This window comes from Ensifer sp. 4252 (genome assembly GCF_050434565.1).
Classification (GTDB): Bacteria; Pseudomonadota; Alphaproteobacteria; order Rhizobiales; family Rhizobiaceae; genus Ensifer.
On record NZ_JBNDIU010000028.1, the window covers coordinates 1 to 57,242 of the forward strand.

A 57,242-nucleotide genomic window follows, 5' to 3' on the forward strand; every position below is an offset into this window, starting at 1 on the left:
TCCACTACGGCAGCCGGTATGGAGACTAACTAACACCCCTTGGCGGACCAGATTTGCGTGTCGCCCAAGGACCAGTTCACGATGACGCTTGATAGGGATCACACGCTTCGCCTTCTGGTAAGCCATAACTTACCATCAGGCGGGAATGCTTGAGACCCGATATCGCAGCGTGACCTCCGCATTGCCCGCCTGCCGTCGAGCAGACCGAACCGGTTGACCGGTTCGCCGTCTGCAGGACATTCCCGCTGCCGGAGGGACTTCGAAGACCTTGCCTATCCAGACACGCTCGGCGCGAAAGCGACGAGTTGAGGTTAGGGCGAGATTAGCAGCATTCCCCGTTTGCTAACGCCATCGAGAGTATCCATGGCGGCGAACAAACGCTCGCGTTCGATGAGCCAGGGCTTGAACCGCTCATTCACGTCCAGGACGAACACCAGATCTTCGGCCTCCAAATATCCCGCCACGGGTGAGTGGTGTCCTGCTCCCGCTCCAAAAATCGTCCTACGATCGAAGTTGATGATGTAGCGACGATCGGGATCGTTAGCGTGCGTCATGTGCTCACGGAACTGCTCGGCGGTCAGGTTCCGCAGAACGGTGACCTGACGACTCGTCTTCTTTCGCGCAAGCTCAGCCAGCTCGTCCAAAGTGAGCCCGATTATGCAGTACCCCGTCCAGCACGTACCTGTTCCGGACAAGACGTCGGCCTCGGTCGTTTCATCTTCACCGATCGAGCGAAAGCTGTTTGCAAGGCTTGCAGGCCCACACCGCGAACCGTTCGACTGCCACGTGACGCGTTTGTCAAAGGCAGAAGCGACCGGGAGACTCCAGGCTTTTTCGAGAAGATCTGAACTGCGAATGACAGATGTTTCGATCGCTTTTGGAGCAACGGAGGTCTGAGAAGAGACGACGAATGTCGCCGCAACGAGCAAACCCAAGGCGGCCGCAAAGCCAAGCACCACCCGATGTTTCATTGTCTGATCCCCACAAGGCAAGGACGATCAGAAACAATGAACCAGGGACAAGATGACATCAATGGAGGTCGATCTGCCTTGCACCTTGGCGAAACAGCGTCTGCTCTTCGGGGCCTAGATGAAACGCAGTCAGAAAATCGCTCAGGCTGTAGCCTGAAAACCGATAGTGGAGCGACGCCACGAAGCCACGCCCTTCGTCGAGCCGACCGACCAGCGCCAGCGATAGCGCCGCGATCGCCAGAATGTGGGCATGGGCATTCGGCCGGGCCGCAGCCTTGACGGCCCAGCCGGCCGCCTCCTCGAAGCGACCGAGGCGCACGAGTGCCAGCGCCCGGCTTGCCAGCATGCCGAAGAGCAGCGGGTCGAATGGGCTGAGCTTTCGCGAAAGATCTGCCGCCACGATCGCTGCCTGCGCGTCGCCGGACTGGGCCTGGACGAAGGCGAGCGAGTAGTGACCAAGCGCAAAACTGGGGCTGAGTTCGACCGCCTGTTCCAGCTCGCCGACGGACTGGTCGTGCAGGCCCCGCAGCCAGAGCGCTCGACCGATTGCCCAATGCGCGGCCGGGTCGCGGTCATCGGCCATCATGCTTTGGCTGGCTGCCCGATACGCAAGCTCGACTTCCACGTCCTGATCCGCCCAGTGCTGGAAGGCGCTTTGAAAATGGGTGAAGGAAAGGCCCGCGTGAGCGCGGGCGAATGTCGGATCGAGGCTTATCGCGATCTCGAAGAAGTGCTGGGCCTGTTCATTGTTGCTCCTGGTGAAGCGATACATGTGCCAGAGCCCACGGTGATGCGCCTCCCACGCATCGAGAGAACTAGGTGGCTTGAGGATTGCCCGATTGCTCTCAAGCGCTTCGACTTCACGCTCGATGGTGACGACGATCCGGCCGCCGATCTCGTCAAGCAGAAGAAAGGTCTCCGCAGCATCGTACTCGAAGACTTCGGCCCGCACGATACGGGCGGTGTGCGCCTCGGTGAGTTCGATGCAAACGGTGATACGCCTGCCGAGGCGCTGGAACGAGCCGTTGACGAGATAGTCGACGCCGAGCATCCGGGCAGCCTCGTGCGGTGTGTACCGGCGGTCGCGCAGGGCGAACATGGTGCCTTGGGCGATCACGCTGAGGCTGCGCTGTCGGGCGAGCCGTGTGATGATGTCGTGAACGAGCGCATCGGACGATCCACCCGGAATGGCCATCGGCGATGTGTCATCGAAGGGCATGATGGCGATTGATGCACGCCGATGCGTCTGAGGCGCTGCCGTTTCGCTCGACGCCGTTTGGGCGACGGGCGCCGGATGCACTATGAACGTCTCGTCAGCCTGCGCCCTGGCCGTGCGCCAGATCTCTCGAAGAGGCTTGCTGTCGACGCTTTCACTATCGAAAAGCTTGGCAGTCGCTGCCAGGTGCTCCTCTCCTTCCCGAACGCGCCCGTCGGCAGCAAGGCTTTGCAACAGCAACTCGTGCGGACGGAGGTCAAAGGGGGCAAGAGTAATCCAGCAATCGAGATAGCTGCGTACTTCCTCATGGCCCACGCGTTGCACGATGTGCTCGAGAAGAGCTGCATGGATATCGCGCAATCGGCGGCGTTGGAACGCCAGCCAGCTGTCAAATACCGGGCTGCGCTCGATCGCAAGTCCGTCAAGAAAGTCGCTAACAAAAAGATCGGCCAGGGATCGCAACTGTTCCGGTGCAAACGTCCTGAAGCCGTGTCGATGGGCTGCGGTCACCTCGATCGCATCGACCGAGCAATCCGACAGATCCAAGGCGATCGTATCGCCCTTGGTAGAGACGCGCTGCTCCCCAATCAGCGACCGGATCTTGCTCAGACACCAACGCAGTTCGCCGCGCGGATCATCGGGGATATCCCACAGAAGGTCGCAGAGCTGAGCCCTGCCAGGGGGATGGGGCGAAAGCGCCAGATAGGCAAGAAGAGCACGTACCTTGCGCGATCCGGGCAACGGCACGTCCACGCCTTCACGGCGAATTGCCAATGGTCCGAGCAGTCGGAGCGTTAACGACGGCATGTCGACCTGCCTTCGCCCGTAAGGTCCATGGTCATTACCACGCCGGCTGCCACGCTGGTTCCCACGCTGTCTGCCTAGACCAGAAGCCGCGGAAGATCAGATGCTCGAAACAGGCCTGTGACAGACGCACCATGACCCAATCAAACTGCCTTAAGGAGGAAAAAATGTCCACATCCGTAGCTCTAGCCGGCCAGAACCACCAGCCTGCCGTCGACCTCGGCGCGCTCAAAGCCCGGCAGCAAAATGCGTGGTCTTCAGGCGATTACGCCGTCATCGGCACGACCCTGCAAATTGTTGGCGAGAGCCTCTGTGAAGCGCTCGATCTGCGCGCCGGTTCCAAGGTGCTCGACGTCGCCGCTGGCAACGGCAACGGTGCGCTTGCCGCCGCCCGGCGCTGGTGCGACGTTACCGCTACGGATTACGTCCCTTCGCTCCTGGAGCGCGCTCGTGAGCGCGCCAAAGCTGACCGACTCTCCATCACCTTCCAGGAGGCAGATGCAGAAAACCTGCCCTTTGCCGATCAGTCGTTCGACACTGTGCTCTCGATTTTCGGCGTGATGTTCACGCCCGATCAGGAGCGGGCTGCCGGAGAGCTCCTTCGTGTCTGCAAGCGCGGCGGCTCCATTGGGCTTGCGAACTGGACGCCCGATGGCTTCATCGGGCAGGTGTTCAAGACGATAGGTCGCCATGTCCCGCCGCCGGCAGGTGCCCGCTCGCCGGCGCTCTGGGGATCGCGCCCGCGTCTCGAGGAACTGTTCCCTGCCACGTCCGCCTCGGTTGCGGCAATGCCGCGGCAGTTTGTGTTCCGCTACAAATCTGCCGAGCATTGGCTTGAGGTCTTCCGGACGTTCTATGGCCCTGTTTTGAAGACCTTCGCCGCTCTGGAACCCGCAGGACAGGACGCGCTCGCTACTGACCTGCTGGCACTCGTTGCACGCTTCAATCGCGCCGACGGCGGCACCATGGTGGTGCCGAGCGAGTATCAGGAAGTCGTTGTTACAAGGCTCTGAGTCAAGGCTATGTTGAACCATGTCACCGCCGCGCACGCGTTTCGATCCGTGCTCGGCGGTGTACATCGAAGCGGTCCAACTTTACCACGATATGTCATCAATGAACCTCCCGAGCGAGCGATCAACGTAACGCCGACCACACACACTCTTACTGGATAGTCCAGCGCCACGAACTGGCTGCTGATGAGATGCGCCGGCATGGCGCAGCCGCGCGGACGTGCACGCGACCGGCGATCAAGTGCCATTTTCTCGACAACGCGCTTGTTTTTCCTTCGGTGGTGGGCCCGCTTGACTCCGCCTCAGAACGCATCTAGTAAGTTGTAGGCCTAACCCTACATTTGGACATTATGACCCGATCAACCTCGAATGCAACTCCCACGCTGTCGCTGACAGATCTGCCAGGCCCGGACGTGCCCGTTCGCCGTTTGAGCCATCCTTGGCGCTGGATAAGCGGTGGTGCCGTCCTCCTCTTGCTGGCATTGGTCGGTCGCGCCTTTGCGGTTGGACAAATCCAGTGGACGGTCGTCGGGGAGTTTCTGACGGCCGGCGTCATCATCACCGGTTTCGGCTGGACCCTGCTGATCTCGGCCTGCGCGCTTGCACTTGGCGTAGTCCTCGGCTTCGCCTTCGGGATCATGCGCCTTTCGGAAAATCCGATCCTGCGCTTTGCCGCCTGGCTTTACGTCTGGATATTCCGCGGCACGCCCGTGCTGCTGCAGCTTCTCATCTGGTTCAACATCGCGCTCGTCTTTCCCCGCCTCTACATTCCGGGTCTAGTCGACGAGCGCATGGTTGATGTGGTGACGCCCTTTGTCGCTGCCGTTCTTGGTCTTGGTGTCAACGAAGGCTCTTATCTGACGGAAGTCGTGCGCGGCGGAATCTCATCTGTCGATCGCGGCCAGAAGGAAGCGGCCCACACACTCGGCATGACGCCGGGCCAGACGATGCGGCGCATCATGCTGCCGCAGACCCTGCGGTTGATCCTGCCAGTTCTTGGCAACAGCGCCATCGGCATGCTGAAATTCTCTTCGCTTGCCGCCACGATCGCCATGGGCGAAATGCTGAACGCGGCCCAGCGGATCTACTTCATCAACGGCGCGGTCATCGAGCTGCTGTTCGTTTGCGCCGCCTGGTATCTCGCCGGGACGACGGTGCTTTCCATCGGTCAATATTATCTCGAACGCCATTTCGGCCGCGACGCCGCTGCCGCTGCCAGCACCCGAAGCTGGTTCAAAGGACGGGCGCGGCGTGTCGCCACAGTGGGGGAAGCATGAGTCTCGCAGTCAAGGCGGTCGGTATCCGCAAGAGTTTCGGCAGCCACGAGGTATTGAAGAACCTCGACCTCGAAGTTGCCTATGGTGAAGTGCTGTGCATCCTCGGTCCATCGGGCAGCGGCAAGAGCACCTTCCTTCGATGCATCAATCACCTCGAAACGCCAAACAGCGGTTATGTCTGGGTCGATGGCGCGATCATGGGCTATGCGCTCCACCGCGGCGCTCTCCAGGAGCTGCCCGTCAAGCGGCTGCGCGCCCAGCAGAGCCAGCTCGGCATGGTGTTCCAGCATTTCAATCTGTTCGCGCATCTGACGGTGCTCGGCAATGTCATCGAAGGGCCGATGGTCGTGCGCGGATTGCGCCGGGCCGAAGCCGAAGCCCGCGCCATGGATCTGCTGGAGCAGGTCGGCATGGCGGCCAAGGCCGAAAGCTATCCGTCGCAGCTTTCCGGCGGCCAGAAGCAACGCGTGGCAATCGCCCGAGCCCTCGCCATGGAGCCGCGGGTGATGCTGTTCGACGAACCGACCAGCGCGCTCGATCCAGAGCTTGTCGGCGAGGTGCTGGAGGTCATGCGCAATCTGGCGCGCGGTGGCACCACCATGATTGTCGTCACCCATGAGATCGGCTTTGCCCGCGAGGTGGCCGACCGCGTCGTGGTGATGATCGACGGAGAAATTCGCGAGACGGGCGCACCGGAACAGGTCCTCAGCAACCCCGGCGATCCGCGCGTGCGCACATTCCTCAGCCGCGTTCTGGCCTGACAATTTTCAGCTTAAAAATGGGAGAACAGAAAATGAAACGACTGCTGCCAATAGTTCTGGGACTTGCCTCCACCACATTCATCAGCCTGTGCGTGGCCGGAGCGGCCCATGCCGCGTCCGACGAGAAGCTGGCCGCCGCCCTGCCCGAAGCCGTGCGCGCCGCTGGCAAACTGAACGTCACGATCAGCCTTGCCTATCCGCCGATGGAATACAGCGATGCCGGCTCGACCGACCTGAAGGGCTTCGACATCGATCTCGCCAAGGCGATTGCCGAGCGCCTCGGCCTGACGGCCGAATTCCAGAACGTCGAATTCCCGCAATTGATACCCCAGGTCGTCACCGGCCGGTCCGACATGATCATGACCGCCTTCTCCGACAAGGTCGAACGCCAGACCCAGCTCGATTTCATCGACTACTTCAAGACTGGCAACGTCTTTTATTCCACGGCCGATCAGCAGGGAGAGATCAAGGTTGAAACCGACCTCTGCGGCAAGACCGTTGCCGTGGCGACCGGCACAAGCTGGGTCACGTGGGCGGAAAATGTCGGCAAGGCCAATTGTGCCGCGGACAAGCCGATCACGGTCATCCAGATCCCGACCCAGGCCGAGCACATCATGCAGATCCGCCAAGGCCGCGCGCAGGCCTCGGTCATCGGCCTGGAGGGCCTGCTTGATCTGATGAAGCAGGAGCCGGGCAAGTTCTACCAGATCGGCAAGGTCGACGAGATCAATTACTACGGCATCGCCTTTGCCAAGGCGAATGGCCCCTTGCGCGATGCAGTGCTTGCAACGCTCGAGGCGCTGAAGGCGGATGGTACTTATGCACAGATCCTCGACCGCCATGGCTTGAAAGAAGCTGCCGTGGAAGAGTTCAAGGTGAACGGAACCACGAAGTAACGGAGCCAAACCGGAGCCCGCCTTGACCCATCCTTCCATGCCTGACGCCTCCACCGCCGCGGACGACAGATTGTCGAGATTGCGCCTCGATCTCTATTCGAGCGAGCAGCTTTACCGGCAGCTCTACCGGGTTCTTCGAGCCGCAATCCTGAGCGGCGACTTTTCCGAGGGGGAAGCCATTCCCTCGGAAAACCAGTTGCGTGACCAGTTCGGTATCGCCCGGACCACGGTTCGCAATGCGATGGCGCTTCTGGTGTCGGAAGGACTGGTCCAGCAGGTTCGCGGCCGGGGCACGATCGTTTCGCACCGGCCGATCAGCCACAACATCTGGAACTTCGGCAGCTTTACCGAACTGGCCCGCCGACAGGGCCAACGCCCCACGACGCGGGTGCTGGAGCATCGGGTTGAGAACGGTGAACTGTTCCTGGTACGTGCTCGCGGGCTTGCCAACGGCGAGACCGTCAACTGGCTGAACGTCGATACGTCGCAGCTCGATCTCACCCTCTATCCAGGCATCGACCGCTACGATTTCGCGGCGCAATCACTCTACGAGGTATTGCGCCGTGACTACGACCGCCACCCCCTTCGCTCGGAATTGCTTTTGACGGTTGTGCCGCCATCCGACCGTTTGCGGGAGGTGTTTGCTCCGGCACTCGACGTGCCGGGCTATCTTTGTGCCAGCGGGGATGTGCTCGACGCCGACGATCGGTTGGTCGAACGCACATCGATCGTCTACTCGCCGGCGGTCCAGATGAAATTCGCCACCCGTTGGGGGCGTGATACCGCGCCGGCCTGACGGCAGCGCGACGCAGGAGAACGAACATGAGCCGCTTCGGCGAGACCTTTACGACCCCAAAACCCATTCTCGGCATGTTGCACCTGGCAGGCGACAGCCCCGAGGGCAAGCTCGCCCAAGCCGAGGAGGAAGCCCGCATCATGGCAGGCGAAGGTGTCGATGGATTGGTGGTCGAGAATTATTTCGGCCACGCCGAGGATGTGGAGCGGGTGCTGGCTCGGCTGTTCGGTCTTGATCTCGGCACGCGCATCGGCGTCAATGTGCTGCGGGACGACGCACGCGCTTTTGAACTTGCCCGCCAATATCCCGTGGCCTTCATCCAGGTCGATTCCGTTGCCGGCCATCTGCCGCCCGAGACGGATGCGCCATTCGCTGCCGACCTTGCCGCCCGCCGTGAAGGCGTCTCGGCGTTGCTGCTCGGGGGCGTGCGGTTCAAATATCAACCGGTCCTGTCCGGCAGGCCGGAAGCAGAGGACGTGCGCATCGGCGCCTCGCGTTGCGACGGCCTCGTGGTGACCTCCGATGCGACGGGCCGGCCGACCGACATGGACAAGGTGGCGCGTTTCCGCGCCGCAACCGAGGGCAGCGTACCGTTACTGATCGGAGCCGGCCTTACCGAGGCCAATGCCACCGAACAGTTGGCCCACGCAGACGGCGCCGTCGTCGGAAGCTGGTTCAAGCACGACCATAAGGATACCGGCCGGGTTGAAGCGGCCCACGTCGCCGGCCTGATGCGCGTCGTGCGTGCCGCAAGGAGTGCCGCATGAGCGCTCCGGATGCCGTCCTCGCCCGGCCGGTGACCGCCGAAAACTTTTCGCGGTTCGGCACGACCTACAACCTGACCGACGATGCAGATCCCAAGGCGATATGGACAGCGGGCGACGGCTGGCGCGACGGTTTTACCGCCGCACCGCTGATCAAGGGCTCTGGCCACCTCGGCATTACGCGCGGCGGCGGCGCACCATGGCACTGCTCGGCCATGGAACGCCACCCGGGAACCGAAGAAGCGCTGTTTTGCGCGTCCCAACCGATCGTGCTTGCCGTCGCGCCCGCATCCGACGCAGAGGCACCGCATCGCGATGACCTTGAAGCATTCATGATTGCGCCGGGGCAAGCGGTGGTGATGCGTCGTGGCGTCTGGCACGACGCCTGCCGCGGCGTTTCGGGGCCAACGCCCTACTATTGGATGGCGATATGTGGCCTCGGTGAAAGCCCCTGGGTGCCCGTGGCTGGCGGACCACGCCTGATCACCGGGAAGGACTGAGCGCATGACAACCTTTTTCATCGGTGACGTGGCGCTCGACGAATATTACACCGCCGATCGCTGGCCGGGTCGTGCGGACAAGGGCATGGTCGCCGAACTGCCGGCGGAAACCGGAGGCTCTATCGCCAACGCCGCCGTGGTGCATGCGGCACTGGGCGGCCAAACGCAGTTCATCTCGTTGCTGAACGACAGTCCGTTGTCGAAACGGCTGATTGCCGACCTCGTGGAGAACGGTGTCGGCGTCAGCCACATGCTGACTGATCCTGCCATTCCCGAATCGCGCAATCTGATCTTCCTGGTCGATGGCGAGCATATCGTTCTGACTGTCGAGATGGGCGAACAACCGATGTGGCTGTCACCAGACAGTTTGACGGCGCTGCGTCAGCCCGGATTGATGTATACGACCCTCTATCGTGTCCGCCGCCTGCATGTACGGGCGGAAAACGGCATTCTGAAACAGGCCGGGCTTCTGGCCGACCTGCGCCAGCACGGGCGCCGCGCCATCTTCGATCTCGACGTCGGCGGCTGCACGCCTGAGGACATGCCCTATCTCAAAGGTGCGGCGGTGGTGATCTTCAACCAGGTGGGCTTCCGTACCGCCTTCGGCCATGAAGAGCTGTCGCGCATCGGGGACTGGATGCACGATCATGACATCGACTGGGTGGTGCGCACGCTGGCGGCCGAAGGCGCAGAGGCGCGTAACGGTGACACGATACTGCGCGCCAGCGGGTTTCCGGTCGATGTCGTCGATGTGACTGGCGCTGGCGATACCTTCGGCGGCGTGCTGACCTGGTGTCTTGAACAGAACCGACCCTTTGCCGATGCTTTGAACTTCGCCGTGGCTGCCGCGGCCCGCTCAGTCACAGTCCATGGTCCCCGCGGCGGCAAGGCGAATGCCGACGAAATCCTTCGCTGGTGTGATGACAGACCCCGGCAAGCTATCACCTGAAGCGAGTTACGCGCTCGGCGTCTGCCTGATTGGGCAAAAGGCTCGCCGCAGGGAGTTCAGCTTGAGCCGCAGTCGATAATCCGAGAACCGGGAACAGCCTGCCTCGGCGAGCCGACCCACGCAATTGGGCAACAAGGTCCCCGCTTCCCCGGCCGCGCCATTGAGCACGGGATGATATCTTGTCCCGGGCGACAGTTCAGATTGCTTGTCAGCAGTCTAAACCGTCCAGATAGCGGATGAATCCGTTTAACGTCGTACCTCAACCGCCCTCAATAGTAAGGCGAGACGCACGCTTGTCGCGGACCGTAATACGGCTGGAATGTATCGTCGTATGCCCTATAGGACCGGTAGCGCGCGTAGCACCAGCGCGTATGTGCACTGCCGCCGCCGTAGGCTTCGCGGTAGTAGCGTGGCGCATAATAGCGTGGCGCGTAATAGCGCTGGCGGTAGTAGCTACGGCCATAGTAGTTCCCGCCATAGTAGTTATTGCCGTAGTAGTTCCCGCCGTAGTAACCGGGGCCATAATATCTGGGTTGAGCCAGCAGCCCGCCGATAACAGCGCCTGCGGCAAGCCCACCCAGTGCCCAAGCCCAATCGTCACCACCACCGTTGTGATGATGTCCGTGGTTGTACCTGCCGTAGCCGCCGCGATATCGCCTGTACTGAACCAGCTGGGCTTGCGGCGCCTCGATCCTTGGCGCGGTAATTGTGGGGAACGCCAGGGCTGGCTGAGCGCTTGTCAGCGCAGTCACAAGCGACAGAACAACGATTGCAAACCTTTTCATTGGCTTCACCTTCCCTCTGCAGCGCCACGCGTCGAATTCGGCGCGCAAAGGACACTGCAGCCCTTTAAATCGCGGCCTAATTCTACCCTAAAATCGAACTTGAGTTGAGGAATTATGCATCGGCAGGAAAGCACTCCGTTCCGTTTCACCGACGCTTGAATCAAAATGCTTCGAATGCGGGTATGTCTGCCTTCCCTTGATGGTGCCCCCGCCTCGAAAGAGACTCGTGGCGCTGCGGCCGGTTCGCACGCAGTTTGTGTTTTCGACCAGGCGATCGCACTCAAACTGCGCGAATTGTCCCCCTGCCCTTTACAAAGCCGTTTCGGCATGGACACATTCGCGTTCGGAGGAATGGAGGAGCGTGGCAGCAATGCCATCGAAGTTCCATGGTTTCACATTCTGAACATGTCCGCGAGATCGAGCGGGTGGGACAGGGCCTAGCAACGGGACGCGACGACATTGTCGTCAAGTCGTGGCTGCGGTGCCTTGATCAGCACAAGCTGGATCCAGCGCAGACATGCGAAGCCTACATCCTGCCTGAACAGCGCCTTCGCGAGCATCGGCAGGAAGCCGAAGACCTTATCAGGATCGCGCGCTCAGGCCTTGAAAACCTCTACAACCAGGTCGCCGGACAGAACTACGTTCTGCTGCTTTCCGACAGAAAAGGCGTGACAGTCGAGTTTCTGGGCGACCCTTCCTTCGACAACAACCTGCGCCGAGCCGGCCTCTACCTCGGATCGGATTGGGCAGAAGCGCGGGCAGGCACTTGCGCCGTCGGCGCCTGTCTGGAGACCGGCGAGGCCTTGACGATCCACCAAAGCGACCATTTCGACACGACGCATACGCCGCTCTCTTGCACCGCAGCGCCGATCTACGACACAGAAGGCGGGCTTTCGGCCGTTCTCGACATTTCACTGCTCAGCTCGCCAATCCTGAAGGCAAGCCAGAACCTTGCGCGCCACCTCGTCGCCGCCACCGTGCGGCGGATCGAGCTTGCCAACCTGATGGCTCGGACGCGTCATGAATGGGTGCTACGCTTTGCCCGCTCGCCGGAGTTCCTCGACGTCGATCCCGAGGCTGCGATCTCGATCGATGGTCGCGGCCACATCATCGGCATGACCCACGGCGGCGCGCGGATCCTGGCGCGCTCGGCCGGGGTCGACTGGCGCGATCCGCAGAACCTCATCGGCCAGCCGGTGTCCCGTTTCTTTGATATCGGCGTCGACGGCCTGGTGGAATTGACGCGTCGCAGGCCGACCGAGGAACGGCTTCTGACCGCGCGTGACGGAAACGCTCTCTTTGCCCATGCGATCGAACCGCAGTTTCCTGTCGGTCGGTCGGCCGGCAAGATCGCAACACCTTCGGCCGCTCGCCGGCTCGGCGGCCAGGTGCCGGTGATCGCCGCCCTTCAGGATCGGATCGCCAGGCTAGCGCCAACTGCATTGCCCGTTCTCATCCAGGGCGAGACCGGTTCGGGCAAGGAACACCTCGCCCGAGCGGTCCATGACTGCAGCGGCCTCAAGGGCAAGTTCGTTGCGATCAATTGTGCGGCGCTGCCGGAGCATCTGATCGAGAGCGAACTCTTCGGCTATCTGCCGGGTGCTTTTACCGGGGCATCGCCCAAGGGGCGCAAAGGACTGATAGAACAGGCGGACGGCGGAACCCTGTTCCTCGATGAGATCGGCGACATGCCCCTCACCCTGCAGACCCGACTGCTTCGGGTTCTGGCGGAACGGGAGATCCTGCCGCTTGGCGGGCAGGAACCGAAACCGGTGAACCTTCGCATCGTGTCGGCGACGCACCGGCCACTACAGCAACTGGTGCAGGAGGGCCGCTTCCGCGAAGACCTGTTCTATCGTCTGAACGCGGCCGTGTTCCAGATGCCGCCACTTCGCGATCGGCCGGATTTCGAATGGCTGCTCGCGACACTGCTCGAAAAGCACCGCACGGAGGAGCAGCCTTTGCACATCTCGTCGGACGCGCTGGCCGCGCTGAAGGCGCATGGCTGGCCCGGAAACATTCGCGAGCTGGATAACGTTCTCGCGGTCGCCGCTGCCGTGTGCGACGAAAACAGGATCGAGCTCGGCGACCTGCCGGAGCACCTCACGGCTGCCCGGACGGTCAAGGCAGGTATTTCCCCAATCGGAAAGACCGAAGACGGCACTGCGCTCGAGCTCATGCTCTCATCCTGCGGCTGGAACATCTCCGAAGCGGCCCGGCGCCTGGGCGTCGATCGCTCCACCATCCACCGCCAGATCAAGCGACACGGGTTGCGCGCCAAGCACTAGTGCGCAACAGCTGTGGTGCCACACCTGTTGCATTCGCCTCACGTGGACGACGTTTGCTAGAACAACCTAAGCCATTGCCAAACAAAGATATTCTGACGTGATCTCGTCTTGGCACGCCCCTTGCTCCGTACTGTCGCAACAAAAGACAGAACGGAGGAAACATGCGCGCACTCAGATTTCACGCAGCCAAGGACTTGCGGCTTGAACAGATCTCGCCACCCGATCGCAATCCGGGGTCGGGCCAGGTCCTCATTCGCAATCGGTTTGTCGGTATCTGCGGCACGGACCTGCACGAATACGCCTATGGTCCGATCTTCATTCCAAGGGAACCGCATCCATTCACCGGTGCCCATGGCCCACAAGTTCTCGGGCACGAGTTCGGTGGCGTGGTCGAGGCGGTCGGAGAGGGTGTAAACACCATTGCCGTCGGAGACAGGATCTCCGTTCAGCCGCTGATCATGCCACGGTCCGGCGACTACTTTGCCGATCGCGGTCTTTACCACCTCAGCACCGACCTCGCCCTGGCGGGCCTCAGCTGGCAGTGGGGCGGGATGGCGGAATACGCCACGCTCAACGAATACAACGTCCAGAAGATCCCCGATGCCATGAGTGACGAGGAGGCCGCCCTGGTCGAACCGACCGCGGTTGCTGTCTATGCCTGCGACCGTGGTGGCGTGACGGCGGGAAGCAGCGTGCTTGTCACGGGTGCGGGACCGATCGGCATCCTGACACTGCTGGCGGCAAGGGCAGCCGGCGCCGCACAACTGTTCGTCTCCGACATCAACGATGCGCGGCTCGATTTCGCAAGATCGATCCTGCCCGATCTGATCACGATCAATCCCAAGCGGGACAATCCCGGTGACACCGTTCGGGCGAAGTCGGAAGGCAAGGTCGGCTGCGATGTCGCGATTGAATGCGTCGGCAACGAACATGCGCTGAAGGCCTGCGTCGATGCCGTGCGCAAGCAGGGCGTCGTCGTGCAAACGGGCCTGCATCCGCACGAGAACCCGCTCGACTGGTTCCAGGTCACCTTCAAGGACATCAACCTGCGCGGATCCTGGGCCTACCCGACACATTACTGGCCACGCGTCATCCGGCTGATCGCAACGGGTCTGCTTCCGGCCGCCAAGGTCGTGACGAGCACCATCACGCTCGATCAGGCCGTTGCCCAAGGCTTCGATGCCTTGCTCGATCCGGCCGGCAAGCAACTGAAGATCCTGATCGATCTTACAAAATGATCATCCAGGCATGCCGGGGAAGGAGGAGTTTCCCCGCGTTTGCCACATGACACTCGAGCAAGACGGAGGAGATACCATGCTTGAAGACAGCCCCAACACCAAGATAGACGCAGCCCTTGCCAAGCTCGGCAAGGCGCTGGAGCGCGGAGATGTCGAAGCCGCGGTCAACCTATTTCAGGTCGACTGCTATTGGCGAGACCTGGTCACGTTCACCTGGAACCTGCGCACCCTGGAGGGCCACGACCAGATCCGCGACATGCTGACAAGGCAACTGAAAACAATCAAACCATCGCGATTCCGCCAGGATGAGAGGGAACTGGCAAGTGACGGCGACGGAATCACGCAGGGCTGGTTCGAATTCGAAACGGATGTTGCGCGTGGCTATGGCCATATCCGTGTGAAGAACGGCCTGATCTGGACGCTGTTGACCACGATGAGCGAGCTCAAGGGACATGAGGAACCCAAGGGTCTGAAGCGACCGATGGGGGCCGAACACGGCCACGACCCCAATCGCAAGACCTGGCGCGAGAAACGCGAAGAAGAAACAGCCCGGCTCGGCTACGAGACGCAGCCCTATGTCGTCATCATCGGCGGCGGCCAGGGCGGCATTGCGCTCGGCGCGCGCCTGCGCCAGCTCGGAGTGTCCACGATCATCATCGAGAAAAACGAACGACCCGGCGACAGCTGGCGCAAACGATACAAGTCTCTCTGCCTGCACGACCCCGTCTGGTACGACCACCTGCCCTACATTCCCTTCCCGGAGAACTGGCCGGTCTTTGCGCCGAAGGACAAGATCGGCGACTGGTTGGAGATGTACACCAAGGTCATGGAGCTCAACTACTGGAGCTCGACCACCTGCAAATCCGCTTCCCATGACGAGGACAAGCAGGAATGGACCGTCGTTGTCGAGCGCGACGGCAAGGAAGTGGTGCTGAAGCCGAAACAGCTTGTGCTGGCCACAGGCATGTCCGGCAAGGCCAACGTGCCCAAGTTCAAGGGACAGGAGATCTTCCGGGGCGAGCAGCAGCATTCCTCCCAACATCCGGGCCCTGACGCTTACAAGGGCAAGAAGGTGGTGGTGATCGGGGCGAACAACTCGGCTCACGACATTTGCGCCGCGCTGTGGGAGGCGGGCGCCGACGTCACCATGGTCCAGCGTTCCTCGACCCACATCGTGCGGTCGGATTCGCTGATGGAGATCGGGCTCGGTGACCTCTACTCCGAACGGGCGGTCGCGGCCGGCATGACAACGCGCAAGGCCGACCTCATCTTCGCATCCCTGCCCTACCGGATCATGCACGAGTTCCAGATCCCGCTCTACGACAAGATGCGCGAGCGCGACGCCAAGTTCTATGCGGATCTCGAAAAAGTGGGCTTCATGCTCGACTGGGGCGCCGACGGCTCCGGCCTGTTCATGAAATATCTGCGTCGCGGTTCGGGATATTACATCGATGTCGGCGCCTGCGACCTCATCATCGACGGCTCGATCAAGCTGAAATCCGGCTCAGACGTCGACCACCTGACCGAAACCTCGGTGGTGCTCAAGGACGGAACGGAGCTGCCGGCGGACCTGGTCGTCTATGCAACCGGCTACGGCTCGATGAACGGCTGGGCGGCCGATCTCATCAGCCGTGAAGTCGCCGATAAAGTCGGCAAATGCTGGGGTCTGGGCTCGGACACGCCAAAAGACCCCGGCCCGTGGGAAGGTGAACAACGCAACATGTGGAAGCCGACACAGCAGGAAGCACTCTGGTTTCACGGGGGCAACCTGCATCAGTCACGGCACTATTCGCAGTACCTCTCCCTGCAGTTGAAAGCCCGCCAGGTAGGCATCGAAACACCGGTCTTCGGCTTGCAGGAGCGGCATCACCGTGGCTGATCATTTGGGGATTGGCCGGAGCTACGTCTCCGGCCAATCCCGTCGCATCGCTTGCAGCGTATGTCGCATCGCTTGCAGCGTAAAAAGATCAGGTAGGCCCAGGCATTCGCGATTTGAGCCCGATCCGGAGAGTGCCGTTCAACTCAATGGAAAGCCCATTGCCGAGACCAGTCTGAGCCACGGCTTGCGCCATCCGCCTTTTCGGTCGGCCGTATCGAGCGCATACATCGTCACTTGTGCCCCAAGCCAGCGAAAGGGCTCCGGCGGCACGACGTTGGGCAACTGCGTTGCAAAATCCAATCTGCTCTCCGAAGTCTTCGACCCGTCGAGAATGTCGAGCGCTATACGGGCGCCGAACCTCGACGCTGAGACGCCAAAACCCGAGTAGCCGCCGGCATAAACGACCTTGCCTGAATGGTATCTCTGGAAATGCACCGCCATGCGTGTGCTGAGATCGATTGGGCCGCTCCAGGCATGCGTGAAACGGAGGCCCTGCAACTGCGGAAATGTGTCGAAGAACGCGGCGGCAAGCGGCTCGTATGTCTGGACGTCGCTGTCGACGCCTGGTGAGGTCGTGCCTGCGAAGGCATAGCCCAGCCTTCCCCCGAAGATGATCCGGTTGTCCTTCGTCAGACGCATATAGTTCATCTGGGTCCGGGTATCGTAGACACCCTGCCGGTTCTTCCAACCGATCGACGCCATCTGTCGTTCAGACAACGGCTCGGTCGCGAGCACGCGATCCCGGATGGCGACGACGCGACGCCTGATGCCCCGATGACCCGAGGCAAACGCGTTGGTGGCGAGCAACACCTTGGGTGCGGTCACCGAGCCGAACGGCGTTTTCACCTCGATCCTGGCTCCTGCCTCGTCGAGCGACAGCAGTTCGGTATTCTCAAAGATCTCGACGCCGAGGGAAAGCGCGGTTCGCTTCAGCCCCCAGGCGAGCAACGCCGGGTGCACCGTCCCGCTGATATCCTTTGACCAGATCCCGGCCTTGTATCGCGGCGATCCGATCTGCTCCCGAACCGCGTCTTGGTCCAGAAAATTGGCCTGATGCCCGTACTGAAGGTGCAGCTCGTGCTCCCTGTGAAGGGCTTCGATATGATCCGCGTCGACGGCAACGGTCAGTTCGCCGCCCCACTCCGCATGGCAGTCGATGCCGTGGTCGGAAATGGTCTGCATGAAACCATGCATGTTCTCCTTGCCCAGTCGCTCCAACTCGGCAATGTCGTTGGGGAACACGCGCACCGCATTGGACAGGCCGTGCATCACCGACGTGGAGACGACGCCGCCCGGGCGACCGGAGGCGCCATTGGCGACGGTGCTCTTTTCGATCAGCACCACATCGAGATCGGGCTGCGCCTGCTTGGCCTGGATTGCGCCCCAGAGGCCGGTGAAACCGCCGCCGACGATCAGCAGATCAGCCTTTCGATGGGCCGTCAGCGGCGGTAGCGCTTCGGGAGCATCCGGCCGATCCAGCCAGAACGGCGACATCTTCACGTCGGCAAGCGACGTTACCGACGGTCGTTGCATTGGGTGCGCCATAGGTCACCCGTCAGTCTTTGCGGTGTGCAAGACGTAGACTTTGCGCATCGTCTCCAGCACCTCGAACCGGACCTCCACGCCCTTCGGCAAGACGTAGCTCTCGCCGGCTTGAAACGTCTCCACCGATCCGTCCGGGCTGGTGATCGCGACCTTGCCTGAAAGGATGACGCTGTACTCCACGCCATCGGGATAAGAGAGCATTTCGGCATAGGGCGTCGATTGCCATGTGCCGACGACGATGGAACCATCGGCGCTCTCGAAGTGGACATCACCCATCTCGTCGGCAAAACCTGACAGGATCGCTTCGACGGGCACGACGCTGCATTTTTCCAGCGCGCGCAGGCCGACGCCATTACGATCGATTTTCATTACCTTGGACATGTAGGCTCCTGAATGCATGGTCAGTTGTCGGCGGGACAGGGCGCCCCGTCCCGCCGGATGCGGTTGGATGTGGTTACTTCGCCCGATAGACTTCCGTTCCGGCGACATAGGTCGCCTCGACATGCCGCTGACGGATGGACCGGTCGACGGGATCGGGAAGCTTGGCGTCGAGCACGACGAAATCGGCCCATTTGCCGGCGGAGATCGAGCCGATCTCATCGGCCCACGGCGTCATGTTGGCGCCGGCCTGGGTGTAGGCGAACAGGGCCTCGTCAAAGGTGACGGCCTGTTCCGGATGCCATGGCCCGTCGCCGAGCCCGAACGGGCTTTCGCGGAAGACGGCATCGTTGATCTGGGTCAGGGGGCTGAGCGGCGATGTCGCCCAGTCGGATCCGAACACGACCGGAACCTTTTGCTCCAGCATCGACTTCCAGACATAGGCATGGGACTCGCGCTCATGACCTACCCGCTCGGTGATGTATCTTCCGATCGTGCCGGTTGCATGGTTCGGCTGCATCGATGCCACGATGCCGAGCGTCTTGAATCTTTCGATATCTGAGGGATTGATGATCTCGATATGCTCGACGCGATTGGGGTACTTGCCGGACGACTGCCCCTTTTCGAATGCGTTCAGCGTCATCTGCACACCGGCATCGCCGATCGCGTGGACGGCTGTCGGGAAGCCGTTCTCGTTGGCCGCCTTGATCAGCGCGATCAGATCAGCCTCCGACTGGAAGGGCTCCCCCTTCCATCCGGTTCGATCCGAGTAGTTTTCAAGCATGTAGGCCGTATGGGTCGAAAGCACCCCGTCAACGACCGATTTGGCATAGCCGACAGTCAGAAGCGGACCCTTGACCTTGGTTTCACCGCTCGCAGCCACACGGCTGTCGACGGCTTCGCGATCCTTTGCCGCTGCCGGGATATTTGCGGCCTTGTCTTCGAAGAAGCCGTACCAGACCCGCAACGACAGGTTCTTGTCCTCGACGAGTTTCAGATAGTCGTAAGCGGCGGCGATGGACGACATGTCATGAACGCCGGTCAAGCCGACGCTATTGGCAAACTTCACCGTCTGCAGCAGCGCTTCGGCTCGCTCCTTGTCGGAATAGGCCGGCTTCTTGTTGGTGATGAGATCGCCGGCGCCTTCGAGCAGGATCCCGGTCGGTTCTCCGGTGTTGGCATCGACGACAATCTCGCCCCCGGCAGGCACCTCGGATTTCGCCGTGACGCCGCCGATTTCCAATGCCTTGCTGTTCACCCAGATCGAGTGGAAATCGATATCGCGTAGAACGACAGGGCGATCCTTGACCACCGCGTCGATGTCTTCCTTCGTCGGAAGCTTGCCTTCCTTCAGCGTATAGTCCCAGCCGCCGCCGGTGATCCACACGCCCGGCGCCAGGCGCTCATCGGCCTCCTTGATCTTCTTCAGCCATGTTTCCTTGTCTGGGATATAGGAGAGATCGACGCCAGTGACGTAGTCCGTGCCGCTGGTCAGATGCGTATGGCCGTCGATGAAGCCGGGCGTGACCGTCTTGCCGCCGAGATCGAGCACCGTGGTCTTGTCATCGGCGAGCGACCGGATCTCGGCGCTGGTGCCGACTGCAACGAACTTTCCGTCCTCGACGGCAAAGGCTTCGGCACGGGGCGTATTCGGATCGACGGTCCGCACGTCGCCATTGACGGCGATAAGGTCGGCGGCCGCATTTGCAGCCGTCGATGATCCGGCCGCAAGCGCGGCGAGCATGGTGCCAGCCAGAAGCTGGTGCAGTAGAACACTTGTTTTCTTGGTGCGCACGTCTTTCCCTCCCGAGGTCCGAACAGATGAAGCGGATGCATGGAGTAAGCGGCAATGCGGCGGGAAGCGGAATACTCCAAAGGGCTAGGTTCGCCGAACGCCGGGAGCCGTTCTGACCCTGACCGCAACAGGGTCATGGCCATGCCTTGCGGCCGTTTTGAAACTGACCTACGCTCGCGCGAGGGAGGACAATTGCATGAATGGGAGTATCGCGACGAGCGAGCCAGGCACGGTGACGCAGTCGCCTGCAATCAATGAACTGGCAATGTCACTGATCGGCAATATCGGTCGAATGGATTTTCAGGAGCGCTTGGCTGAGGCACTGAAGCAGCACGTTTCCGTAGATGCAGGGCTGATCCTGCTCTATCGCGGTGACAGTGCGCCGAAGATACTCTTCAACGATTGGCAGACGCATCGCGGCCTGTCCGACATCCGGCACTACCTGCAGGGGCCTTATCGGCTCGATCCGTTCTATCAACTCGCGGTCGAGAACGAGGATGACGGGCTTTATCGTCTGAGCCAGATCGCGCCTTCGTTCGATCGAACCCAGTACTACCGCGAATACTATCAGCATTCCGGACTTCATGACGAGTTCAACTTCATCGTCAGCCTCGACGATGCCTCGAAGATCGCAATCTCCCTCGGCCGCAAGCGGTCGAGCATCGCGTTTAGCGCACAGGAAGTGCAGCTGCTCGAGAGCCTGGCTCCGATCCTGCGCACGGCGGTCATCCGCCATTTCCGCGACCTCAGACCCGAGACGCTCGATGGCGAGGGCTCCGCCTTGCAGAAGGCGCTTGCCCAGGCGATAGGCAATTTCGGCCGGAGCATCCTGACGGAACGCGAATGCCAGGTCGCTCAGCTCGTTCTGCGCGGCTATTCCGTCAAAGGGGCTGCGACGCGGCTCGGCATCTCGCCGGCAACAGTGAAGCTACACCGCCGCAATCTCTACTCGAAGCTGGATATCACGTCACAAACGGCGCTGTTTGCGTTGTTCATCGATGCAGTCTCTTCGGCCAGGAACGTCTACGAAGACCCGCTATCGGGCTACCTCGCCAAGCGTGGGCAACTGACGGGCGAACTTGCCTGCAACTGAGGTCTTGTGATCGACAGGAGCGCGGCCGCCTGGCCGAGCTCCTATACGGCAAGGCTGCTCTTTGCCGATGGCCTGGAGACAATGCGTGATGCCACCAGACCGAAGGCGACGACACCAAGGATGATCGTCGAGATGGCGTTGACCTCAGGGGTCACGCCGAATTTGATCTGCGAATAGATCTTCATCGGCAGGGTCGAGGCTCCGGGCCCCGTCGTGAAACTCGATAGCACGAGATCGTCGAGCGACAGCGTGAACGACAGCAGCCAGGCTGAAACGAAGGCTGGAGCCATGTTCGGCACGGCCACCTTCATGAACGCCAGGAATGGCGGGCAGCCGAGGTCTCTTGCTGCCTCCTCCAGCGACGGGTCGAGTTCGGCCAGTCGGGATTGCATCACCACTGCGGCAAAGCACATGGTGAAGGTGGCATGGGCGAGCGTGATCGTCACCGGGCCGCGATCGATGCCCAACGTCACGAACATCAGCAGCATCGACACGCCCATCACCACCTCCGGCATCACCATCGGCGCCACCAGCATGCCGTTGAAGATGTGATGGCCGCGAAAGCGCCGAATTCTCACCGCGACGATCGCCGCAAGCGATCCGAGAACGGTCGCGAATGTCGCCGAGATCGCCGCTACGAGAAAGCTGACCTTGGCACCCTCGACGATCGACTGATTGGTGATCGCGGCCGTGTACCACTGAGTGGAGAACCCTCCCCAGACGGTAACCAGTCGCGATGCGTTGAAGCTGTAGGCAACCAGAACCACGATCGGCAGGTAGAGGAAGGTGAGCCCGGCGAAGATGGAAAGCCGGTTGAACCAGGATGGTTGAGGCATAGTCGCTCCTCACTTAGAGGTTCGAGACAAACGTGTCTGAAACAGGACGATGGGTATCACCAGGATGATGAGAAGCAGGACGGTGACCGCGGAGGCCACCGGCCAGTCCCGGTTGTTGAAGAACTCGATCCAGATCGTCCGGCCGATCATCTGGGTGTCCGCACCCCCCAAGAGATCCGGCACAACGAATTCGCCGATGACGGGGATGAAGACCAGTGCACATCCTGCGGCAACACCCCTGAGGCTGAGCGGAAACGTGACGCGCCAGAACGCCGCGATGCGCGAGCATCCGAGATCGCGTGCCGCTTCGATCAGGGTGCGGTCACTGGCACTGAGATTGGCGTAGATCGGCAATACCATGAATGGAAGATAGGTGTAGACGATGCCTATATAGATCGCGGTCTCGGTGTTCATCATCCGCAGCGGTTCGGAAATGACGCCGACGTTAAGGAGCAGCGAATTCAACAGACCGTCGTTGCGCAGAATGCTCATCCAGGCATAGACGCGGATCAGCATCGAGCTCCAGAACGGCACGATAACCAGGAAGATGAGGAAGGAGCGCGTTTGCGGCGCGCAGCTCGCAATGCCGTAGGCCAGCGGATAGGCGATCGCCAGCATCAGCGCCGTCGAAATCGCTGCCACCTTCAGGCTCGTGAGATAGGCAAGCAGATAGGTATTTTCACCCAGAACGAAGATGAAGTTCTCAAGATTGAGCCGAATGCTGAGCAGCGATCCCTGCCATGCATACAGCGGCTCATAGGGTGGCATGCCGAGACGAACGGACGAGAGGCTGATCGCCAGCACCAGCAGAAACGGCATGAGAAAGAAGACGGCCAACCAGCCATAGGGCACGAGCACCAGTGCGCGGCGGCCAAGATCGGGTTTTGATTGCATCGCGTCGTTCCCCTAATCGGCCAGCAGACGGGCGGCCTGCGGCGTCCATGAGGCGAACACCGTGTCGCCGACCGACAGGTCGTCCTCAGCGCCCAGGTTGACGCGCAGCGCATCCAGCGTTGCTCCGCTCTTCAGGCGCACCCGATAATGTCGCCCGGATCCGGCGTAGCTGAACTGTTCGACAACGCCCTCGAGACCGTTACTCTGTTTGTTGAGCTCGACCCTCTCGGGCCGCACCGATACCCAGAAGCGACCATTGACAGAGATATGGTCGCTGGCGGCAGCGAAGATTGAACCGCCGGCCTCCGCACTTTCGATTTTCAGCTCATTGCCGGAGCGTCTGGCGCTGCCGCCTTCGAACACATTCGCCTCGCCGAGGAATTTCGCGACGAAGCGGGAAACCGGTGTTTCGTAGACCTCGGCCGGCGATCCGATCTGCAGCACCTTGCCCTGCCGCATGATCGCGATACGCGATGATACGGTCATTGCCTCATGCTGATCGTGGGTGACGATGATGAAGGTCAACCCCAGCTCCCGCTGAAGCCTGACCAGCTCGTGCTGTGTTTCCGTGCGCAGGTTCTTGTCAAGCGCGCCAAGAGGCTCATCCAGCAACAGCACCTTCGGCCGCTTGACCAGGGCACGTGCCAACGCGACGCGTTGCCTCTGCCCCCCGGACAGTTGTTGCGGCCTGCGATCGAGCAACGCCGTCAGCTGCAGCTTTTCGGCCACCTCGCTCACACGCTGCCGGATCTCGCTCCGGGCCAGCCGGTCCTGCTGCAGGCCGAAGGCGATATTCTTGCCCACCGACAGATGCGGAAACAGTGCGTAGGACTGGAACATCATGTTCGTTGGCCGGCGATGGGCCGGAACGTGCGTGACCTCTTCCCCGTCAAGCCGGACGACACCCGATGTCGGCGGTTCGAAACCGGCGATCATGCGCAGCAAGGTCGACTTGCCGCATCCGGATGGACCAAGAAGCGAGAAGAATTCCCCCTTCCCGATGCCGATCGAAACGTCGTCAACGGCGCTGAACAGACCGAAGGACTTGGAGAGATTCTCGATTGATACGTAGGATTGCAACACGGATGTCCTTCTGCTTCCGCTTTCCAGGCAACGCACTCAGTTGCCGGCCCTGAACGCGGTCCACACCCGGGTCCGCTCGCGCGCCTGGCGTGGCGGCAGCGACTTGTCGACGAAGAGCTTGGCGCGGACTTCGGCGGGCGGATAGACGTTCGGGTCCGTGCGGATCGCCTCGTCGACCAGCGGCGTGGCTGCAGCATTGGCGTTGGCGTAGAACACGTGATTGCTGATGTCGGCCACGGTCTTCGGCTCGAGAACATAGTCGATGAAGGCCAGCGCTTGCTCCGGATCGGGAGCATCGCCAGGCACGGCCATCGTATCGAAGGATATGATCGTGCCTTCCTTCGGGATCGAATAATTCACCGCGATGCCGTAGTTGGCTTCCTCGGCGCGCGCTGCGGCAATGCCCGCGTCACCGCTCCACATCATCGCCAGGCACAGCTGGCCGGAGGCCATGTCCGCCACCAGTTGACCGCTCTGCATATGCCTTATGTAGGGGCGCAGCGTCAGGAGCAGGTCCTTGGCCTTGTCGAGATCTTCCGGTTTTGTCGAATAGGGATCGAGCCCGAGATAGTTGAGGGCGATCGGCACCACCTCGTTCGGCGCATCGACGATGCCGATGCCGCAGTCTTGAAACTTCTGCGCCAGCTCCGGCTTGAAGAACATGTCGAGGCTGTTCGTCGGGGCGCCGGCAACCCGCGCCTCCACGAGCTTCGGATTGTAGGCAATCCCGGTCGTCAGCCACATGTACGGGACAAGGTACTGATTGCCCGGATCATGTTCGGCGACGAGCTTCAGCAGGTCCTTGTCCAGGTTTTTATAGTTTTTGAGACTGGAAGCATCGATCGGCTTCAGTGCACCCGATTGGATGAGGCGCTCGCCGACTGTCGCACTTGGAAAGGCAACGTCAAAACCGCTTCCTCCTGCCAGCAGGCGCGTTTCCAGAACTTCGAGCGAGTCAAAGAAATCGACACGGGCGTCGACGCCCGTGCGTTTGGCGAAGGTCGAAACTGTGTCTTCGGCGAAATAGTCGGAGAAGTTATAGATAAACAGCTTCTCATCGGCCCTCGCTCCGACCTGTCCATAGAGCAAGGCGATCGAGGCAATGGCAACCGAGTGCATCAGCGAACGGCACGAACCAGACATGTTCCCTCCCAAGGCAGAATGGCATTTGTTTCGCAAAACGTTGCGGGGCCAGGCACAATGGGTCAACACTCCCTTTGGCTAGGCTGGGCGGCGGTTCGGTGGCGCTGCCCATGATCCTCGGCTTTAAAAAGCCCATATCTCCAAGGGTTCCGCCCAACGATGCCGCGTCGGATTCTGGTGTCGTGTAGCGTCTGCAGGAAGTGGTTTCAGTCGAAGCACGGAGGCTGTGGCTCAGATTTGAGCGCGTTGCCGACGCAACATTGCGCCGCCGGCGTCATCAGCCGAACTCACATCCTCTCCGGCAGAAAAGGTGTGACGACAAAGGCACTTCTTCGAGCGAACAGAGAAGTACTTCTGCCAGCCTGTTCGGTGTGAGCCCTGCAGGGATTGAGGCTTGGAGAGTTACGGCCGTTCCAATTCTTGGTCGGAGCCCGCTATGCCAGGTCTGTTGCCGTTGCCGATGGAAATCAGCTTCATGACTTCCGCCAGCGCGGGCATCGACGTGCCCGCACCTTGCCGGGTCACCGCAACGGCCCCGAATGCATTGGCAAGTTGGCAGCATTCGGATCCGGGCAAACCCGACACGCGGCCGATGATATGCCCGGCCGCGAAGGCGTCGCCGGCCCCCGTTGTATCAACGGTAGTGACGGAGAACCACGGCGCGCTTTCAACCCCGGAGTTTTGGTAGAGAGATGACCCCGTGGCATCGTGCTTGAGCGCGATCCGTCTCACGCCTTGTCGCAACAGGGACCTGATCGCCTCTTCAACAGGAATTTCGGAGCCTTCTCCCGCAAGCGGCGCAAGATCGGCCCGGCCGAGCATGATGGTATCGAGTTTCGGCAGCAGATTGCGCACATGCGGTGCGACCGACAAGGCGACACCGGCCGGAATATCGAGGGTGACAGGGATCCCGCGCAGTTGCGCAAGCTCGATCGCTCTATTTGCTGCGTCGGATTGCGGACTTTGCAACAAGGCGTAGCCGGAGAGATGGAACAGCGCTGCATCCTCGAACGCGCCGTCAACGATCGATGCTGGTGACAGGTGCGCGTTCGCCCCGCGATAGGCAAACATCGTTCGCTCACCGCCCTTGCCGACGGTCACAATGTTCGTTTGCGTTGGCTCAAAAGGGTCCTGTCCGATCCACGCCGTCGAGACCCCGATGTCCTTAAGCGACGATAACGCCTGCTGCCCCCATGCGTCTTGTCCCACGCGGCCGATCAGCCGGCAGTCATGGCCGGCGCGTGACAACGCGATAGCCGTATTGGTGGCGGAGCCGCCCAGCATATGCCGCTGGGCGGTTGCGATCGCCTCTCCTCCCTCGAGCGGGTACTCAGGGATATCAAGCACCAGGTCGATATTGATATCCCCCAGGAGGACGATCACTGCCATTGCGTAAACCCTAGAGGTCGATGTGCATCTGTTCGATTGCCTGATCTACGTCGGCGATGATGTCGTCAACATGTTCGATGCCGACGGAGAAGCGCACCAGGCCATCGACGACGCCCATCGCCTCGCGCTCCTGGCTGGGGATATCGAGAAAGGCCATAGTCGCCGGCATCTGTGTCGTGGTGCGCAGTCCGCCGAGGCTTGCCGCGAACGAGCCGAGTTTCAGCCGCTTCAAAAGCCGTACGCCCGAAGCCTCGTCCTCGACGCAGAAGGAGAGCATGGCGCCGCCGCCGCGCAACTGTTCCGTCGCCGAGGCATGGTTCGGATGCGAGGGCAGCCCGGGATAAAAGACGCGCTTGACCTTGGGATGGGCTTCGAGATGTTTGGCGAGCGCCAGCGCATTGGCGCACTGCTTTTCCAGGCGCAGCGCCAGCGTCTGCGCGCCGCGCAGCAACAGCCAGGCGTTGAACGGCGACAGCGGCGCGCCGAGCTTGTTGAGGGTGTTCCAGCGCACGTCCTCCAGCCAATCGGCCGGCAGGATGTCGGACTTCAGCGTGATCACCCCGCCGACCGCGTCGTTGTGGCCGCCGATGAATTTGGTGGCGCTTTCTACGACGACGTCGACGCCGAATTCGTGAGGCCGGCAAACCGCAGGCGACGCGAAGGTGTTGTCGCAAATGACGACGATGCCGCGCGCATGGGCGAGTTCCACCAGGGCTTTCAGCGGCGGCACCTTCATGGTCGGGTTGGCGATCGCCTCGACGTAGAGAACCTTGGTCTCGTCGGTAAACGCGTTTTCGACCGCCCGAACATCGGTGCAATCGACGAGGCTGACCTTCAGCCCGAAATCGCCAGCGCGGTGATCGAAGAACTCGTGCGTGCTCGAATAGGTGGTGAGATCGGCGACGATATGGTCGCCGGCCTTCAGGATGCCGAACAATGCATGCGAGATCGCCGCCATGCCCGAGGCCGTCGCCAGGCAGGCCGTACCGCCCGTCAACTGGGCGATGTGTTCCTCGAACTTGTATTCGGTCGGATTGCCGCAGCGCGAATAGATGTTCACTTCCTTGCGCGCGCCGGCAACGATCTGGTCGTAGATGTCGCCGCCATACTGGAAGTTCGCCGACATGTAGATGGGATAGCTGATCGACTGGGAATGCTCTTCCGGCGTGTAGAAGACTGCCCGGCTGGCAAAATCGAGCTCTTTAGGCGACATGAAACTTCTCCTGCATTGGACTCCGGCTTAAGCCGGGTCATTAACGGCTATTCCTTGACGGCACCGCCGAGCAAAGCGGCGGTGATCTGGCGTTCGAAAAAGATGAAGAGAACAAGCGGCGCGATGGCGGCGATCAGGATTGCTGCCAGCATCACGGGGTAGTTGGTGATGTGCTCGCCGACGAAATCCGTGAGACCCACGGGCAACGTCTTGCGCGCCGGGCTATTGATGAAGACGACGGGAAACAGAAAGTCGTTCCAGACCCAGATCATGTTGACGATCGCCGCGGTGAACATCGCCGGACGCGCGATCGGCAACGCGACGTGGGCAAAGATGGACCACTCGGAAGCGCCATCCATGCGCGCCGCATCGAAAAGTTCGCGCGGCAGCGTGTTGAAGAAGGCCTGCATGATGAAGATCGTGACCGGCACGTTGAATGCGGCGGTCGGCAGCACGACACCCATATGCGTATCGAGCAGTCCGGCGCCACGAAGCATCACAACCAATGGCACGAGCGCAACATAGGCGGGGATCGCCATGGCCGCCGTCAGGCTGAGTTCGACCGCAGGCATCCAGCGTGGCCGATAAACCGCCAGCGCATAACCCGCCAAAGTCGCGACGACCACCGTGATAATTGTCGCTCCTGCCATGATCAGCAGCGAATTGACAGCATAACCGCCAAGCGCGCCGCCGCTCCAGGCGCCGACATAGGCGTCAAGCGAGAAGCTCGTGGGCAAAGACCAGACCGAACGCATGAACTCCTTGTTGGTCTTGAACGTGCTGTAGATCATCCAGATGAACGGGAAGACCACCAGCAGCACATGCAGCGTCAGGAGAACAAGCACCACCGTATTGGTCACGGTCCAGCGGCGAACGGCAGCCATGGCTTATGTTCTCCCGCCGACGCCGGCTCTTTTCAGATACCGGAAGACGAGCCACGCGCCGACCGCCGTCAGCAGCATCTGCGTGAAGCCGATCGTTGCCGCATAGCCCATCTCGAAGCTGCCGAACCCCATCTTGTAGAGGTAGGTGGAAACCACCTCGCTTGCGTGGTTCGGGCCGCCATTGGTGAGCACAAAGACGAGCGAGAAGGTCTTGAGCGAGCCGATGATCGCCAGCAGGGAATTGGCGCGTACCGCGTCGCCGACCATGGGGATGGTGATCGAGAAGAACTTGGTGAAATGACCGGCCCCATCGATCTCGGCCGCTTCGTAGACGCTTTCGGGCACACTCCTCACCGCAGCCACGAAAAGCAGGACGTAAAGGCCGAGATAGGTGAAGCTCATGACCACCACCACGGCGGAGAAGGCCGTGCCGGATTCGCCGAGCCAGCCGCGCTTCAGGCCGTCCAGCCCAAGCGCGCCGAATGCTGCGTTCACCAGGCCGAAATAGGGATTGTACATGAAGCGCCAGAGCAGCCCGATGCAGATCTCGCTGACCATCACCGGCACGAGATAGAAGAACAGGAAGATCCGGCTGAACGCCGGCACGATGCGCACCAGGCAGTACGCGATGCAAAGCGCCAGAAACACCTGGAAGACCATCGCGGAAAGCGCGACGAGCAGGTTCCTGCCAAGGGCCCGCCAGAAGATCGGATCGCCGGCCAGGCGGACGAAATTGCCAGCCCCTTGGAAGACTGGCGCAGACGCCCCGTCCCAACGAAAGAGCGAGAGCCAACCGGCATAGACGACGGGATAGGCGACGAAGGCTGCAATGAGCAGGAATGCCGGCGACAGGAACAGGAGCGCCGCCCTGTTATGGCCCTTGGCAAAGCCTTTGCTGGTACTCATCGTTCTCGGGCTCCATGGAGGGCCTGCGCGGCGAGCGGCGAGCCGCGCAAGCTGGTCATGCTGCTGGCGGCGACCTACTTGTCGGCCCGCAGCGCATCCTCGAGGCGCTTGGCCGCATCGGCCGGTGGCACCGAGCCGTCAAGCACACCCTGGAGCGACGTGTAGTAGATGTTGGTCGCAGCCGGCGGCATGGCGGTGTCATAGAAGGGATCGAGGTGGCCTGCTTTCGCCATCAGCTTGCTGCTGATGTCGAACAGGACGGGGCCTGCTGCCGCCTCCGTCGTCGCGTCCTTCACCGTAACCATTGTCTTTCGAAGCTCGACATACTTGGTCATGACCTGGCTCGACGTCAGAAACTTGAGCAAGGTCACGGCATCGGCCTTGTTCTCGGCCTTCTGCGAAATGCCGAAGGTGGCGGCGACGCCGGCCAGGACGTCGGACTGATCACCAGCCCCGTCCTTGACAGCCGGGAATGCGAAATAGCCGAGCTCGAAGCCTTCGGGCGCATCCGCCGAGGCGCCGATCTGCCAGGTGCCGTTCAGCATCATGGCCGCCTGGCCGTTGAGGAAGAGCATGTTGGCTTCCTGATCGCCCATGCCGTTGAAGCCGATCGGGAAATAGCCCTTGCTCGAAAGCTCGGCGACATGTTCCAGCGCCTTGGTCGCCTCGCCGCCGAGCGCGGCCTTGGCATCCTTGTTGACGAAGGCGGAAACGACGCCGGATCCCTTGAGACGCATCTCGAGATACTGGAACCAGAACGTCGCCGGCCAAGCATCCTTGTTGCCAAGCGCAAACGGGACAATGCCCTCGCCCTTGATCGTCTCGGCCAATGCCAGAAGCTCATCGTAGCTCGATGGCACCGTCCAGCCTTTTTCCGCAAAGAGCGCCTTGTCGTACCAGAAGACGACAGAGTCGACATCGACGGGAACGGCGTAGGCATGGCCATCCTTGCTAGTCTGCGCGAGCGCGCTTTCAAGGAAGCTGCTACCCCAACCGTCCCTGGCAAGGTCCGCGTCGAGCGCGTACATCTGCCCGCCATTGACGAAGGCATTCAGGAAGCCGCCGGGCAGCGTGTAGAATACGTCAGGCGGATTGCCCGACGCCATGGCCGTGTTGAGCTTAGTCTTGTAGGCCGACTGCTCGGCCGCAACCACATCCAGCTTGATATCAGGGTGGGCCTTGGCAAATTCGTCCAGCGCGAAGTTGATGAAGTCGACCTTGTCCTGTTGGCCTGCATAGGCATGCCAGAAGGACAGTTCACCGGCCGCGGCCGGTAGGGCGGTCAGCATCATGGCTGCACCAGCAATCAACAAACGCTTCAGTCCCATGACATCCTCCCAGAAGCCCAGCAGCGCGTCTCCTCGCGTTCATGCAGTGATGCCACATCATATCGCTCGTGTCTATAGTGACACCACAACATGACTATGCTAGCCTTCTCGCCAAGGCGCACCGCGAACCCGAAAAAGGGGCCCGTCAATGATCAATGATCTGCGAGGCAGCAGCAGCATTCCAGCCAGCAGCCGGCTTCGAAGCGTGCTGCCGAAATTGTCCGATTCCGAACGGCGCGTGGCGCTCTGGATGCTAGACAACAGCGACAGCGCCATCCGCCAGTCGATGTCGGCAATAGCCCAGGCGACGGATGTCAGCGATACCACCGTGCTGCGCATGTGCCGCACCGCGGGCTTTGAGGGGTTCACCGATCTCAAGCTGGCGCTGGCCCAGGAGCCGCGAACCGTTCAAGCCGAGACATCGACCGAACCGCAGACAAGCGACCTGCAGGCTGCCACCCGATTGTTTCGCGCCATCGGCCAGGCTCTGACCGATACGCTCGGTGTTCTCGATGAAAAGACCTTGGCTGCGGCGATCGATCTGATGGCCAGTGCCAGGCACATATTGGTCGGCGGTGTTGGCGGATCCGGCATCGTCGCGCAGGCATTTTATCAACGCTGTATCCGGCTGGGACTGCGATGCGACGCGCCGGTCGATTCCCAACTGCAAATCATGCATGCGGCGCTGACCGGACCGGGCGACCTCGTCGTCGCGATATCCTATTCGGGCATTACCAGCGATCCGGTTCTTGTGCTGCAGGAAGCCAAGGCGCGCGGCGCCTCGACGCTCTGTATCACCGGCAACAGCAGTTCACCGCTCGCGCGCCTCGCTGACGTCGTGCTGGTCAGCGTCTCGCATGAGCAGGGCAGCGAGCCGATGGCAGCGCAGATCGCGCAGATGACATTGGTCGACGCGCTTTATTCCGTTTTCGCCGCACGCAATGCCGAGCGGGTTCAACTCACCGAGGAGCGCATGGTCAAGGCGATCCTCCCGAAATCAATCTAGCCAAAACACGAGCAGGGCCTTGAAAACACAAATCTATACCATGCAGACAGTTGCCGAGGCTCTGGCTGCGGCCGAAGTCGGCGTCGACTATCTCGGCCTCACGCCGTCGAACCGGGGCCTGCCCGGCGAGATCAGCTTCGCCAAGGCGCGCGAGATCGCCGACGCCCTCAAGGGCAAGGCACAACGGGCGGCGCTATCGGTGGAGAGTGATCTCGAGGCGATCGCCGAGATGGTGGACGCGGTGCGACCCGACGTGCTGCATCTGTGTGGCGACATCGCGCTCGTGACGCCCGAGCACGTCAAGGCGCTACGCACCAAGCTGCTTGCAAGGTACCCCGACCTCCAGATCCTCCAGGCCATACCGATGACGGGCCCGGAGGCGCTCGACCACGCCGCCCGCTTCGAGCCGTTCGCCGACATCTTCATCCTGGATTCCGTCGCCGCCCATATCGGCGGCATTGGCGCTGCCGGCGTCACCCACGACTGGTCGCTCAGCCGCGAGATCGTCAAGCGCAGCAAACGACCGGTGATCCTGGCGGGCGGGCTCAAGCCGGAGAACGTCGCAGCTGCGATCGAGGCTGTTCGGCCCTGGGCGGTGGACTCGCTCACCCATACGAACCGCCCTCTCGCCGAAGGCGGTTTTCGCAAGGACATCGACAAGATTGCGGCGTTCGTGGCTGCGGCCAAGCACGCCTGAAATTGGCGTGCTTTCATCTCGTTCGTCCGGGACGGCTCGACGAACCCGGGCACCTCGCAACGGCTGCCCCGGCAGTTCGTGAGAAACTTGTCCTGTCCTAGCCTTCACCGGCGCCGGCGTCACGCCATGACGCCGTGGTATCGCGAACCACCAGCGGCCCGTCGACCTTTATGGTCATGGGGCGCATGTGTTTTGCGTGGATCGCCATGTCGATCAGGATCTCGGCGGCCCTCTGACCCATTTCGTAATTGGGCAGCACCAGTGTCGAGAGCGGCGGATGGGTGTAACGCGCCAGTTCCTGGTCGTCATAGCCCATCACGGAAAGATCGGCGGGCACGCGCAGTCCCTTCTCCTGCGCCGCCTCCATGACACCGATCGCCATGAGGTCGTTTCCACAGAAGATGGCTGTCGGCGGGTTCGGCATGGAGAGCAGGTCCAGCCCGGCCTCGTAGCCGCGCAACGGCAGCCAGTCGCCATCGCGCACAAGGCTTTGATCGAAGGCGATGTCGGCGGTGGCAAGCGCCTGCTTGTAGCCTTTCAGCCGATCCATTGCGGCGTCCATCCACGGCTCGCCATTGATGAAGCCGATCCGCTTGTGGCCAAGAGCGGTCAGATGGGCCGTGGCGGCAAAACCACCCACGACTTCGCCCGGAACGACCGCCACGTGCTGGCGCGGATCGCCATAACAATTGAGAAGCACGGTCGGAATGGACGTCAGCGCCGGCGGCACCGCAACCTTGCGGGTGAAGATCGTCGCGTAGATAACGCCGGCAATCGAAGGGTCCCTGAGCACCGATCGCAACACCGCCTGCTCGAGATCCGGATTGGATCGCGTCACATGAGCCGACACCAGCAGCCCCTGCTCGAAGGCATAGTCGCGGATGCCGTCGAGGCTGACGACCGGATGAGGGCTGGTCGAGATTTCATCGACGATAAAGGCGATCGTGTCCTTCTCGACCGCAGGAGCAGTCGCCACCGGGTCCCGAGTTGCCGGTAATCGATAGCCGATTTTATGAGCAGCCTCGCGCACCTTCTGCTGTGTCTCCAGCGAAATGCGCGACCCGGACATTTCGTTGAGCACAAGCGAAACGCTCGACTGGGAGACACCTGCGATGCGGGCGACATCCGTCATTGTCGGGCGTCCGCCGCCCTTCTTTTCCAAATTTCGCCCATTCGCCTTGGCCATGCGTCGTTCCTCGCCCCTCGGCGTGCATTGCACTGCACGCGGATTTTTTGCAAGTGCTCATAATTTTGGCTCTTGACTGCTAATATTATTAGCGCAAGATTTGCACATGTGAAGCACAAAAAGCTCACGTCCGGTAGAGGAGCACCGGCCACGACCTGGGAGGAGAAACCACTCATGACCATGATTTCCCGTCGCATTTTCATGCTTGCGGCATCGGCCGTCGGCGCGCTCGCCGTTGCGGGCATCGCGATCGCCGAAGTGCCGAAGCTTGAGCAGAAGGACAAATACAAGGTCGGCTTTGCGCAGACCGAATCCAACAATCCCTGGCGCATCGCCCAGACGAACAGCATGAAGGCCGAAGCCGAAAAGCTCGGCTTCCAGCTCGTCTATACGGATGCTGCGGGTTCCGCCGCCAAGCAGGTCGCCGATGTCAACTCGATGATCGCCCAGGGCGTCGACGTGATTTTCCTCGCCCCGCGCGAAGAAAAGCCGCTGATCCCCGCCGTCATGGCCGCCAAGAAGGCCGGCATTCCGGTGATCCTGCTCGACCGTTCCGTCGACCCGTCGCTCGCCAAGGCCGGCGAAGATTACCTGACCTTCATCGGCTCGAACTTCGTCGAGGAAGGAAAGCGCGTGGCCGAATGGCTGGCCAAGAATGCCAATGGCAAGTCGAAGATCATCGAACTCGAGGGCACCACCGGATCCTCGCCGGCCAACGACCGCAAGAAGGGTTTTGACGAGGCGATCAAGGCCGCAGGCGGCTTCGAGATCGTCGCCTCGCAGACCGGCGATTTTGCCCGCGACAAGGGTCGCCAGGTGGCGGAAGCCCTGCTTCAGGCGCATCCCGATGCGGACGTGATCTACGCCCACAACGACGAAATGGCGATCGGCGCCATCGCAGCACTCGAAGCGGCCGGCAAGGTGCCGGGCAAGGACGTCCTTGTCCTGTCGATCGACGGCGGCAAGGAGGCCGTGCAGGCGGTCGTCGACGGCAAGATCGCCGCGGTCGTCGAGTGCAACCCGCGCTTCGGGCCAAAGGCGTTCGAGACCATGCTGCGCTACGCCAAGGGCGAGAAGATCGACCCGCTGATCATCAACGACGACAAGTTCTACGACGCTTCCAATGCGGCCGGAGAACTTGCGAACGCCTACTGATCCATCTCCCGAACCTTCTCCGGCCGGGGCGGCACAACCGTTCCGGCCGGTTTTTGAACGCAGCACCCGGGCCTGACCTTCGGTCCTTTCGGGTGTAGGCTCATGGCGCGCGCCCTTGCGGGATGCGAATGGCGGAGAAAGGGAGGAGACCCATGCTTCTGTCCATGCAGGGCATTTCAAAGGCATTTGCCGGTGTCGCGGCGCTGAAGTCCGCCTCGCTGGAGGTTGAACCGGCCGAGGTCATGGCCCTCGTCGGCCAGAACGGCGCGGGCAAGTCGACACTCATCAAGATCCTGACGGGCGTCTACCGTCGCGACGAGGGCACTATTAGCTTCGACGGCAAGGAGGTCGACTTTGCCATGCCCGCCACGGCTCAAAGCGCCGGCATCGCGACGATCTACCAGGAAATCAACCTCGCCCCGCAGCGCTCGGTGGCCGAAAACATCTATCTCTCCCGTGAGCCGAGACGCTTCGGCATGATCGACCACGCCGCCATGCGGCGCGGTGCGGAAGGCGTGCTGGCAACCTTCAACCTCAAGATCGACGTCGACCGTCCCGTCGCGCATTTCGATGCGGCGACCCGGCAGATGGTGGCGATCGCCCGCGCGGTGACGCAGAAGGCCCGTCTCGTCATCATGGATGAGCCGACCTCCTCGCTCGACGAGCGCGAGGTCGCCGTCCTCTTCGAGACGATCCGAACGCTGAAGCGCTCCGGCGTCGCCGTCATCTTCATCGGCCATCGGCTCGACGAACTCTATGAGATCTGCGACCGCGTGACGATCATGCGCGACGGTCAGACGGTGGCGAAGAGCGCAATGGCAGACATGCCGAAGATGGCGCTGGTGCGCCACATGCTCGGCAAGGAACTCGCCGCCTTCCAGGCGATTGCACCGGATGCGGAAGCGCCGGATCGACCTATCCGCCTCGAAATCGAGACTGCCGGCGCGGGCGTGCGCGTGCGCGATGTCAGCCTCGCCGTGCGTCAAGGTGAGATTTCCGGCCTTGCGGGACTGCTCGGCTCCGGCCGCACCGAAACGGCACGCCTGATCTTCGGGGCTGACAGGCTGGAGCGCGGCACAATCCGCATGGCGGGGCAGTCGCGGACGTACCACGAACCGGCCGATGCCATCGCCGATGGCATCGGCCTCGTTTCCGAGGACCGCAAGATCGACGGCATCGTACCCGACATGAGCATCCGCGAGAACATGACACTGGCGCTGCTGCCGAAACTGAAGAAGGCCGGCATCGTCGACCGCGCGCGGCAAGACGAGATCGTCCACCGCTATATCCGCGCGCTCGGCGTCAAATGCGCCTCCCCGGACCAGCCGATCAAGGAGCTTTCCGGCGGCAACCAGCAGAAAGTCCTGCTGGCGCGCTGGCTCGCCACCGACCCACGGGTTCTGATCGTCGACGAACCGACCCGTGGCATTGATATCGGCGCGAAATCGGAAATCCTGAAACTGCTGCGCAACCTCGCCGACGAAGGCTTAAGCGTCCTGATGATCTCGTCCGAACTCGAAGAACTTCTCGCTGCCGCCGACCGCGTGACGGTGCTCAGCGACGGCACATCGGTGTCGACGCTCGCGCGCAAGGATTTGAGCGAGGCGGCGCTGCTGGCCGCCATGGCCCATCAGGTAGAGTGACATGACCACGATCGAGACCCCTGCCCCGCAACAATCCGGCGCACTTTCGTCGGGAAGCCGGCTTTTCACCTGGGCGAGCCGCTATGGCACCTTCGTCGCCTTTCTGGCGCTTATCCTCTTCAATATCGCCGTCACGCCGAACTTCCTGTCCTTGCAGACGCTGAACGTGAACCTCACGCAGGTGGCGACCATCGTCATCGTCGCCACCGGCATGACGCTCGTCATCGCCACCGGCGGCATCGATCTTTCCGTCGGCTCACTCATGGCAATTGCCGGCGCGCTCGCACCAATGATCTTCATGGGCCAGTTCTGGCCGGTGGAAAACATGGGGCTTGCGGTGGCGCTCGCCTTCATCGTGCCCGTCGTCGTCGCCGGCCTCTTCGGCCTGTTCAACGGCATGCTGGTCACACGCTTTTCGATCCAGCCGATCATCGCGACGCTGGTCCTGTTCATCGCCGGTCGCGGCATCGCGCAGGTCATGACCAACGGCAATCTGCAGGTGTTCAAGAACGAGGGCTTCCAGTTCATCGCGCTTGGCCGCATCGCCGGCATTCCCGCGCAAGTCGTGTTGATGATCCTCGTCGTCGCACTCGCCTGGGCAATGATCCGCTACACCGTCATTGGCCGCCAGATCATAGCCGTCGGCGGCAACGAGAAGGCGGCAAGGCTCACCGGGGTGCCGGTGAAGCGGGTCAAGCTCTTCGTCTACATGGCGAGCGGCGCGCTTGCCGGCATCGCCGGCCTGATCGTGGTGGCGCGAAACTCCGCCAGCGACGCGAACCTTGTCGGCCTTGGCATGGAACTTGATGCCATCGCCGCCGTCGCGGTCGGCGGCACCCTTCTGACCGGCGGGCGGGCCAATATCGTCGGCACGGTGCTCGGCGCCTTCGTCATCCAGCTGGTGCGCTACACGCTGCTCGCCAACGGCGTGCCCGATGCGGCCGCCCTCATCGTCAAGGCCGGGCTGATCGTGCTTGCCGTCTTCATCCAGCAACGCGCCGACAGGCGTTGAGGAAAACCATACGATGAACACGCTCCTCCGCCCCTTTGCGATCAAATCCTCGGGCGACCTCGCCCGCCTCGGCGTGATCCTGGCGCTTGCCGGCCTCATCCTCTTCGGTGCCCTTCGCTACGACAACTTCCTGTCGCCCTTCAACATCCTGAGCTTCCTGCGCTATAACTCGATGTTCGCGCTGATTGCGCTCGGCATGGCCCTCGTCATCATCACCGGCGGCATCGACCTTTCCGTCGGCGGCACGGCGGCGATGGCAAGCGTCTTGGCGGCACTGCTGTCGCCCTATCATTGGGCGGCAGGCCTTCTCGGCGGCATGGCGGCAGGCCTGGCCGTGGGCGCGCTGAACGGCTTCGTCATTACGAGGATGCGGATCCAGCCCTTCATCGCCACGCTTGCGACCATGCTGGCGGCCTATGGCACCGGCCTGCTGCTTGCCGACAACCAGTCGGTCTCGGTCTCCTACGACACGGGTTTCACCGTGATCGGCCAGGACGATTTCCTGGGTTTCCCCATTCCCGCCTGGATCGCGCTTGCCGCCTATATCCTTGGCTGGCTCGTGCTGGAGAAACTCCCGGTCGGCCGGCACATTCTCGCGATCGGCGACGGCGAGGCGACGGCAGGGCTGATGGGTCTGAAAGTCGAGCGCACGCTCGCCGCAGTCTATCTCGCCTCGGGCACACTCGCCGGGCTTGCCGGCGTCATCCTCGCCTCGCAATTTGGCGCTGGCCAACCGACGGAGGGTGTGGGTTGGGAGCTGTTCGCGATCGCCTCCGTCGTAGTGGGCGGCACGCTACTCACCGGCGGGTCCGGCTCGGTCGGCGCAACGCTGGCCGGCGCGCTGCTGCTAGCCATGGTGTTCAACATCCTCAACTTCGAAAACGGCCTCGGCTGGATCTCACTCTCCGCTTACTGGCAATCTGTCATCCGCGGCGCCTTCCTGCTCGTCGTGGTCATACTGCAGGCAAAACTCATGGCGCGGCATCGCAGCACGTAGCCTGCCACCACCTGCATCAAGGGAAGCTGCCCCCATCGATCAACAACTGCTGTCGCCGCAATTGTGGTGAACGGCACCGGTTGTATTGAACCGGTTGACTGCCGTGCCATCGCCCGAATGTGTCGCATTGAAGCGCCTCGTGGGGAACAAGCTGGCTGGCCGCGGCAATTCCGAACGCGTGGCACGTCGCAGCAGCAAAGCCATGGAAACGGGCCGAATACGGCGGATCACGCCCCCATGGGGTCTGTTTCAGTGGCGTGCCGGCCTGACGCCTGTTACGAAGACGTTGTATCGCGTGATTGAACGAGCGTCAGGCTAGCATCGTTCGACATCTTCGCAAGCGAGACGACAGGCCCCCGGCCACGAAAGGAAGCGACCATGGTGACGACACCACGAAGACCATCCAACCCAAAAGATGCCGCCGAGGCGCTGTTCAAGCCGGCAAAGAAGGTGGCAGCTCCTGCGGTCGAAAGACCTGCGATCCCAAACACCAAGGAACTCGTTTCGCTGAAGATCGACAGCGATGTGCTCGCACATTTCCAGGCGGATGGACCCGGCTGGCAGGATCGTATCAACGATACCTTGCGCGCCGCCATGAAACCGTCAGTTTGATCGTCGCCTCCTACAGCGCCTTGCGTCTTATCAGACGCGCAAAGGTCGCTGTAGCACTTTGAATTGCTGCATGTTTTTATCCTTAAATCGAATAGGATTTAAGGAAACATGCAGTAGCGCGGCATGTCTTCGTGCGTCTTCGCGCGTCATCGAACCGCAGACGTTTCGCTCATCGTCCCGCGCGATTGCCGGCGCCGGCTCAATGCCTCTACGGAAACCTCAAAAGGTCGGCATTGCCCGTCTACCAAGCCGGTTCGGCCGCCGTCCGGGCAAACATCGGGATAGATCTGGAACGCGACGGCGCCGACGACATCATTAGGCTAGCCCTGAATTCCGCTGTCGGCGCGCGAAACGACGCCGCTCCCCTCCCGAGCCAGGCCCTGCTCTGCCGGCACGGCCACCCTGTCTGAACGAATCCAGACAGCAAGCAGGTCATAAAAGACGCTGAGGACGATCGGCCCCAGAAACAGGCCGATCAGCCCGTAGGCAAGCGTGCCGCCGAGCACCCCAACCAGAATGACGAGCATTGGTGTGGAAAGACCACGGGCGACCAGAATGGGCTTCATGATGTTGTCGATCAACCCGATGGGGACGAGGAGAAGCGTCATTAGCAAGGCTGCCTGGAACTCCATCGTCATCCATCCCCACAGGATCAGCGGTAGGAAAACGGGAGCCGGCCCGATTTGCACGATGCACAGGATCAGCACGACAAACGCGATCAGCCCGGCGGCGGGCACCGCGAAGAGCTTCAGAACCAATGCGCACAACAGCGTCTGAATGAACGCCACGCCGATGACGCCCCTTGCGACGTTTCGGATCGTCGCGGTCGCGAGCCGGACGAACCCTTGCCCTCGCTCTCCGGCGATCCTGTGCGCGCACACATTGGTGAACTCGGCGATCTTCAAGCCAGGACGAAACAGAAAGCCGGTAACAATTACCGACGCTATGAAACCGACAAATCCCAGCCCGATGCTGGCAAGAACGCTTAAGGCCTTGCTGCCGGCCTGCAGCAATGCTGGCTGGAACCGGTTGAGTGCGGCGTCCAGATTGTTTGAAGCAAGGCTCCAGGCATTGTAGATTCGTTCTCCGATGACGGGCCAATTCCGAACGGACTCTGGCGGCGCCGGCATCAGTGTCTCGCTACCCTTGAGCTTATCGAACAGCACCTGTGCACCGTCCAGCGAGCCGAAGATGAGTGCCGACAATGGGCCGATAATGAGGGAAAGGTTCACCAGCGTAATGAGCAAGGCTGCGAGCTTTCCGCGACCGCCAAGCATATTTTCAAGTCTGCGATAAAGCGGATATTGCGCGACCGCCAGGATAGCGGCCCATATGCCGATAATGGCAAAGGGTGCGACAAGCGTCAGCGACCAATAGGCAAATAGACCAACGACACCGAACCGGACGAGATCGGTGATGCGTGTTTCGATTGAGGCCGTCGCCTCCGGAGCAGGCACTAAACTTTTGCTTGTACCAAATCGATCGTCAGCCACGACAGCCCCCAAAGTCGAACATTTGGCGAGGCAGCCAGATTCTGCCCTGCCCCAGTTCGAGCTAAGCTATCGGCGCTTCCCAGTTCAGGAAGAAGCCGATGTCCCCTGGTATCCCTCCAGGGAACGTAACCACCATTGCCTTCAGTTTATAGCCCTGGGGTTGCGCAGCGACCTTAAATCGATCGTAGAGCTCCTTGGCCTTGCCCTGCAGCGTCTCAGGCCATTGCGGATCGGCGTTGTTTATCGCCCGGCCGTTGTCGGTGCAGAAATCAGATGGAAACGTGTAGACGAGCGCCTCCATCTTTCCATCGGCAACGGCCCTCATGACCACCTTGCGGATGATCGCCCGCTCCTCTTCACCAACGTGCTCCTTGAAGAATTCATCGGCGAACTTCGCCCGCTCCTCGCGTTCCCGATCCCTGATCTTGTCATCGCGTTCCATCGCCGCGAGCTGCTTTTCGAGCAGGTTTTTGCGCAGATCGGCTGCGGTCGGAATTGCTGCGGGCTGTCCTGTGTCTTTTTCCGCACTCATCGCTTTATCTCCAACAGATTGTTCGCTCATCGGGTGGTTCAGGCATCGAACGGGCGATGAAGGCGTCCCCTCGCTATCGCCCCGTCGTCGCCTGCATTTCCAGAGCGTTTCCGATTTGAACGGAGTCACGGAAACGCTCTATCTCTTTATTTCCAAGCATTTCACGGAAACCGCTTCGCAGTTTCCTGGAAATGCCCTAGTGACCGGCGGATCCTTGGATATCCGGCACCACATTACGCGCGGTCGTGTCTTCAATAAAGCCGGACGGCCGCTTCTGACGCTTGCCGAGGTCGGGCTCCTCAAACTTCACGCGTTCGTAGGGTATCGATTTGAGGATATGCGAGATGCAGTTGATGCGAGCGCGCTTCTTACTGTCAGAGGGAACAATCCACCACGGCGCGTGCTGACTATCGGTCATCCTGATCATCTCGTCATAGGCGCGTGTGTAGTCCCACCACTTCCGGTAGGATTCCAGGTCCATGGGGCTCAGTTTCCATTGCCGCAACGGATCGTCGATGCGGCGGCGGAAGCGGCGCTCCTGCTCGTCCTCGCTCACCGTCAGGAAATATTTCAGCAAAGTGACGCCACTTTCCACGATCGCCGCTTCAAACCGTGGCGCCAACTCCAGAAAGCGTCGCGCCTGCTTTTCCGTGCAGAACCCCATGACGCGCTCGACGCCCGGCCTGTTGTACCAGCTGCGATCGAAGATCACGACCTCGCCGGCGGCAGGCATGTGAGCGAGATAGCGCTGCATATACATCTGGGACTTCTCCCGGTCAGTTGGTGCGGGCAGGGCGACCACACGGAAGACCCGTGGGCTCACCCACTGAGTTATGCGCTTGATGACGCCCCCCTTGCCGGCCGCATCGCGTCCCTCGAAGACGATGACAATACGCGCACCTGACTTTTGCACCCAGGACTGCAGATACGCCAACTCGACCTGCAACTTCGCGAGTCGCTTCTCGTAACGGCGCGCCTCTTTCTTCGTTTCTTCATTCTGTGCCTCAACGGGCCTGTCGGTCATGTCGTCCATTTCCTTGCCCTCCACGTGCTAGGCGTCGTTTTCTCCACCCTTCGATTTATTGTCTTGTCGGAAACATGTTGTTACCCGGTTTGATAGGCGCACATGCCGAGACCGGTTTGCACGTCAAAGGGGCGCGTCCTGCCCAAAAACCTTCGTGGCGACCGAATACGACTTGCTGCGCTCGTCCCTGCCGGCGTCGGGTTCCTCAACGACATAAATTGAGCGTCTCCACACCCGGTCCGGGACATCGAATTCGGGGCTTGATTGGATACAGGTAAGCTGTGTTTCTATTTCAGCGTCGGTCAGCGTTGCCGAGTACGCCACCCCCGAGCCGCCTTCAATGCCAAAATCCATTTTTCCTCCCCCCAAGAGTCCTAAGGAGGGTGCACAAGCCAACACCGCCGCTATGCTCGCGGCGTGTTTGCGCTCGTGCCGCACAACGTAAGGGTATATTATTATAAATGTATATGCGAATGTTTTGTCCCGACCTATGCCTATGCTTGACGTTCCACGTCGCTTAGGCCGCAACACTTTGGCGGCACTTTAACCCGAAGGTATCGCCATGCCGATATGGAGGTCCGGGAGGTTCCCTGCCAACGCAGACCATCCGGAGCGTCCGCGGCCGGTCCGACATGACTCTGTTTCGCGCAAATTGTACCGCCTCGACACCAGCGAGAAGATCTTCTATCGGTTTTGCGGAGGAAGACGATGGGACGAACAGCTACGGTCCCTTGATGCACGGTGAGCCGGTCGGAGCGATGATATGAACGTCGCAAGAAAACGGAAATCTCTTCTGCCAAAGGCCGCGTTGGGCGCGAAGCCGGCATCCATGGCGGCCAATTCCCCGACATTCGAGCATATCGTTACCGACGTCAACGAGACGTTTCTCTGGCGCCTGGACGATTACCCCTGGGAGCGTAACGTCTGGAATTTCCATCCTGAGATCGAGATCCATCTGTTGCGGAAATCCACCGGCATGGCCTTCGTCGGTGACCACATTGGCGAGTTCTCGCCGGGCTACCTGACCGTCATCGGCAGCAATCTGCCCCATGATTGGGTGACGGCAACGGCGCCTGGTGAGATCATCGAGGGCCGTGACATCGTCATCCAGTTCCATCCCGACCGGATCCGGCAGATCACCGACGCCCTGCCCGAATTCGCGCAACTCGAGGATTTCTTCTCGCGGGCAGAGCGAGGTCTCGTCTTTCACGGCGATGCACGCACCATAGGCGGCGACCTCATCGAACGCATGGGCAGCGCAAAGGGCCTGTCGCGGCTTTCCCTGTTCGTTCAACTGCTGGATCTCCTCGTCAACACGCAAGAGGGCGAGGTGCTGTCATCGCCCGAATTCGCGCCGAAACTGGACGCGGAATCGCTCGACGTGCTTCGTCGATCACTGGCTTACATCTACGAGAACATTGCCACCGACATCCACTTGACCGACGTGGCATCCATGGCCGGCATGAGCGATACGACTTTCTCGCGGTTCTTCAAGAAGAACACCGGCAACAGCTTTACCGACCACGTCAACAAGCTGCGGATCTGGCAGGCCTGCAAGCTGCTTGCCGAAAGCGACATGCCGATTACCGATATCTGCTTCGAAGTCGGCTATCTCAACATCTCCAATTTCAACCGGACCTTCCTGCGCCATCACCGCATGACGCCTTCGGCCTACCGGCGCTTGACCGGGCAGCGACGTACCTCGCGCGGCTGATTTTTTCCTGTCACGACAATCGTGCAAACAATGAATCGATGCCGCTGCCGATCATATTAGCCGTCATTCTCGGTTCAATTCTGCATTAAAGTATAGATTTGACGCATGGCGGGCGCTAGTTCGCCTGCCGATTGCGCCTATGATGATGGCCAGCGAAACGGTTCGCTATCAAAGAAACACGGGCCTGATCTGAGGAGTTTCCGGCGCGTGTTGTCATGACCTTGGGGAGGTCCATCACATGAGAAAAGCCAGAACGCTCGTTTCGAGCATCGCCTTCGCATGCCTTCTTTCCAGCACGGTATCGACTGTTGCACTTGCCGCCGAATGCACGAGCACGATCAAGGTGCTTGCCCAACCGCGCGACGGCCTCACACTGATCGAGGACTACAAGGCCGAATTCGAGAAGCTCAGCGGCGGCGCCTCGTTCGAGATCGACTATCTCAACGAAAACGATCGCCGCGCCAAGACGAAGGCCGACGCTTCGACGATCGGCAAATACAACGTCTATTACATCGATGAAGCCAACGTCGCGCTGTTCGCCTCGGCCGGGTGGGTCGCGCCGCTCTTGGACTACTATCCCACAGATTACGACTACGCCGACTTCGATCCGGGCCGTCAGAAAGTCGCCACCTATGATGGCAAGGTCTGGTTTGCTCCCATCACCGGCGGTGGCGACCTCATGGTCTACCGCAAGGACCTGCTTGAAGCGGCTGGCATCGCCCCGCCGAAGACACTTGATGAATACATCGCCGCGGTGAAGAAGCTTCACCAGCCCGACCAGGGCATCTACGGCACGGCTCTTCGCGGGCAGCGGGGCTCCGGCGCGAACGTGTGGCGCTGGATGCCCTTCTTCAAAGGTTTCGGGGGCAACTGGTTTGATGGCAAGACGGCCGTCTTCGACAGCGAACAGGCAGAGAAGGCCACGGAAACCTATCTCGAACTCTTCAAATATTCCGCGCCCGGCAGCCAGACCGGCGGGTGGGATGAGGCGGTCGGCGCCTTCACCTCCGGGCAGGTGGCAATGCTGATCGAATCCACCCCGCTTGTCGGCATGGCGATCGATCCCAAGTCGTCAAAGGTCGCCGGCAAGGTCGGCTATCTGCCGCCGCCGGCACCGCTGACGGGCGGCGGATACGGACATGGCCTGGCGATCGGCGCCAAGGCCAACAAGGACGAGGCCTCGAAGGCCTGCGCCGGCCTGTTCATCGCCTGGGCCACGTCGAAGGAAAACGAGAACCGACGGCTGGAAGCCAATCAGTTCAGCGAACTCAACCGCACCAGCATCATGACCAGCAAGAAGTTCGCGGAACTCTATGGTCCCGATCTCGGTCAGGCGCTGGCCGATACCGGCAAGGTGACGGCCGTCAACTTCTGGCAAAACCCGCAATGGCCCGATCTTGGCGATCGCTGGGGCATCATCCTGGAAGAACTGATCACCGGCACCCGCACCGATATCAAGGATGGCCTCGACGAACTCGATGGGTTCGCCAAGGAACTCGTGGCCCGCAGCCAATAGGGTCTCCCGCGACCGACCACTCCGGCAAGATATCCGTCTTGCCGGAGACGCTCCAGCCCGCCGGAAGCGCGCCCGTTCCTTGCCGTAGGATGTCTACCCCATGAAACAGAAAAACAGCTTGCCGAAGGTCTTCCTGACCCCGGCCATGATGATCCTGGCCGTGCTCGCATTCGTGCCGACTGTCTACGCGATCTATATTTCCTTGCAGAACCGGGAGCTGAGCCGCCCCGTCGGCGACTTCGTCGGGCTTGCCAACTACATCGACCTCTTCTCCGACCGTCGCTTCGTCAACGCGATCGGCGTGTCGTTGACGTGGGAAGCGGTGACGGTGGGCATGACTTTGATCGTTGCAGTCGGCCTTGGCATACTCATGTTCGAATGTGCCTCGCCGCGCATGCGCAACATTCTGGCGCTGCTCTTTTTGATGCCGGTGATCCTGCCGCGTGTCTCGGCAGCTTTCGTCTGGAAGTTTGCGTTCCATCCGCTCTATGGCATCGCCACCTATCCCTACAAGGCCATCACCGGTCAGCCTCTCGACCTGTTGTCCAATCCGGCAACCGCGCTTGCGACCGTGGCTCTGGTCGACGTCTGGCAATGGGGGCTGTTCTTCTCGGTCATCGTGCTCAAGCTTTTGGAGACTTTGCCGCCGCAACCCTTCGAGGCGGCCCGCCTCGATCATGCCCGCACCTGGGAAATCTACACCCACATCGCCATCCCGATGCTGAAGGCGCCGCTGATTTCGCTGGCTTTCGTCAAGATGATCGAGTCGCTGCGTGCCTTCGACCTGATCTACGTCATGACGCGCGGCGGACCCGGCATCACGACGGAAACGCTCGACATGTACGCCTTCTCGCAAGGCTTCATCGAGTCCGGGCGAATATCCTACGCATCTAGCATAGCCGTCCTGATGATGATTGCCACCTCCATCGCCTTCACCTTCATCTGGAAGAGGGTTCAGTGATGAGCGCGCACAAGCTTAGCCGCCTGCTCGGCCGCATTCTTCTCCTGGTGGCGGCGTTCTCCGCCGTCTTCCCCGTATTCTGGACATTGCTCAACGCCTTCAAGAACCGGGTCGATATCGTCACTCCGACACCGTTGTTCATCTTCACGCCGACGCTCGACAACTTCGCCTATGTGCTTGGCCGCGAGAGCGTCTTTGCCGGATTGATAAACTCGCTGATCATCGCGGGCGCATCCGTACTGATCGGCGCGCTTTTGGGTCTTCCCGCTGCATATGCGATTGCGCGCTACCCCAACCGCTGGTCGCGCGACATCCAGTTCTTCGTGCTCTCGCTGCGCTTCCTGCCACCGGTGGCAATCGCTATCCCGCTGATGGTGATCTGGCTCGACTTCGGCCTCTATGACACCCGCCTCTCGATGATCGTCACCTACACCCTGCTCACACTCGCCACCGTCATCTGGCTCAGCGTGCCGGCCTTTGCAAGAGTGCCGAAAGAGGTCGAGGAGGCGGCTCGGGTCGATGGTTACGGACCCTATGCGATCTTCTTCCTGATCGCCCTGCCGATCGCGCTCAGATCGCTGGTCGGCGCCGTTGCCTTTGCCTTCGTGCTCGTCTGGAACGAGTTCCTGATCGCGCTGATGCTGACGACGTCGGATGCCAAGACATTGCCGATCGTAGCATCGGAACTGACCCAGCTCGGCCGCGACGTGCCCTGGGGCATTCTCAATGCCTCCGTCGTTCTTCTCTCCGTACCACCGCTCCTCTTCATCGGAGTGCTGAGCGGCATGCTCAACAGCGCCTTCAAGCGCAAGACATCGTGACAACAAGGAAAGCATTCATGCAAGCGTTGGTCCTCGAAGAAAAGGGCGTCCTGTCATTGAGAGAGATCGAGCTCCCCCTCGAACTCGGCCCCGACGACGTCAAGATCGCCATTCACACCGTCGGCGTCTGTGGCAGCGACGTGCACTACTACACCCATGGGGCGATCGGACCCTATGTCGTGCATGAGCCGATGGTGCTTGGCCACGAGGCCGCGGGAACCATCGTCGAAATCGGCAGCAATGTCGGCGATCTGAAGGTCGGAGACCGGGTCTGCATGGAACCGGGCGTGCCGGATCTGTCGTCGCGTGCCTCCAAACTCGGCCTCTACAATGTCGACCCGAAGGTACGCTTCTGGGCAACGCCGCCGATCCACGGTGTGCTGACGCCACAGGTCGTACATCCGGCCGCCTTTACCTACAGATTGCCCGACACCGTCTCATTTGCCGAAGGTGCCATGGTCGAACCCTTCGCCATCGGCATGCAGGCGGCCGCGCGGGCACGTATCGCGCCGGGCGATATCGCTGCGGTTATCGGCTGCGGGCCGATCGGCATCATGGTCGCGCTTGCTGCCCTTGCAGGCGGATGCAGTCGCGTTTTCATCTCGGATTTCAGCGCGGAGAAACTGGCTATTGCCGGGCAATATCCCGGCATCACGCCCGTCAATATCGCCGAGCGGCCCTTCGCCGAAACCGTCGCCACAGAGACCGGCGGCTGGGGTGCGGACGTCGTCTTCGAGGCAAGCGGCAGTGCGAAGGCATTTGCGGGTATCTTCGACCTTGTCCGGCCCGGCGGCGCCCTCGTTCTCGTCGGCTTGCCTGTCGAGGCGGTCACCTTCGATGTTCCGGGCGCGATCTCGAAGGAGGTCAGGATCGAGACCGTCTTCCGCTACGCGAACATCTTCGATCGCGCACTGCAACTGATTGCGTCGGGAAAAGTGGACCTAAAGCCGCTGATTACCGAGACATTCCGCTTCAAGGACAGCATCAGCGCCTTCGAGCGGGCCGCCGCCGCGCGCCCGTCGGATGTCAAGCTTCAGATTTTCATCGGCAATGGGGAGGAATAGGTCATGGCGAATATCGCCTGCTCAAATGTTGACAAGCAATACGGCGCCGTCAGCGTCATCAAGGACTTCAACCTCGACGTCGCCGATCATGAGTTCATCGTCTTTCTCGGGCCGTCAGGTTGCGGCAAGTCGACCCTTCTTCGGATGATCGCCGGGCTGGAAGACATCTCCGGCGGAAAGGTGGTGATCGACGGCAAGACGGTCAATGATCTCCCACCGCGCGATCGTGGTGTGGCGATGGTATTTCAGAACTATGCGCTCTATCCGCACATGACGATCTACGACAACATCGCCTTCGGATTGAAGCGGATGAAAGTCCCAAAGCCAGAGATAGATCAACGCATTCGTGCCGTGGCCGCTACGCTCGGACTGTACCCCTACCTCGAGCGCAAGCCGACGGAGCTTTCCGGCGGGCAGCAGCAACGCGTGGCGATCGCGCGTGCGATGATCAAGACGCCGCGTGTCTTCCTTTTCGACGAACCGCTTTCCAACCTCGATGCGAAGCTTAGAAACCACATGCGGGTCGAGATTGCGCGTCTGCACCAGAAGCTGAAGACCACGACGATCTACGTCACCCACGATCAGCTCGAAGCGATGACGCTTGCCGACCGCATCGTGCTGATGAAGGGCGGCGCGATCGAGCAGGTTGGCACGCCGGCCGAAGACGCTGTTCGTCGCGGGCTTCATCGGCACCCCGAATATGAATTTCATCGACGTGACCGTGGAAAAACTGGACGCCGGATGGTTGCTTCGCGGCTCTGGCCCGGACCTCCGCATCTCGGGAAAGCGGTTCGCGTTGACCCCGGGGCAAAGGGTCGTACTGGGCGTCCGTCCAGCTGACCTCAACACGCCAAGATCGCACGAAGCCCCTGCAAACGTCATCTCCGGCATCGCCGACCTTGTCGAATTTCATGGCAACGATGCGCTGGTGACGTTTCTCTTTGCCGGCCGGGAAATCGGCGCCCTGGTCAAGGCCAGCTTGTGTCCAAAGCCAGGAGACCCTGTCTCGTTCCTAGTCGACGAGGACAGCTTGCACCTGTTCGATGAAACAAGCGGGATGTCGCTCCTGAAATCGTGACGAAGGAGGAGCGTGTGCCTAGGCTGTCGAGACGGGTCGCCCGGCACCATCCATATCGAAACAGGGGCGCGCCTCTAGGTCGGCGAAGGCGGGGCGATCAATGTCAAAGTGGGGAAATAGGTCCGATAGCGGCCGACATCCCGCGTCAGCAACGGCAATCCGCTGACGGCCGCATGCGCACCGATGAAGAAGTCGGGGAGGACGCCGGTCCTTGTGCCGCCTGCTTTGCGATATCGCGTAAAGACCTTGCTTGCCAGAAAGAGAGCCTCGCGAGGCACTGACGTCAATTCCAATCCTGCCTGATCAATGAACGCTTCGACATCTTCGATCCGATCGTAGCGAACAGCCAGTTCGGCATAGACGATGTCGTTGATCCAGAGTTTCCCACGAAGACTTGCGTTTTCAAGCTGGGTTATGGACCAATCAGCCCACGTCGGATCATCGGTGACAACATCGAGAAGAACATTCGTGTCTACCAGTATCACGGTTCGCCACGCGTCAGGGCCATGATAGCGTCGGTATCCAGCCCCTTGCCGGCGTGTCCTCGCAGCTTCGAGAAGCGGCTGGGTTGCTGCTTTTTAGCCGCATGCACCAGCACGATGCTTCCATCCGGGGCGCGCTGAAAATCAACCTTGCTTCCAGGCACGATACCCAGGAGGTCGCGCACTGGTTTCGGGATCGTAACCTGCCCCTTGGCTGTAACTGTCGTGGACATCGTCGACACCATTGTAAGGAATGATTTCTTCAAGGTATTACTTCGCAGCCCGGCTTTCAAGAGGAGCGGCCGCACGGTGTCTGGTTGCGACACGCCTCCTCAGTCTAAAGGTCGGCCGACGCAATGGGGCGTGTAGGGTGTCGGGTCAACGATCTCAGCCAGGTGAGGCGTGCGGGTTATCCAGACGCCGAGGTGTTGGGGTTATGCGCGATGCCTGGCGCGGCTATGTGCGTTAAACGTTCAAGTCGATACGCGCTCCCGTGCGCAGCAGCACTGCGCACGGTTGTCACGCAAAATCGCTCGCGGATGATCGGGAGCCGCTCACCCGCCAACTCCATATCCCTACGCCTTGACGCGCAAAGCCTTCGGATCATAGGCCGGGGAAAGATGCGCGGTGACGGAAACCCGAACGCCAGCAAGCTCGACTTCGAAGCGACCGCCCTCCAGGAACGCCTTGTTCACGCCGGAGGAATGTTCGATGAGGCCAAGGGCGACGGAGCGGCCGAACGTGTGGCCGTAGGCGGCCGAACGGACTTCGCCGACGGGCTTGCCATCGCGAAGAACCAGCTCCCCACCCCATAACATCGGCGACGGATCATCCACGGTGAACTGCACGATGCGCCGCGTGGGCGCGCCCTTCTCCTTTACGGCGATCAATGCATCGCGGCCGATAAAACCGTCCGGCTTGTCGAGGGAGAGCGCGAAGGCAAGGCCCGCCTCATAAGGGTTGATGTCCGGTGTCAGCTCGCGGCTCCAGGCGCGATAGCCCTTTTCCAGCCGGAGTGCCTCGAGCGCATAGTAGCCGCAATCGGTCAGCCCGAAATCACGCCCGGCCTCGTGCAGCGCCTCGTAGACGCCGACGGCGAACTCCGTCGGCACGATCAACTCCCAGCCGAGCTCGCCAACATAGGTCATGCGGTTGGCATAGGCCGTGGCATAGCCGATATCGATCTCCCGGATCGTCGCGAAGGGAAACGCGGCATTGGAGAGATCGGCCGACGTCAGCCGCGACAGGATGTCTCGCGCGCTTGGGCCCATGAGGGCGAGGACCGCGTAGGCGGAGGTGACGTCCGTAAGCGTCACATGGGCTTCCGCCGGCAGGTTCTTGCGGATCCAGTCGGCGTCGTGCACCGGCTGCGCCGAACCGGTAATCAGAAGGAAGCGATCCGCAGCAAGTCGCAGCACGGTCAGGTCGCTTTCATAACCGCCGCGCGCATTGAGCAGCCCGGTGTATACGGAACGACCGATGGCAACGTCGATATCGGCGGCGCAGATGCGGTTGAGCGCGGCAGCGGCATCGCGCCCCTGAACCAGAAGCTTGGCAAAGGAGGTCTGGTCGAAGATGCCGGCTGCCTCGCGCGTTGCCTTCATCTCGCGCTTGACCGCCTCGTGCCAGTTCTGCCGGCCGAAGGCATAGTCCGTGACCGGCTTTTCTCCCGCCGATGCAAACCAATTGACACGCTCCCAGCCCATTTTCGAGCCGAAGCAGGCGCCCTTTGCCGCAAGCCGGTCATAGAGCGGCGAGCGGCGGAAGGGCCGCGCCGTATCCAGCTCGCGATTGGGCCAGGGCATGGCGTAATGCAGCCCGAGCGTCTCCTTGACGCGGTCATGCAGCCAGCGCGGATTGTTGTTGAAGTTTGCGAAACGGCGGACATCGACCGGCCACAGGTCCATCGTCGGCGCACCGTTGACGATCCATTCCGCCAGGGCCCGCCCGGCGCCACCGGCACTGGCGATGCCCATCGAGTTGAAGCCGGCACCGACGTAGAAATTCTTCAGTTCCGGCGCCTCGCCGAGAATGAAGTTGTTGTCGGGGGTGAAGCTCTCTGGACCGTTGTAAAACTTCTTCACCTCTGATGTCGCCAGTTGCGGCACCCGTTGCAGGGCGCTTTGCATCAGGATTTCGAACTGGTCCCAGTCATCGGGCAGCAAGGCGAATTCAAAATCATCAGGGATGCCCGCCATGCCCCACGGCTTCGCCTCCGGTTCGAAACCGCCCATGACCAGGCCACCGACCTCTTCCTTGAAGTAGATGTAGCCATCGGGATCGCGCATGACCGGCAGGTCCGGATGCACGCCATCGATCCTGCCGGTCACGATGTACATATGTTCAGCCGAATGCAGCGGCACCGACACACCGCACATCAGCCCGACCTTGCGCGCCCACTGGCCGGCGCAATTGACGACGATCTCGGCGGCGATCGTTCCCTGGTCCGTCTCGACGCCGGTCACCGCGCCATCGGCAACGCTGATGCCCGTGACGCGCACGCGCTCGATGATGCGTGCACCGCGGTTTCGCGCACCCTTTGCCAGCGATTGCGTCAGATCGGTTGGGTTGGCCTTGCCGTCACCGGGCAGCCAGACCGCGCCCACCAGGTCGTCGATCGCCATTACCGGCCAGAGATCCTGGGCTTCCTTCGGCGAGATCACGTCGATGGCAACGCCCTGTGCACGGGCGGACGCGGCAGTGCGCTTCAGCACCGTCATTCGGTCGGCCGACCTTGCCACGGAAACGGAGCCGCAATTCTTCCAGCCCGTGGCAAGCCCGGTTTCAGCCTCCAGTTCGCTGTAGAGCTGCGTCGAGTATTTGATGAGGCTCGTCATGTTCGCGTGGCTGCGCAACTGGCCGACAAGGCCCGCAGCGTGCCACGTCGTGCCGCCGCTCAATTGCCCCTGCTCCAGGAGCACGACGTCGGTCCAGCCGAGCTTGGTGAGGTGGTAGGCGACCGAACAGCCGATAATGCCGCCGCCGATGATGACGACCTGTGCCTGCGTTGGAAAATTCTGAGCCATGAAACAGCCTCCCGAAGCCATGGAAGACCACACCATAACGAGGGAACGGCAAATAACAAGACAAAAAGTTACAAAATATTACATCATGCCGCTACAATCAGGCCAGGACCCCGCCGCTCCAGCGCCTCGCAGATCGCCTTCGGCGGTCTGGCATCGACGATCACCCCGGCTGCCGCTTCGAAACGCGGAATGCGCAGCGGCGTCAATCGACCGAACTTCGAGCTATCGAGAATGAAGTAGGCCTTGGCCGCCATCGCGATCATGCGCGAGCGCTGCTCGGCACCATTGCGGGTAAAGTCCGTCACCTCACCGTCAGGAGACAATCCGCCACCACCGAGGAAGGCCACATCCACCCGGAAATGACTGATCGCCTCGAGCGCATCGATACCGACGGCTGCCTCCTCCGCCGGGTCGATCTCGCCACCCAGCATATGCACGCGCACCAGTGGCTGGCGGCACATCTGCAGCGCGATAGACAGGGCCGTCGTACAAATCGTTAGGTTTTTCCGCTCCGCCAGGGCATGCGCCACCGCAAGCGTGGTCGTGCCGGAATCAAGAAACACCACCATGCCGTCGCGCACGAGACCGGCTGCAGCCCGGCCGATGGACGCCTTCGCCGCCGCATTCTCCCCTCGCCTCTCCGTGAAGGCGGCCTCGGTCGGTTCGAACAGCGTCGCGCCGCCGTGCACGAGCTCAAGCTGGCCACGCTCGGCCAGATGCTTCAAGTCGCGGCGGATCGTCTGCCGCGACACATCGAAGTGGTCGGCAAGCTCGGTGATACTGACGGTGCCATCGGCGGCCAGGCGGCGGAGGATCTCGCCATGACGGCGGGGCGCAAGGGCGCGAGCGTTTTGAGTATCTGACATGCTGGTATCTGCGATCATTTTTGGCATTTTGACAAGACGCGCCGCAAGACGCGTCACCGCAATCCGATTTTGACATCAATTTTCTAGCCTGAAGCGGATCAATCCGCCGCCTCGCGCATAATCACGTAGCGATAATGTCTATTTATGTTGCATAATGTAACTATTCTTTGCATCATGCTCTCAAGCACTCAATGACGCAACGGGAGACAGGCAGTGCAGCAGGCATGCACACAAGGCCGCCGGTTCACCTTCTACCTGCTCGACGGCTTCACGCAGCACGCATTTACCTCCGCGCTCGAAGCCCTTCGCCTCGCCAATGATGTCCTGGGCAGGTCGCATTATAGCTGGCGTATCCTGACACGCGACGGCCAGCCGACGCTGTCAAGCTGCGGAATACGTATGGTGGCCGACGCAGCGCTCACCTCGGAGCACGACGGGCTGCACCAACCGGGGCGTTCTGACATGATCGTGGTCTGCGGCGGCCGCGCCATTCCTCCGGCCGACGGAAAGGCCGAAGGCTGGTTGCGACTGTCCCGGCGGGGCAGCCTCCCCGTCGCCGCGCTCGCGGGCGGGCTCTACAGCCTGGCGCGGGCCGGCGTGCTCGACGGGCGCCGCTGCGCCGTACATTGGGAACACTTTCCGGATTTCTCCGAACGGTTCTTCATGACGAAACCCCGCCAGACTGCCTTCGAGATCGACGGCGAACTCTATACCTGCGCCGGCGGCAATGCGCCGTTCGACATGTTCCTGCGCATTGTCGAAGACGAGCTCGGCAGGGACTTGGCAAATCGCGTTTGCGAGGTGGCTTTATCGGACCGGGTCCGCAAGGCCGGAGAACGCCAGCGGCTGCCGCTTCAGAGCCGCGTAGGTATCGACAACCGATTGCTGATCGAGATCATCGAGCAGATGGAGGCGAACCTCGCCGAACCGTTGAAACTCGCCGACATAACTCCCGCGACGGGGCTGTCGCGCCGTCAGATCGAGCGCCTGTTTCGGCGCGAGATGGGCCGCTCCCCCAAGCGCTACTATCTCCAGATGCGGCTGGAGCGTGCGCACCTGCTTCTCGTCAACTCCTCGCTTCCCGTCTTCGAGATCGCCGTGGTATGCGGATTTTCCTCGGCTTCGCACTTCTCCCGGACCTACCGGGAAACCTACGGCTACACGCCGCAGCGCACCCGCCTGGCGGACCTTGAGCACCGCCAGCCTTCGCGATCGATCCCAATCGAATCTGATTGCGTGTGCCAGACATGAGGGTCGCCTAGGCCCCGGACGAACTTCGATCCCGAGACGTCCGGACGCGAAGGACGGCATTTCCCGCCGATTTCCGGCGACCAAGTCAACCCTGTACCGACGCCGAAAGGCCTACCGCCACGCCTGCGTGCGCACGAGCAATCCACGGGCGACCGCCGCGTGGATGAGCTTGGCGACGACGTTGGTGTAGAAGATCATCATGCCCATTGCAGCCGCCGGTGCGATGTCGCCCGCATCATCCATGTTGAGCACGGCAACCGAGGCAAGCTTGGTGTCGGTGGCATAGAGAAAGACGACGGCGGAGACCGTCGTCATGGCGTTGACGAAGAGATAGATGCCGATGTTGAGGATCGCCGGCAGGCAGACCGGCAACGTGACGCGGAAGAACAGCCGATGGAAGGGCTGCTTGAGCGACGCCCCAACGGATTCGAATTCGGGATCCATCTGCTTCAGCGCCGTCAGCGCCGTCAGGTGCGCCACGGTGTAGAAGTGTGTCACCGTGCAGACGACGAGGATCGTCATCGTGCCGTAGATGGAGTTGAGCGGATTGGCGGGATTGTTGAAGAAGAAGATATAGGCCAAGCCCAGCACCATGCCCGGCACGGCCATCGGCATCATCGCCAGGAAATGAAAGACGCCCCTGCCGAAGCGGAACCCATCGGCCTTCTCGACCATGTAAGCGCCGGCAAAGACGATCACCGAGCCGAAGAATGCCGTCAGCAATGCGAGCTTGATGGAGTTGCCATAGGCCGCCCACCCGCCGCCATCCATCAGATCGAAAGCGAAATTCTTCGTCGTCAGCGTCAGGTCGTAGGGCCAGAACTTAACCAGCGCCGCGATCTGGCACATGGCGATCATGCCGAGAATGAACAGGCTGACGAGGCATGCGAAGGCAAAGCAGAAGCCGTCCATGCGCGCATTGGGCTTGGGCGCATAGGGCACCGCCCGCGCCGAAAGCAGCGCCACCTGGCGCTTCTGCATGCGCCGATCGACGGCGAAGGCGAGCACGGCCGGCACCAGAAGAATGACGGAGACAACCGCCCCCATCTCGAAATTCTGCTGGCCGATCACCTGCTTGTAGATATCGACGGCCAGCATGCCGTATTGGCCGCCGATCACCTTGGGCAATCCGAAATCGGTGATGACCAATGTGAAGACGACGAAGCCGGCTGACACCAGGCCGTAGCGCGCGCCCGGCACCGTCACGGTGGTGAAGGTGCGCCACTTGCTGGCCCTGAGCGACGCCGCGGCCTCGTAATGGCGCGCATCCGCGACGGACAGGGCGGTCAGGATGATGAGGAAGGCATGCGGCAGCGTGAAGAACACCGAGCCGATCACGATCCCGATCGGACCATATATGGAATAGCCCATCAGCCAATCCCTGAAGACGCCCTGATTGCCGAAGAGATAGACGAGCGCAATGCCCGGCAGTAGCGACGGTACGAGGATCGGTATGGTGAGGATGCCTCGGAACAGCCCCTTGAGCGGCATGCAGCTGCGCGTCAACGCATAGGCGAGCGCAAAAGCGATCGAGACCGTCACCACCGTGCTGATCGACGCCATCAGCACCGAATTATAGATCGAGCGGGCAAGCGCCGGTGTCGAAAAATAGGTCTTGAAGTTTTCGATGCCGCGGCTGCTCGCCGGGCGCAACACAACCCGCCGGAATGTAGCGGAATCGTATTCGCGCCACTCAGTGCCTTTCTCCAGCGTGGAGCCAACCAGAAACGCGGCATCATCCGTCGCACCGCGAATGCGATAGTGAACGGGGCTGCGGAAGTTGAACTGCGGGAAGAACTTCGTGACGGCAAGGCGGCCATCCGAGTTGGTGGCAAGGTCCTTCTCGGCGACAACGCCGAGTTCTTTGTTGAGCGCATCCGCGGTGACGACCGTTCCCCAGTTCCCGCCGGTCTCGTGCCTTACCTGAAACTCGAAGGCGGCGAGATCGAAGCGGTAGGTCGAAAGCGACTTCGACAGCATGACGAAAAGCGGCGCGCCCAATGCGACAATCAGATAGAGGCCGATGACGGCCATGAAGCCGAGTTTGACGAGGTCGTCGCGCGAGGCCTGCTGACGCAGCTTTTTCCCCGGCGGGGCATAGTCGATCGCGATGCTCATCGTCATACGTCCCTCGGATAGAGCAACAGGCGTTCCCGCGGTATCTCGACCTGGATGACGCCGCCCGTTTCGATGCGCAGCCGGCGAACCGCATTGACCGAGAAGTCGGCGACGAGCGTCCGGTCACCAAGCCGGGGCGCGGTCAGTCGCGTCCGCCAGAACATGCCGAGGAACTCCATCTCGTGCACTTCGGCATCGATCAGGTTCTGTGGCGTGGCCGGCCGATCGAGCGAATTGACGGCATGCGCGTCGGCACCGTGCGGAATGATATCGACGGGCCGGACCACCGCCGTGGTCGCGTCCCCGGCGGCAAGGCCATCGGTTGGACAACTAAAGGCGGAATGGCCGATCTCGACCTGACCATCCG

At 61.3% G+C, this 57,242-nt stretch carries 51 protein-coding genes and 1 pseudogene (1 of these 52 running past the window's edge); 26 read left to right on the forward strand and 26 right to left on the reverse strand.

Annotated features, from left to right (window positions below; all coding sequences use genetic code 11):
- Nucleotides 1–311: 311 nt before the first annotated feature.
- Both ABIE33_RS31260 and ABIE33_RS31265 read right to left on the reverse strand, forming a co-directional pair.
- Complete coding sequence (locus tag ABIE33_RS31260) at nucleotides 312–971, reverse strand: phytochelatin synthase family protein (RefSeq protein ID WP_429132293.1); 660 nt, start codon at nucleotides 969–971, stop codon at nucleotides 312–314.
- A 58-nt stretch (nucleotides 972–1,029) separates the two neighbouring features.
- Nucleotides 1,030–2,994, reverse strand: a complete 1,965-nt coding sequence (locus ABIE33_RS31265) for a transcriptional regulator (RefSeq protein ID WP_429132295.1) — start codon at nucleotides 2,992–2,994, stop codon at nucleotides 1,030–1,032.
- A gap of 164 nt (nucleotides 2,995–3,158) precedes the next feature.
- Between ABIE33_RS31265 and ABIE33_RS31270 the strand changes: the two genes are divergently transcribed.
- From ABIE33_RS31270 to ABIE33_RS31305, 8 genes are all read left to right on the forward strand, one after another.
- Complete coding sequence (locus ABIE33_RS31270) at nucleotides 3,159–4,004, forward strand: class I SAM-dependent methyltransferase (RefSeq protein WP_429132297.1); 846 nt, start codon at nucleotides 3,159–3,161, stop codon at nucleotides 4,002–4,004.
- A 347-nt stretch (nucleotides 4,005–4,351) separates the two neighbouring features.
- A complete protein-coding gene (locus ABIE33_RS31275) occupies nucleotides 4,352–5,278 on the forward strand; it encodes an amino acid ABC transporter permease (protein WP_429132299.1) in 927 nt (308 codons plus the stop codon).
- Nucleotides 5,275–6,039 carry an amino acid ABC transporter ATP-binding protein gene (locus ABIE33_RS31280; protein WP_429132301.1) on the forward strand — a complete coding sequence of 255 codons (765 nt, stop codon included), beginning with the start codon at nucleotides 5,275–5,277 and terminating at the stop codon, nucleotides 6,037–6,039. Before ABIE33_RS31275 ends, ABIE33_RS31280 begins: the two co-directional genes overlap by 4 nt.
- A 32-nt stretch (nucleotides 6,040–6,071) precedes the next feature.
- A complete protein-coding gene (locus ABIE33_RS31285; RefSeq protein WP_429132303.1) occupies nucleotides 6,072–6,935 on the forward strand; it encodes an ABC transporter substrate-binding protein in 864 nt (287 codons plus the stop codon).
- Nucleotides 6,936–6,957: 22 nt separating this feature from the next.
- Complete coding sequence (locus ABIE33_RS31290; protein WP_429132305.1) at nucleotides 6,958–7,731, forward strand: GntR family transcriptional regulator; 774 nt, start codon at nucleotides 6,958–6,960, stop codon at nucleotides 7,729–7,731.
- Between the two features lie 26 nt (nucleotides 7,732–7,757).
- The gene (locus ABIE33_RS31295) at nucleotides 7,758–8,498 is read left to right on the forward strand and encodes a BtpA/SgcQ family protein (protein ID WP_429132307.1); all 741 of its coding nucleotides are present in this window, start codon (nucleotides 7,758–7,760) and stop codon (nucleotides 8,496–8,498) included.
- On the forward strand, nucleotides 8,495–8,995 hold the full coding sequence (locus ABIE33_RS31300; protein ID WP_429132309.1) for an ureidoglycolate lyase: 501 nt from the start codon (nucleotides 8,495–8,497) through the stop codon (nucleotides 8,993–8,995). Before ABIE33_RS31295 ends, ABIE33_RS31300 begins: the two co-directional genes overlap by 4 nt.
- Nucleotides 8,996–8,999: 4 nt before the next feature.
- Nucleotides 9,000–9,944, forward strand: a complete 945-nt coding sequence (locus ABIE33_RS31305) for a carbohydrate kinase family protein (protein ID WP_429132311.1) — start codon at nucleotides 9,000–9,002, stop codon at nucleotides 9,942–9,944.
- A gap of 269 nt (nucleotides 9,945–10,213) precedes the next feature.
- Here ABIE33_RS31305 and ABIE33_RS31310 read toward each other — a convergent pair whose 3' ends face one another.
- Nucleotides 10,214–10,729 carry a BA14K family protein gene (locus ABIE33_RS31310; RefSeq protein WP_429132313.1) on the reverse strand — a complete coding sequence of 172 codons (516 nt, stop codon included), beginning with the start codon at nucleotides 10,727–10,729 and terminating at the stop codon, nucleotides 10,214–10,216.
- Nucleotides 10,730–12,171: 1,442 nt separating this feature from the next.
- On the opposite strand from ABIE33_RS31310, the gene ABIE33_RS31315 reads away from it, so the two are divergent.
- The 3 genes from ABIE33_RS31315 to ABIE33_RS31325 all read left to right on the forward strand — a co-directional run bounded on the left by ABIE33_RS31315 (nucleotide 12,172) and on the right by ABIE33_RS31325 (nucleotide 16,134).
- Entirely contained in the window at nucleotides 12,172–13,017 is an 846-nt protein-coding gene (locus ABIE33_RS31315; protein ID WP_429132400.1) for a sigma-54-dependent Fis family transcriptional regulator, read from the forward strand.
- 161 nt (nucleotides 13,018–13,178) lie between these two features.
- Nucleotides 13,179–14,255 (forward strand): 2,3-butanediol dehydrogenase, encoded by a 1,077-nt coding sequence (locus tag ABIE33_RS31320; RefSeq protein WP_429132316.1) that lies wholly within the window; start codon nucleotides 13,179–13,181, stop codon nucleotides 14,253–14,255.
- A gap of 76 nt (nucleotides 14,256–14,331) precedes the next feature.
- Entirely contained in the window at nucleotides 14,332–16,134 is a 1,803-nt protein-coding gene (locus ABIE33_RS31325; protein ID WP_429132318.1) for an NAD(P)-binding domain-containing protein, read from the forward strand.
- A 138-nt stretch (nucleotides 16,135–16,272) separates the two neighbouring features.
- On the opposite strand, the gene ABIE33_RS31330 is transcribed toward ABIE33_RS31325, so the two are convergent.
- The 3 genes from ABIE33_RS31330 to ABIE33_RS31340 form a co-directional block, all read right to left on the reverse strand.
- A complete protein-coding gene (locus ABIE33_RS31330; RefSeq protein WP_429132320.1) occupies nucleotides 16,273–17,667 on the reverse strand; it encodes an NAD(P)/FAD-dependent oxidoreductase in 1,395 nt (464 codons plus the stop codon).
- Between the two features lie 15 nt (nucleotides 17,668–17,682).
- Entirely contained in the window at nucleotides 17,683–18,060 is a 378-nt protein-coding gene (locus ABIE33_RS31335; protein ID WP_429132322.1) for a cupin domain-containing protein, read from the reverse strand.
- 73 nt (nucleotides 18,061–18,133) lie between these two features.
- Nucleotides 18,134–19,852: an amidohydrolase gene (locus ABIE33_RS31340; protein WP_429132324.1), complete on the reverse strand. Its 1,719-nt coding sequence runs from the start codon at nucleotides 19,850–19,852 to the stop codon at nucleotides 18,134–18,136.
- Nucleotides 19,853–20,048: 196 nt separating this feature from the next.
- Between ABIE33_RS31340 and ABIE33_RS31345 the strand changes: the two genes are divergently transcribed.
- Nucleotides 20,049–20,945 (forward strand): response regulator transcription factor, encoded by an 897-nt coding sequence (locus tag ABIE33_RS31345; RefSeq protein ID WP_429132326.1) that lies wholly within the window; start codon nucleotides 20,049–20,051, stop codon nucleotides 20,943–20,945.
- Nucleotides 20,946–20,986: 41 nt separating this feature from the next.
- Here ABIE33_RS31345 and ABIE33_RS31350 read toward each other — a convergent pair whose 3' ends face one another.
- The 9 genes from ABIE33_RS31350 to ABIE33_RS31390 all read right to left on the reverse strand — a co-directional run bounded on the left by ABIE33_RS31350 (nucleotide 20,987) and on the right by ABIE33_RS31390 (nucleotide 30,621).
- Nucleotides 20,987–21,781 carry an ABC transporter permease gene (locus ABIE33_RS31350; RefSeq protein ID WP_429132328.1) on the reverse strand — a complete coding sequence of 265 codons (795 nt, stop codon included), beginning with the start codon at nucleotides 21,779–21,781 and terminating at the stop codon, nucleotides 20,987–20,989.
- Nucleotides 21,782–21,790: 9 nt separating this feature from the next.
- Complete coding sequence (locus tag ABIE33_RS31355) at nucleotides 21,791–22,675, reverse strand: ABC transporter permease subunit (RefSeq protein ID WP_429132330.1); 885 nt, start codon at nucleotides 22,673–22,675, stop codon at nucleotides 21,791–21,793.
- A gap of 12 nt (nucleotides 22,676–22,687) precedes the next feature.
- A complete protein-coding gene (locus ABIE33_RS31360; RefSeq protein ID WP_429132332.1) occupies nucleotides 22,688–23,794 on the reverse strand; it encodes an ABC transporter ATP-binding protein in 1,107 nt (368 codons plus the stop codon).
- Nucleotides 23,795–24,901 (reverse strand): polyamine ABC transporter substrate-binding protein, encoded by a 1,107-nt coding sequence (locus tag ABIE33_RS31365; RefSeq protein ID WP_429132334.1) that lies wholly within the window; start codon nucleotides 24,899–24,901, stop codon nucleotides 23,795–23,797. It lies immediately after the preceding gene.
- A 402-nt stretch (nucleotides 24,902–25,303) separates the two neighbouring features.
- Nucleotides 25,304–26,290: a carbohydrate kinase family protein gene (locus ABIE33_RS31370; protein ID WP_429132336.1), complete on the reverse strand. Its 987-nt coding sequence runs from the start codon at nucleotides 26,288–26,290 to the stop codon at nucleotides 25,304–25,306.
- Between the two features lie 10 nt (nucleotides 26,291–26,300).
- On the reverse strand, nucleotides 26,301–27,503 hold the full coding sequence (locus ABIE33_RS31375) for a trans-sulfuration enzyme family protein (protein WP_429132338.1): 1,203 nt from the start codon (nucleotides 27,501–27,503) through the stop codon (nucleotides 26,301–26,303).
- 47 nt (nucleotides 27,504–27,550) lie between these two features.
- Nucleotides 27,551–28,387: a carbohydrate ABC transporter permease gene (locus ABIE33_RS31380; protein ID WP_429132340.1), complete on the reverse strand. Its 837-nt coding sequence runs from the start codon at nucleotides 28,385–28,387 to the stop codon at nucleotides 27,551–27,553.
- 3 nt (nucleotides 28,388–28,390) lie between these two features.
- Nucleotides 28,391–29,293: a carbohydrate ABC transporter permease gene (locus ABIE33_RS31385; protein ID WP_429132342.1), complete on the reverse strand. Its 903-nt coding sequence runs from the start codon at nucleotides 29,291–29,293 to the stop codon at nucleotides 28,391–28,393.
- Nucleotides 29,294–29,367: 74 nt separating this feature from the next.
- Nucleotides 29,368–30,621 carry an ABC transporter substrate-binding protein gene (locus ABIE33_RS31390; RefSeq protein ID WP_429132343.1) on the reverse strand — a complete coding sequence of 418 codons (1,254 nt, stop codon included), beginning with the start codon at nucleotides 30,619–30,621 and terminating at the stop codon, nucleotides 29,368–29,370.
- 148 nt (nucleotides 30,622–30,769) lie between these two features.
- On the opposite strand from ABIE33_RS31390, the gene ABIE33_RS31395 reads away from it, so the two are divergent.
- Both ABIE33_RS31395 and ABIE33_RS31400 read left to right on the forward strand, forming a co-directional pair.
- Entirely contained in the window at nucleotides 30,770–31,627 is an 858-nt protein-coding gene (locus tag ABIE33_RS31395) for a MurR/RpiR family transcriptional regulator (protein ID WP_429132345.1), read from the forward strand.
- A 19-nt stretch (nucleotides 31,628–31,646) separates the two neighbouring features.
- Nucleotides 31,647–32,324, forward strand: a complete 678-nt coding sequence (locus tag ABIE33_RS31400; RefSeq protein ID WP_429132346.1) for a phosphoribosylanthranilate isomerase — start codon at nucleotides 31,647–31,649, stop codon at nucleotides 32,322–32,324.
- Between the two features lie 97 nt (nucleotides 32,325–32,421).
- On the opposite strand, the gene ABIE33_RS31405 is transcribed toward ABIE33_RS31400, so the two are convergent.
- A complete protein-coding gene (locus tag ABIE33_RS31405; protein ID WP_429132348.1) occupies nucleotides 32,422–33,510 on the reverse strand; it encodes a LacI family DNA-binding transcriptional regulator in 1,089 nt (362 codons plus the stop codon).
- Between the two features lie 174 nt (nucleotides 33,511–33,684).
- Between ABIE33_RS31405 and ABIE33_RS31410 the strand changes: the two genes are divergently transcribed.
- The 5 genes from ABIE33_RS31410 (at nucleotide 33,685) to ABIE33_RS31430 (ending at nucleotide 38,929) form a co-directional block, all read left to right on the forward strand.
- Nucleotides 33,685–34,665 carry an ABC transporter substrate-binding protein gene (locus ABIE33_RS31410; RefSeq protein WP_429132350.1) on the forward strand — a complete coding sequence of 327 codons (981 nt, stop codon included), beginning with the start codon at nucleotides 33,685–33,687 and terminating at the stop codon, nucleotides 34,663–34,665.
- Between the two features lie 152 nt (nucleotides 34,666–34,817).
- Entirely contained in the window at nucleotides 34,818–36,308 is a 1,491-nt protein-coding gene (locus tag ABIE33_RS31415) for a sugar ABC transporter ATP-binding protein (RefSeq protein WP_429132352.1), read from the forward strand.
- A 1-nt stretch (nucleotide 36,309) separates the two neighbouring features.
- Nucleotides 36,310–37,320, forward strand: a complete 1,011-nt coding sequence (locus tag ABIE33_RS31420; protein ID WP_429132354.1) for an ABC transporter permease — start codon at nucleotides 36,310–36,312, stop codon at nucleotides 37,318–37,320.
- Between the two features lie 13 nt (nucleotides 37,321–37,333).
- Nucleotides 37,334–38,317 carry an ABC transporter permease gene (locus tag ABIE33_RS31425; protein WP_429132356.1) on the forward strand — a complete coding sequence of 328 codons (984 nt, stop codon included), beginning with the start codon at nucleotides 37,334–37,336 and terminating at the stop codon, nucleotides 38,315–38,317.
- A 378-nt stretch (nucleotides 38,318–38,695) separates the two neighbouring features.
- Nucleotides 38,696–38,929 (forward strand): BrnA antitoxin family protein, encoded by a 234-nt coding sequence (locus tag ABIE33_RS31430; protein ID WP_429132358.1) that lies wholly within the window; start codon nucleotides 38,696–38,698, stop codon nucleotides 38,927–38,929.
- Between the two features lie 320 nt (nucleotides 38,930–39,249).
- Here ABIE33_RS31430 and ABIE33_RS31435 read toward each other — a convergent pair whose 3' ends face one another.
- From ABIE33_RS31435 to ABIE33_RS31450, 4 genes are all read right to left on the reverse strand, one after another.
- Nucleotides 39,250–40,386 carry an AI-2E family transporter gene (locus tag ABIE33_RS31435; RefSeq protein ID WP_429132360.1) on the reverse strand — a complete coding sequence of 379 codons (1,137 nt, stop codon included), beginning with the start codon at nucleotides 40,384–40,386 and terminating at the stop codon, nucleotides 39,250–39,252.
- A 97-nt stretch (nucleotides 40,387–40,483) separates the two neighbouring features.
- On the reverse strand, nucleotides 40,484–40,984 hold the full coding sequence (locus tag ABIE33_RS31440) for a hypothetical protein (protein WP_429132362.1): 501 nt from the start codon (nucleotides 40,982–40,984) through the stop codon (nucleotides 40,484–40,486).
- 166 nt (nucleotides 40,985–41,150) lie between these two features.
- On the reverse strand, nucleotides 41,151–41,978 hold the full coding sequence (ppk2, locus tag ABIE33_RS31445) for a polyphosphate kinase 2 (protein ID WP_429132402.1): 828 nt from the start codon (nucleotides 41,976–41,978) through the stop codon (nucleotides 41,151–41,153).
- Between the two features lie 123 nt (nucleotides 41,979–42,101).
- Complete coding sequence (locus ABIE33_RS31450) at nucleotides 42,102–42,332, reverse strand: hypothetical protein (protein WP_429132364.1); 231 nt, start codon at nucleotides 42,330–42,332, stop codon at nucleotides 42,102–42,104.
- A gap of 475 nt (nucleotides 42,333–42,807) precedes the next feature.
- Here ABIE33_RS31450 and ABIE33_RS31455 point away from each other — a divergent pair, with 475 nt between their 5' ends.
- The 6 genes and pseudogenes from ABIE33_RS31455 (at nucleotide 42,808) to ABIE33_RS31480 (ending at nucleotide 49,132) form a co-directional block, all read left to right on the forward strand.
- Entirely contained in the window at nucleotides 42,808–43,692 is an 885-nt protein-coding gene (locus ABIE33_RS31455) for a helix-turn-helix domain-containing protein (protein ID WP_429132366.1), read from the forward strand.
- A 238-nt stretch (nucleotides 43,693–43,930) separates the two neighbouring features.
- Entirely contained in the window at nucleotides 43,931–45,208 is a 1,278-nt protein-coding gene (locus ABIE33_RS31460) for an ABC transporter substrate-binding protein (protein WP_429132368.1), read from the forward strand.
- 100 nt (nucleotides 45,209–45,308) lie between these two features.
- Complete coding sequence (locus tag ABIE33_RS31465) at nucleotides 45,309–46,169, forward strand: carbohydrate ABC transporter permease (RefSeq protein ID WP_429132370.1); 861 nt, start codon at nucleotides 45,309–45,311, stop codon at nucleotides 46,167–46,169.
- Complete coding sequence (locus ABIE33_RS31470) at nucleotides 46,169–46,990, forward strand: carbohydrate ABC transporter permease (RefSeq protein ID WP_429132372.1); 822 nt, start codon at nucleotides 46,169–46,171, stop codon at nucleotides 46,988–46,990. Before ABIE33_RS31465 ends, ABIE33_RS31470 begins: the two co-directional genes overlap by 1 nt.
- A gap of 17 nt (nucleotides 46,991–47,007) precedes the next feature.
- The gene (locus ABIE33_RS31475) at nucleotides 47,008–48,054 is read left to right on the forward strand and encodes an NAD(P)-dependent alcohol dehydrogenase (RefSeq protein ID WP_429132373.1); all 1,047 of its coding nucleotides are present in this window, start codon (nucleotides 47,008–47,010) and stop codon (nucleotides 48,052–48,054) included.
- A 3-nt stretch (nucleotides 48,055–48,057) separates the two neighbouring features.
- A pseudogene (locus tag ABIE33_RS31480) lies at nucleotides 48,058–49,132 on the forward strand (ABC transporter ATP-binding protein).
- Between the two features lie 74 nt (nucleotides 49,133–49,206).
- On the opposite strand, the gene ABIE33_RS31485 reads toward ABIE33_RS31480, so the two are convergent.
- From ABIE33_RS31485 to ABIE33_RS31500, 4 genes are all read right to left on the reverse strand, one after another.
- Entirely contained in the window at nucleotides 49,207–49,617 is a 411-nt protein-coding gene (locus tag ABIE33_RS31485) for a type II toxin-antitoxin system VapC family toxin (protein ID WP_429132375.1), read from the reverse strand.
- Entirely contained in the window at nucleotides 49,614–49,847 is a 234-nt protein-coding gene (locus tag ABIE33_RS31490; protein WP_429132404.1) for an AbrB/MazE/SpoVT family DNA-binding domain-containing protein, read from the reverse strand. Before ABIE33_RS31490 ends, ABIE33_RS31485 begins: the two co-directional genes overlap by 4 nt.
- A gap of 342 nt (nucleotides 49,848–50,189) precedes the next feature.
- Nucleotides 50,190–52,640: a GcvT family protein gene (locus ABIE33_RS31495; RefSeq protein WP_429132377.1), complete on the reverse strand. Its 2,451-nt coding sequence runs from the start codon at nucleotides 52,638–52,640 to the stop codon at nucleotides 50,190–50,192.
- 83 nt (nucleotides 52,641–52,723) lie between these two features.
- On the reverse strand, nucleotides 52,724–53,506 hold the full coding sequence (locus tag ABIE33_RS31500) for a DeoR/GlpR family DNA-binding transcription regulator (protein WP_429132379.1): 783 nt from the start codon (nucleotides 53,504–53,506) through the stop codon (nucleotides 52,724–52,726).
- 213 nt (nucleotides 53,507–53,719) lie between these two features.
- On the opposite strand from ABIE33_RS31500, the gene ABIE33_RS31505 reads away from it, so the two are divergent.
- Nucleotides 53,720–54,757, forward strand: coding sequence for a GlxA family transcriptional regulator (locus ABIE33_RS31505; RefSeq protein ID WP_429132382.1), 1,038 nt, complete (start codon nucleotides 53,720–53,722; stop codon nucleotides 54,755–54,757).
- Between the two features lie 111 nt (nucleotides 54,758–54,868).
- On the opposite strand, the gene ABIE33_RS31510 is transcribed toward ABIE33_RS31505, so the two are convergent.
- Nucleotides 54,869–56,875, reverse strand: coding sequence for a putative 2-aminoethylphosphonate ABC transporter permease subunit (locus ABIE33_RS31510; protein WP_429132406.1), 2,007 nt, complete (start codon nucleotides 56,873–56,875; stop codon nucleotides 54,869–54,871).
- 2 nt (nucleotides 56,876–56,877) lie between these two features.
- Nucleotides 56,878–57,242: the 3' end of a putative 2-aminoethylphosphonate ABC transporter ATP-binding protein gene (locus ABIE33_RS31515; RefSeq protein ID WP_429132384.1), read on the reverse strand. 811 nt of this gene lie beyond the right edge of the window; 365 of the gene's 1,176 nt are visible here — the last part of the coding sequence; its start codon lies off the right edge, out of view; the stop codon is at nucleotides 56,878–56,880.

Excerpts from the sequence above, each read along its gene's own strand:
- ABIE33_RS31455 (WP_429132366.1), top strand. The coding sequence starts at position 42,808 with ATGGCGGCCAATTCCCCGACATTCGAGCATATCGTTACCGACGTCAAC.
- ABIE33_RS31310 (WP_429132313.1), bottom strand. The coding sequence starts at position 10,729 with ATGAAAAGGTTTGCAATCGTTGTTCTGTCGCTTGTGACTGCGCTGACA.
- ABIE33_RS31420 (WP_429132354.1), top strand. The coding sequence starts at position 36,310 with ATGACCACGATCGAGACCCCTGCCCCGCAACAATCCGGCGCACTTTCG.
- ABIE33_RS31395 (WP_429132345.1), top strand. The coding sequence starts at position 30,770 with ATGATCAATGATCTGCGAGGCAGCAGCAGCATTCCAGCCAGCAGCCGG.
- ABIE33_RS31495 (WP_429132377.1), bottom strand. The coding sequence starts at position 52,640 with ATGGCTCAGAATTTTCCAACGCAGGCACAGGTCGTCATCATCGGCGGC.
- ABIE33_RS31380 (WP_429132340.1), bottom strand. The coding sequence starts at position 28,387 with ATGGCTGCCGTTCGCCGCTGGACCGTGACCAATACGGTGGTGCTTGTT.
- ABIE33_RS31500 (WP_429132379.1), bottom strand. The coding sequence starts at position 53,506 with ATGTCAGATACTCAAAACGCTCGCGCCCTTGCGCCCCGCCGTCATGGC.
- ABIE33_RS31460 (WP_429132368.1), top strand. The coding sequence starts at position 43,931 with ATGAGAAAAGCCAGAACGCTCGTTTCGAGCATCGCCTTCGCATGCCTT.
- ABIE33_RS31370 (WP_429132336.1), bottom strand. The coding sequence starts at position 26,290 with ATGGCAGTGATCGTCCTCCTGGGGGATATCAATATCGACCTGGTGCTT.
- ABIE33_RS31470 (WP_429132372.1), top strand. The coding sequence starts at position 46,169 with ATGAGCGCGCACAAGCTTAGCCGCCTGCTCGGCCGCATTCTTCTCCTG.
- ABIE33_RS31390 (WP_429132343.1), bottom strand. The coding sequence starts at position 30,621 with ATGGGACTGAAGCGTTTGTTGATTGCTGGTGCAGCCATGATGCTGACC.
- ABIE33_RS31425 (WP_429132356.1), top strand. The coding sequence starts at position 37,334 with ATGAACACGCTCCTCCGCCCCTTTGCGATCAAATCCTCGGGCGACCTC.
- ABIE33_RS31305 (WP_429132311.1), top strand. The coding sequence starts at position 9,000 with ATGACAACCTTTTTCATCGGTGACGTGGCGCTCGACGAATATTACACC.
- ABIE33_RS31260 (WP_429132293.1), bottom strand. The coding sequence starts at position 971 with ATGAAACATCGGGTGGTGCTTGGCTTTGCGGCCGCCTTGGGTTTGCTC.
- ABIE33_RS31295 (WP_429132307.1), top strand. The coding sequence starts at position 7,758 with ATGAGCCGCTTCGGCGAGACCTTTACGACCCCAAAACCCATTCTCGGC.
- ABIE33_RS31450 (WP_429132364.1), bottom strand. The coding sequence starts at position 42,332 with ATGGATTTTGGCATTGAAGGCGGCTCGGGGGTGGCGTACTCGGCAACG.
- ABIE33_RS31415 (WP_429132352.1), top strand. The coding sequence starts at position 34,818 with ATGCTTCTGTCCATGCAGGGCATTTCAAAGGCATTTGCCGGTGTCGCG.
- ABIE33_RS31410 (WP_429132350.1), top strand. The coding sequence starts at position 33,685 with ATGACCATGATTTCCCGTCGCATTTTCATGCTTGCGGCATCGGCCGTC.
- ABIE33_RS31345 (WP_429132326.1), top strand. The coding sequence starts at position 20,049 with ATGAATGGGAGTATCGCGACGAGCGAGCCAGGCACGGTGACGCAGTCG.
- ABIE33_RS31285 (WP_429132303.1), top strand. The coding sequence starts at position 6,072 with ATGAAACGACTGCTGCCAATAGTTCTGGGACTTGCCTCCACCACATTC.
- ppk2 (WP_429132402.1), bottom strand. The coding sequence starts at position 41,978 with ATGACCGACAGGCCCGTTGAGGCACAGAATGAAGAAACGAAGAAAGAG.
- ABIE33_RS31320 (WP_429132316.1), top strand. The coding sequence starts at position 13,179 with ATGCGCGCACTCAGATTTCACGCAGCCAAGGACTTGCGGCTTGAACAG.
- ABIE33_RS31405 (WP_429132348.1), bottom strand. The coding sequence starts at position 33,510 with ATGGCCAAGGCGAATGGGCGAAATTTGGAAAAGAAGGGCGGCGGACGC.
- ABIE33_RS31385 (WP_429132342.1), bottom strand. The coding sequence starts at position 29,293 with ATGAGTACCAGCAAAGGCTTTGCCAAGGGCCATAACAGGGCGGCGCTC.
- ABIE33_RS31275 (WP_429132299.1), top strand. The coding sequence starts at position 4,352 with ATGACCCGATCAACCTCGAATGCAACTCCCACGCTGTCGCTGACAGAT.
- ABIE33_RS31465 (WP_429132370.1), top strand. The coding sequence starts at position 45,309 with ATGAAACAGAAAAACAGCTTGCCGAAGGTCTTCCTGACCCCGGCCATG.
- ABIE33_RS31330 (WP_429132320.1), bottom strand. The coding sequence starts at position 17,667 with ATGCAACGACCGTCGGTAACGTCGCTTGCCGACGTGAAGATGTCGCCG.
- ABIE33_RS31335 (WP_429132322.1), bottom strand. The coding sequence starts at position 18,060 with ATGTCCAAGGTAATGAAAATCGATCGTAATGGCGTCGGCCTGCGCGCG.
- ABIE33_RS31350 (WP_429132328.1), bottom strand. The coding sequence starts at position 21,781 with ATGCCTCAACCATCCTGGTTCAACCGGCTTTCCATCTTCGCCGGGCTC.
- ABIE33_RS31270 (WP_429132297.1), top strand. The coding sequence starts at position 3,159 with ATGTCCACATCCGTAGCTCTAGCCGGCCAGAACCACCAGCCTGCCGTC.
- ABIE33_RS31325 (WP_429132318.1), top strand. The coding sequence starts at position 14,332 with ATGCTTGAAGACAGCCCCAACACCAAGATAGACGCAGCCCTTGCCAAG.
- ABIE33_RS31280 (WP_429132301.1), top strand. The coding sequence starts at position 5,275 with ATGAGTCTCGCAGTCAAGGCGGTCGGTATCCGCAAGAGTTTCGGCAGC.
- ABIE33_RS31510 (WP_429132406.1), bottom strand. The coding sequence starts at position 56,875 with ATGAGCATCGCGATCGACTATGCCCCGCCGGGGAAAAAGCTGCGTCAG.
- ABIE33_RS31300 (WP_429132309.1), top strand. The coding sequence starts at position 8,495 with ATGAGCGCTCCGGATGCCGTCCTCGCCCGGCCGGTGACCGCCGAAAAC.
- ABIE33_RS31430 (WP_429132358.1), top strand. The coding sequence starts at position 38,696 with ATGGTGACGACACCACGAAGACCATCCAACCCAAAAGATGCCGCCGAG.
- ABIE33_RS31365 (WP_429132334.1), bottom strand. The coding sequence starts at position 24,901 with ATGTCTGGTTCGTGCCGTTCGCTGATGCACTCGGTTGCCATTGCCTCG.
- ABIE33_RS31375 (WP_429132338.1), bottom strand. The coding sequence starts at position 27,503 with ATGTCGCCTAAAGAGCTCGATTTTGCCAGCCGGGCAGTCTTCTACACG.
- ABIE33_RS31355 (WP_429132330.1), bottom strand. The coding sequence starts at position 22,675 with ATGCAATCAAAACCCGATCTTGGCCGCCGCGCACTGGTGCTCGTGCCC.
- ABIE33_RS31490 (WP_429132404.1), bottom strand. The coding sequence starts at position 49,847 with ATGTCCACGACAGTTACAGCCAAGGGGCAGGTTACGATCCCGAAACCA.
- ABIE33_RS31475 (WP_429132373.1), top strand. The coding sequence starts at position 47,008 with ATGCAAGCGTTGGTCCTCGAAGAAAAGGGCGTCCTGTCATTGAGAGAG.
- ABIE33_RS31440 (WP_429132362.1), bottom strand. The coding sequence starts at position 40,984 with ATGAGCGAACAATCTGTTGGAGATAAAGCGATGAGTGCGGAAAAAGAC.
- ABIE33_RS31265 (WP_429132295.1), bottom strand. The coding sequence starts at position 2,994 with ATGCCGTCGTTAACGCTCCGACTGCTCGGACCATTGGCAATTCGCCGT.